This is a genomic window from Flavobacterium sp. 102, from assembly GCF_003634615.1.
Taxonomy (GTDB): Bacteria; Bacteroidota; Bacteroidia; order Flavobacteriales; family Flavobacteriaceae; genus Flavobacterium.
In genome coordinates this window covers 2075964-2133634 of the sequence record NZ_RBKX01000001.1, presented here as the reverse complement: position 1 = coordinate 2133634, position 57671 = coordinate 2075964, and the positions used below count along the sequence as shown (strand labels likewise).

The 57671-nt window shown below is 37.1% G+C and carries 45 protein-coding genes, 1 tRNA gene and 1 riboswitch (2 of these 47 cut by a window edge); of the genes, 36 read left to right on the top strand and 10 right to left on the bottom strand.

Annotated elements, in window-relative coordinates:
- Positions 1-462: the 5' portion of an RNA polymerase sigma factor gene (locus tag C8C84_RS09265; RefSeq protein WP_121313311.1), read on the bottom strand. It extends 48 nt beyond the left edge of the window; 462 of the gene's 510 nt are visible here — the first part of the coding sequence; the start codon lies at positions 460-462; the stop codon falls past the left edge of the window.
- 121 nt (positions 463-583) lie between these two features.
- Between C8C84_RS09265 and C8C84_RS09260 the strand changes: the two genes are divergently transcribed.
- Positions 584-2002 carry a S41 family peptidase gene (locus tag C8C84_RS09260; protein WP_121313309.1) on the top strand — a complete coding sequence of 473 codons (1419 nt, stop codon included), beginning with the start codon at positions 584-586 and terminating at the stop codon, positions 2000-2002.
- A gap of 123 nt (positions 2003-2125) precedes the next feature.
- Positions 2126-4360, top strand: a complete 2235-nt coding sequence (locus tag C8C84_RS09255; protein ID WP_158592562.1) for a T9SS type A sorting domain-containing protein — start codon at positions 2126-2128, stop codon at positions 4358-4360.
- 104 nt (positions 4361-4464) lie between these two features.
- Here the strand turns inward: C8C84_RS09255 and C8C84_RS09250 are convergent, their stop codons facing one another.
- Positions 4465-6417, bottom strand: coding sequence for a TonB-dependent siderophore receptor (locus C8C84_RS09250; RefSeq protein ID WP_121313305.1), 1953 nt, complete (start codon positions 6415-6417; stop codon positions 4465-4467).
- A gap of 80 nt (positions 6418-6497) precedes the next feature.
- Positions 6498-6766: riboswitch (cobalamin riboswitch) on the bottom strand.
- Between the two features lie 263 nt (positions 6767-7029).
- Here C8C84_RS09250 and C8C84_RS09245 point away from each other — a divergent pair.
- From C8C84_RS09245 to C8C84_RS09235, 3 genes are read left to right on the top strand one after another with little or no spacing between them, the layout of a single operon-like run.
- Positions 7030-8166 carry an ABC transporter substrate-binding protein gene (locus C8C84_RS09245; protein ID WP_121313303.1) on the top strand — a complete coding sequence of 379 codons (1137 nt, stop codon included), beginning with the start codon at positions 7030-7032 and terminating at the stop codon, positions 8164-8166.
- A 27-nt stretch (positions 8167-8193) separates the two neighbouring features.
- Positions 8194-9222, top strand: coding sequence for an iron ABC transporter permease (locus C8C84_RS09240; RefSeq protein WP_121313301.1), 1029 nt, complete (start codon positions 8194-8196; stop codon positions 9220-9222).
- Positions 9223-10008, top strand: coding sequence for an ABC transporter ATP-binding protein (locus C8C84_RS09235; RefSeq protein ID WP_121313299.1), 786 nt, complete (start codon positions 9223-9225; stop codon positions 10006-10008).
- A 58-nt stretch (positions 10009-10066) separates the two neighbouring features.
- Here C8C84_RS09235 and C8C84_RS09230 read toward each other — a convergent pair whose 3' ends face one another.
- Positions 10067-10528: a tRNA (cytidine(34)-2'-O)-methyltransferase gene (locus C8C84_RS09230; RefSeq protein ID WP_121313297.1), complete on the bottom strand. Its 462-nt coding sequence runs from the start codon at positions 10526-10528 to the stop codon at positions 10067-10069.
- Positions 10529-10612: 84 nt separating this feature from the next.
- Positions 10613-11176 (bottom strand): pseudouridine synthase, encoded by a 564-nt coding sequence (locus tag C8C84_RS09225; RefSeq protein WP_121315020.1) that lies wholly within the window; start codon positions 11174-11176, stop codon positions 10613-10615.
- A gap of 85 nt (positions 11177-11261) precedes the next feature.
- Here C8C84_RS09225 and rmuC point away from each other — a divergent pair, with 85 nt between their 5' ends.
- From rmuC to C8C84_RS09205, 4 genes are all read left to right on the top strand, one after another.
- Entirely contained in the window at positions 11262-12584 is a 1323-nt protein-coding gene (rmuC, locus tag C8C84_RS09220; RefSeq protein WP_121313295.1) for a DNA recombination protein RmuC, read from the top strand.
- Positions 12577-13125: an acyl-CoA thioesterase gene (locus C8C84_RS09215; protein ID WP_121313293.1), complete on the top strand. Its 549-nt coding sequence runs from the start codon at positions 12577-12579 to the stop codon at positions 13123-13125. Before rmuC ends, C8C84_RS09215 begins: the two co-directional genes overlap by 8 nt.
- 111 nt (positions 13126-13236) lie before the next feature.
- A complete protein-coding gene (locus C8C84_RS09210) occupies positions 13237-14361 on the top strand; it encodes a hypothetical protein (RefSeq protein ID WP_121313291.1) in 1125 nt (374 codons plus the stop codon).
- A gap of 36 nt (positions 14362-14397) precedes the next feature.
- On the top strand, positions 14398-16851 hold the full coding sequence (locus tag C8C84_RS09205) for an FG-GAP-like repeat-containing protein (protein ID WP_121313289.1): 2454 nt from the start codon (positions 14398-14400) through the stop codon (positions 16849-16851).
- Between the two features lie 78 nt (positions 16852-16929).
- Here the strand turns inward: C8C84_RS09205 and C8C84_RS09200 are convergent, their stop codons facing one another.
- Both C8C84_RS09200 and C8C84_RS09195 read right to left on the bottom strand, forming a co-directional pair.
- Positions 16930-17769 (bottom strand): DUF5777 family beta-barrel protein, encoded by an 840-nt coding sequence (locus C8C84_RS09200; RefSeq protein ID WP_121313287.1) that lies wholly within the window; start codon positions 17767-17769, stop codon positions 16930-16932.
- A gap of 54 nt (positions 17770-17823) precedes the next feature.
- Positions 17824-18213: a hypothetical protein gene (locus C8C84_RS09195; protein ID WP_121313285.1), complete on the bottom strand. Its 390-nt coding sequence runs from the start codon at positions 18211-18213 to the stop codon at positions 17824-17826.
- Between the two features lie 78 nt (positions 18214-18291).
- Here C8C84_RS09195 and C8C84_RS09190 point away from each other — a divergent pair, with 78 nt between their 5' ends.
- Both C8C84_RS09190 and C8C84_RS09185 read left to right on the top strand, forming a co-directional pair.
- Entirely contained in the window at positions 18292-18660 is a 369-nt protein-coding gene (locus C8C84_RS09190) for a hypothetical protein (protein ID WP_121313283.1), read from the top strand.
- 9 nt (positions 18661-18669) lie between these two features.
- The gene (locus C8C84_RS09185; RefSeq protein ID WP_121313281.1) at positions 18670-19209 is read left to right on the top strand and encodes a YceI family protein; all 540 of its coding nucleotides are present in this window, start codon (positions 18670-18672) and stop codon (positions 19207-19209) included.
- Between the two features lie 33 nt (positions 19210-19242).
- Here C8C84_RS09185 and C8C84_RS09180 read toward each other — a convergent pair whose 3' ends face one another.
- Entirely contained in the window at positions 19243-19740 is a 498-nt protein-coding gene (locus C8C84_RS09180) for a GNAT family N-acetyltransferase (protein WP_121313279.1), read from the bottom strand.
- Positions 19741-19743: 3 nt separating this feature from the next.
- Positions 19744-20199: a DUF1801 domain-containing protein gene (locus tag C8C84_RS09175; RefSeq protein ID WP_121313277.1), complete on the bottom strand. Its 456-nt coding sequence runs from the start codon at positions 20197-20199 to the stop codon at positions 19744-19746.
- A 71-nt stretch (positions 20200-20270) separates the two neighbouring features.
- Here C8C84_RS09175 and C8C84_RS09170 point away from each other — a divergent pair, with 71 nt between their 5' ends.
- Together C8C84_RS09170 and C8C84_RS09165 are read left to right on the top strand one after the other, a co-directional pair.
- Positions 20271-21371, top strand: coding sequence for a DUF3667 domain-containing protein (locus C8C84_RS09170; protein WP_121315019.1), 1101 nt, complete (start codon positions 20271-20273; stop codon positions 21369-21371).
- Positions 21372-21373: 2 nt separating this feature from the next.
- Positions 21374-22417, top strand: coding sequence for a M28 family peptidase (locus tag C8C84_RS09165; protein WP_233549765.1), 1044 nt, complete (start codon positions 21374-21376; stop codon positions 22415-22417).
- 34 nt (positions 22418-22451) lie between these two features.
- On the opposite strand, the gene trxB is transcribed toward C8C84_RS09165, so the two are convergent.
- Positions 22452-23399, bottom strand: coding sequence for a thioredoxin-disulfide reductase (gene trxB / locus C8C84_RS09160; protein WP_121313275.1), 948 nt, complete (start codon positions 23397-23399; stop codon positions 22452-22454).
- Positions 23400-23539: 140 nt separating this feature from the next.
- Here trxB and C8C84_RS09155 point away from each other — a divergent pair.
- The 9 genes from C8C84_RS09155 to C8C84_RS09105 all read left to right on the top strand — a co-directional run bounded on the left by C8C84_RS09155 (position 23540) and on the right by C8C84_RS09105 (position 36443).
- Positions 23540-23617: transfer RNA gene (locus tag C8C84_RS09155), tRNA-Pro, on the top strand.
- 406 nt (positions 23618-24023) lie between these two features.
- On the top strand, positions 24024-24632 hold the full coding sequence (gene udk, locus C8C84_RS09145) for a uridine kinase (protein ID WP_121313271.1): 609 nt from the start codon (positions 24024-24026) through the stop codon (positions 24630-24632).
- An 11-nt stretch (positions 24633-24643) separates the two neighbouring features.
- The gene (locus C8C84_RS09140) at positions 24644-24997 is read left to right on the top strand and encodes a septum formation initiator family protein (protein ID WP_121313269.1); all 354 of its coding nucleotides are present in this window, start codon (positions 24644-24646) and stop codon (positions 24995-24997) included.
- Between the two features lie 9 nt (positions 24998-25006).
- Positions 25007-26368, top strand: coding sequence for a methylmalonyl-CoA mutase subunit beta (locus C8C84_RS09135; RefSeq protein ID WP_121313267.1), 1362 nt, complete (start codon positions 25007-25009; stop codon positions 26366-26368).
- A 2-nt stretch (positions 26369-26370) separates the two neighbouring features.
- Positions 26371-28533 carry a methylmalonyl-CoA mutase gene (gene scpA / locus C8C84_RS09130; RefSeq protein WP_121313265.1) on the top strand — a complete coding sequence of 721 codons (2163 nt, stop codon included), beginning with the start codon at positions 26371-26373 and terminating at the stop codon, positions 28531-28533.
- A gap of 2 nt (positions 28534-28535) precedes the next feature.
- On the top strand, positions 28536-29987 hold the full coding sequence (locus C8C84_RS09125; RefSeq protein WP_121313263.1) for an FAD-dependent monooxygenase: 1452 nt from the start codon (positions 28536-28538) through the stop codon (positions 29985-29987).
- 958 nt (positions 29988-30945) lie between these two features.
- Positions 30946-31560: a hypothetical protein gene (locus C8C84_RS09115; RefSeq protein WP_121313259.1), complete on the top strand. Its 615-nt coding sequence runs from the start codon at positions 30946-30948 to the stop codon at positions 31558-31560.
- 177 nt (positions 31561-31737) lie between these two features.
- Positions 31738-32937, top strand: coding sequence for a hypothetical protein (locus C8C84_RS09110; RefSeq protein WP_121313257.1), 1200 nt, complete (start codon positions 31738-31740; stop codon positions 32935-32937).
- A 191-nt stretch (positions 32938-33128) separates the two neighbouring features.
- Positions 33129-36443 (top strand): T9SS type B sorting domain-containing protein, encoded by a 3315-nt coding sequence (locus C8C84_RS09105; protein WP_121313255.1) that lies wholly within the window; start codon positions 33129-33131, stop codon positions 36441-36443.
- Between the two features lie 121 nt (positions 36444-36564).
- On the opposite strand, the gene C8C84_RS17045 is transcribed toward C8C84_RS09105, so the two are convergent.
- Positions 36565-39750, bottom strand: coding sequence for a VIT domain-containing protein (locus C8C84_RS17045; protein ID WP_158592561.1), 3186 nt, complete (start codon positions 39748-39750; stop codon positions 36565-36567).
- 218 nt (positions 39751-39968) lie between these two features.
- Between C8C84_RS17045 and C8C84_RS09085 the strand changes: the two genes are divergently transcribed.
- The 14 genes from C8C84_RS09085 to lepB all read left to right on the top strand — a co-directional run.
- A complete protein-coding gene (locus C8C84_RS09085) occupies positions 39969-40469 on the top strand; it encodes a DUF4440 domain-containing protein (RefSeq protein WP_121313253.1) in 501 nt (166 codons plus the stop codon).
- Positions 40470-40636: 167 nt separating this feature from the next.
- The gene (locus tag C8C84_RS09080; protein WP_147406833.1) at positions 40637-41023 is read left to right on the top strand and encodes a hypothetical protein; all 387 of its coding nucleotides are present in this window, start codon (positions 40637-40639) and stop codon (positions 41021-41023) included.
- Between the two features lie 67 nt (positions 41024-41090).
- On the top strand, positions 41091-45440 hold the full coding sequence (locus C8C84_RS09075) for a CusA/CzcA family heavy metal efflux RND transporter (protein ID WP_121313249.1): 4350 nt from the start codon (positions 41091-41093) through the stop codon (positions 45438-45440).
- A 2-nt stretch (positions 45441-45442) separates the two neighbouring features.
- Complete coding sequence (locus tag C8C84_RS09070; protein ID WP_121313247.1) at positions 45443-46576, top strand: efflux RND transporter periplasmic adaptor subunit; 1134 nt, start codon at positions 45443-45445, stop codon at positions 46574-46576.
- 72 nt (positions 46577-46648) lie between these two features.
- A complete protein-coding gene (locus C8C84_RS09065) occupies positions 46649-47776 on the top strand; it encodes a methionine aminotransferase (RefSeq protein ID WP_121313245.1) in 1128 nt (375 codons plus the stop codon).
- A gap of 62 nt (positions 47777-47838) precedes the next feature.
- Entirely contained in the window at positions 47839-49449 is a 1611-nt protein-coding gene (locus C8C84_RS09060) for a hypothetical protein (protein WP_121313243.1), read from the top strand.
- 110 nt (positions 49450-49559) lie between these two features.
- Positions 49560-51356 carry a T9SS type A sorting domain-containing protein gene (locus C8C84_RS09055; protein ID WP_121313241.1) on the top strand — a complete coding sequence of 599 codons (1797 nt, stop codon included), beginning with the start codon at positions 49560-49562 and terminating at the stop codon, positions 51354-51356.
- A gap of 143 nt (positions 51357-51499) precedes the next feature.
- Entirely contained in the window at positions 51500-52432 is a 933-nt protein-coding gene (locus tag C8C84_RS09050) for a T9SS type A sorting domain-containing protein (protein WP_121313239.1), read from the top strand.
- 145 nt (positions 52433-52577) lie between these two features.
- Positions 52578-53459 (top strand): SDR family oxidoreductase, encoded by an 882-nt coding sequence (locus C8C84_RS09045; protein ID WP_199717124.1) that lies wholly within the window; start codon positions 52578-52580, stop codon positions 53457-53459.
- Positions 53460-53664: 205 nt separating this feature from the next.
- The gene (locus C8C84_RS09040) at positions 53665-54432 is read left to right on the top strand and encodes a ParA family protein (RefSeq protein WP_121313235.1); all 768 of its coding nucleotides are present in this window, start codon (positions 53665-53667) and stop codon (positions 54430-54432) included.
- 3 nt (positions 54433-54435) lie between these two features.
- Positions 54436-55335: a ParB/RepB/Spo0J family partition protein gene (locus C8C84_RS09035; protein ID WP_121313233.1), complete on the top strand. Its 900-nt coding sequence runs from the start codon at positions 54436-54438 to the stop codon at positions 55333-55335.
- Positions 55335-55892, top strand: coding sequence for a DUF5683 domain-containing protein (locus tag C8C84_RS09030; RefSeq protein WP_121313231.1), 558 nt, complete (start codon positions 55335-55337; stop codon positions 55890-55892). Before C8C84_RS09035 ends, C8C84_RS09030 begins: the two co-directional genes overlap by 1 nt.
- Positions 55892-56596: a 4-hydroxy-tetrahydrodipicolinate reductase gene (dapB, locus tag C8C84_RS09025; RefSeq protein WP_121313229.1), complete on the top strand. Its 705-nt coding sequence runs from the start codon at positions 55892-55894 to the stop codon at positions 56594-56596. The genes C8C84_RS09030 and dapB overlap by 1 nt, the downstream gene beginning before the upstream one ends.
- A gap of 63 nt (positions 56597-56659) precedes the next feature.
- Positions 56660-57671: the 5' portion of a signal peptidase I gene (gene lepB, locus C8C84_RS09020; protein WP_121313227.1), read on the top strand. The gene runs 542 nt beyond the window's last position; only the first 1012 of its 1554 coding nucleotides appear in the window; its start codon is at positions 56660-56662; its stop codon lies beyond the right edge, outside the window.

The following is a 57671-nucleotide window of genomic DNA, read 5'->3' as shown; positions in this document are numbered from 1 at the left end:
TTTTCTTGCTCTTGACAAAGCCGTGCGAATAGCCGACTCATTCATTTCTAATATCTTGCCAATTTCTTCAAACTCCATTTCTTCAATGTCACGCATTTGAACAATCAATTTTTGTTGTTCTGGCAAGTTATTCATTATTTTTTCTACCCAATTCCAAGTGTCACGATCTTCTACTTTTTGTTGTAAACCGGCTTCTCTGTCGGTGAAATTGTTGTGCACAATCTTCATATTGCTGGCGCGTTTCGACTTTAATTGATCCAAACAATAGTTTTTGGTCATTGTCATTGCGACAGCTTCAACACTTTTGTATTCATCCAGACTTTCATTTTTGTTCCATAATTTCACCAAAACTTCCTGAGTGGCATCTTCTGCTTCTTCCGTACTAACGAGCAATCGCTTCGCCATTCGAAAGACTTTATCCTTAAACGGATTCACGAGTAGCATAAACTCATTTTGGTTCATTGGAACTATCCTTGGTTAATGGTTATAGGGTCAAGACGACTCATAATTTTATTTGTTACAAACAAATTACAATTATTAATCTAAACTTAGTAAATTTACGTTTATTAAATAAAAAGCTGCTATGAAAAACTTATTGAAAACCATTTTTTTGTTATTCCTTTTTGTGCTTCCCTCGGGATGTGAAGATATGGATGACAATGCTGTTCCTAGTGAACTTGCTGTAAAAGACTTTGTTTGGAAAGGCATGAACTTATACTATCTGTGGCAAGAAGACGTCCCTGATTTAGCGGATGACCGATTTGCCAATCAAACTGATTTAAATGATTTTTTAGCAGATTTTGAAACTCCGGAAGGCTTATTTAGTGCTTTACGTGTTAACAATTCCATTGATAGATTTAGTGTAATTTACAGTGATTACGATGTTTTAGAAGGTGTTCTTTCAGGAAACACTTTGAACAATGGAATGGATTATGGTTTAAAGCACATCAATGGCACTACTAATGTATTTGGTTGGGTTAGATATATTATTCCGAATTCTGATGCTGCTACTAAAGACATTCAGCGTGGTGATGTTTTTTATGCAGTTAATGGAATTCCATTGACCGATGATAATTATCGAACACTCTTATTTAGTAGTAATGAAACCTACACGATTAACTTGGCCAGTTATAGTATAGACAGTAATGATTTTGTTACTATTACGCCTAATGGCCAATCCGTTACTTTGACCAAAACGCCATTGGCTGAGAATCCTATTTTATTAAGTACCGTAATCAATCAAGGCGCACACAACGTCGGATATTTGATGTACAACGGTTTTTATTCCAGTTATGAAAACCAATTGAATGCGGCGTTTGGCAATTTTCAAGCACAAAATGTAACTGATTTGGTATTAGATTTGCGCTACAATTCAGGCGGTTCTGTAAGTACAGCTACCAAATTGGCGAGTATGATTACAGGACAATTTACCGGACAACCATTTGCCAAACAACAATGGAATGCCAAAGCACAAGCCTATTTTGAAAGCAACAATCCGGGAAGTTTGACTAACAAATTCGTAGGTGGATTGAATAGCTTAAATCTGAATAAAGTTTACATTTTAACCTCTAATTCTTCGGCCTCGGCAAGTGAATTGGTAATTAATTGTTTGAAACCTTACATTAATGTGGTACAAATTGGTGACACTACTACCGGAAAAAATGTAGGTTCAGTGACTTTATATGATTCACCTACTTTTGCCAAACAAGATGTAAACCCAAGACATAAATATGCCATGCAGCCTATAGTATTGAAAATCGTGGATAAAAATGGTTTTGGCGATTATACTGCCGGAATTATCCCAACGACTTTACTACCGGAAAACTTAGGAAACTTAGGGATTTTAGGCAACGTTGACGAGCCATTATTAAATGCAGCTATCAATCAAATCATTGCTAGTGGCAAACGTTTACCGGAAGTACCAAACTTCATAGAACGCGACTTTACTGATGCCAAAGCAATTAATCCTTTGAGAAGCGAAATGTATGTGGAAAGGAAATAATAAACCCGCGTAGAAAATCAAAAACCTAACCACATGAAATTAAAAATACTCCTTATTTTACTCTTAATTAGCCTCTTAAGTAATGCACAAATAGTGTCGATACCTAATGCAAATTTTAAAGCTATGCTCATATCTGCTAATTATAACAATCAAATAGCTAAAAATTTATTGGGGAATTATTTCAAAATTGATTCAAATAATGATGGTGAAATTCAAGTGAGCGAAGCTTTACAAGTAAGCTATATTTATTTAGAACCTTATAATATTGCTTCAATAGAAGGCATCAATAGCTTTACTAACTTAGTCACTTTTAATTGTACTTCAAACGGCATCGGTTTTTTAACCTTAAATGGTTTGGTAAATCTAGAATCGTTGACGGCAAACTATTGTAACCTTACCGGTTTTTCTATAACAAATTGTCCCAACCTTGAAGCGATTAACTTTAATTATAACTTTCTAACCAATGCCGATTTTAGTTCGTTCACACAATTGCAAAGTATTGGGTGCAACAACAATAATTTAACTTCTATAAATGTATCCGGATTAACCAATATGACTTCTCTGGCCTGTACATATAATCAATTAACGGCCATCGATGTTCAGGGATTAACAAATTTGAATGCTTTGCACTGTAACAACAATCAAATAACCAGTTTAAATTTAGATGGATTGCAAAATTTGCAAAGTGTACAATGTAGCTATAATGCCTTGACATCAATTTCATTAACAGGCTGCAGTTACTTACAATATATTTATGCCAGTTACAATCAATTAACTTTTGTAGATGCGAATCAGTGTACTGCATTGCTAAACCTAAGTTTAATCAATAACACTCCATTAGAAGCCATACTTATAAAAAATGGAAGAACAGAAAATGTAGGTTTAAATGGCAACACCAACATCCGATATGTTTGCTGCGATGATTTTGAAATAAATAGCGTAACCTCTAACGTTAGTCTGTATTCTCCCAATTTTGAAATTAATACGTATTGTACTTTTGTTCCAGGAGGTACTTATTATACGATACAAGGAAATAATCGATTTGATGTCAACAATAATGGCTGTACTGTTTCAGATTCGGTGTACCCAAATTTTAAGATTAACTTCTCACTTGGAAGCATAACCAGTACATTAATACCCAACAGCACCGGAAATTATTCTATTCCGGTCGGCACAGGCACCTTTACGCTAACTCCGATTGGATATAACCCAAACTATTTTAATGTAAGTCCAACAACTGCTACGGTTACATTTCCAACTCAAGCATCGCCTGCTATAAGAAACTTTTGTATTACACCCAATGGAATCCATAAAGATGTAGAGGTTATTTTAATCCCTTTAAATTTTGCCGTTCCTGGTTTTATTGGAAATTACAAATTGGTTTACAAAAACAATGGAAATGTAACTGTCGATGGAACTATAAAATTTAATTACAATACCAATGGAATAGTTCAGAATTTAGTCTCTTCTAATCCAACGGTTTTTAGCTCAAATGCTACTGAAATCATTTGGAATTACAGCAATTTACAACCGTTTGAAACCAGAGAAATACTTTTTTCAATGCAATTGAATTCTCCTTTTCAAATACCACCCGTAAATGCCGACGATCAATTAAATTTAAATGCCGAAATTACTCCTTTGAGTGATGATGAGTTTACCCCAGATAATTATTTCTATCTCAAACAACTGGTCCGTAATTCTTTTGACCCGAATGACAAGACGTGTTTAGAAGGCTCAACAATACCGCCCGATATGGTAGGGAAATATGTTCATTATCTTATTCGTTTTGAAAATACCGGAACAGCAGAAGCTCAAAATATAGTGGTAAAAGATATTATAGACACCAACAGATTTGATGTCAATTCACTGACTCCAATAAGTGGAAGCCATTCATTTGAGACCAGAATATCAAACACCAATAGAGTAGAATTTATCTTTGAAAACATCAATCTGCCTTTTGATGATGCTACTAACGATGGCTATGTGGCTTTTAAAATTAAAACAAAACCAAATTTAGTTGTTGGAAATTCTTTTAGCAATTCAGTCAATATTTATTTTGATTATAATTTTCCCATAGTAACCAACAATTATACAACTACAATTCAAAACCCATTAGAAATTAATCAAAACGAACTTCCAAGTATAAGGTTTTATCCCAACCCGGTTAAAGATATATTACATTTCAATACAACAGAAAATGTAATGAAAATTACAGTATATGATGTTGCCGGAAGAATAGTAAGTTCTAATGCCGTTATTGAAAACAAAATAGATTTAAGTGGCTTGAAAAACGGTAATTACATACTAAAAATAGATACCGAAACCGGAACAATGCATACTAAATTGATTAAAGAATAACTTTTTCACCTCAAAAAATCTTTACACTTCAAAGCAATAAAAACAAAAAAGGCTAACCTCAAAGTTAGCCTTTTCACCACAATTATATAAAGTGTATAACACTACTACAAAACAATGTTCAACCCCAACTTGAAATTTCTTCCTCGAGTGGAGTAACCGATATTTTCCACGAATTCTTCGTTTAAAATATTAGTAACCGAACCAAAAACAGTCAATCGGCTCTTGATTAATTCATATTTTGCTAAAGCATTTACCAATTGGTATGAATCCAATTTCACAATGGTAGTACCAAAAGTATTGCCATCAAAAAACGCGTCGTTTCTAGCATCAAAATATTGGTAATTTACATTGAATAAAGTTCTTGGCGTTGGTTGAAAATCAAGACCTGCATTGACTTTGTGTTTTGGAATCAATCGATCTAATGCTTTGTCCACTTGCGTAAAAGTATAATTGGCATTAACCCTTAATTTAGAAGTCAAATCAAAAGTTACTTCGGTTTCAACTCCTTTGGCTTTGTTTTTCCCATCAATGTTCACATAATAAGCTTCGAACGTATTGTTGTCAAAAAAGAAATCAAACGAATTGGTTTGATCACGATAAAAAGCCACCGCATCCAATTTCACTTTTTTATCAAACAATTGCGTTTCAAAACCTGCTTCAAGTGTTGCATTTTTTTCCGGCGTTAACTCGGCATTGCCATATTCTGAATACAATTGGTACAAACTTGGCGTAATATAAGCCGTGCTATATGAAGCCACTAATTTCAAAGGAAAGCTTGTTTTGAAATTATAAGACGGATTAAAATTGTACACAAAATTATTACCATACGCACTGTGATTGTTCAATCTCGCTCCGGCATTTATGTTCAAACCAAAATCAAAACCATACACCAAAGTCGTGTAACCGTCAAGAATGTTGAACTTTGTCGCTTTCTCATCAATAGTTGAAAACGGAGTTTGCCCCAACATATCATTAAATTGATAATTCACACCCAGAATTACGGTTAAATCTTTGCTGATATTGTATTTGTTAAAACCATCAACAACCACACTTCTCGACTCGTACAAAGAATAATCAGTTGTGCCTGAAAAAGTATTCAATTCACTATAATCACGAGCAATTCTGGTAAAACCAGAGTTGAGCACAAACTCACCTTTGTTGTATTTGAATTTCGGAGAAAAACCAAAACGAACTTGCTCTGAAGTAGTGGTATTCACATTAGTATCATTAAAACCGGTATTGTCAAAAGTTAAGTCAAAGCCATTTTTTAACTTGTCATAGTTTCCAAAGAAATCTAAAGTCAATTTATCAGTCGCTTTATAACCAAACTTAGCAATCACATTTTGTCTTGAAAATCGGTCATCTTCATATTCCACCGATTCGCTTGGCGAAGCAATTTGAGACATATTTCCGGTTTCGGTACTGTTGAATCCGGCAAAGTAATTGACTCTTTTGTAGTTTCCGTTTACCGAAATCCCTTGGTTGAAATCTTGTCCGTTATACTTTTCATTATCAGAAGTATTATTGGAACCAATATTAAGGTAAGCATTGCCTTCAATCACTTTTTTAGTCGATTTTTTTAAAGTGATATTAATCACTCCGGTTGCGGCACCGGTTCCATAAAGTGTACTCGCCGCACCTTTCATGACCTCAATTCTTTCTATTTGTTCTACCGGAAGCAAACGCAAATCATACTCCAAACTAATACCCGAAGCATCTGTCACCGGAATTCCGTCTATCAAGATTAAAACTTGTCTGTTTTTACCACCGCGAATGTAGTACCCTAAGTTTTTCCCATTTGCCGATTGGTTTCCGTTGATTTCAACGCCGGTTACTTGGGATAAAACCGTGGCCAAACTTTGCCCAGACTTTTTCTCTAAATCCTTAGCCGAAATCACTTCTATAATTTTTCCTGATTTTTCTTGGCGCTGCGCAAATTTGGTGTCAGAAATGACCACTTCTTTCAATCGATTCACATTGGTAGAATCCTGTTCTTGCGCATAAGCACAAGTGTTTAGCAAAGCCAAAATAGCTACTGCTCTAACTGTTTTTTTCATTTTTTAATTCAACAATAATTTGATAATCTTGGGAGAAAAGCATAGAATTTACCCATACCCAAACCTTTTGTCCCGAAAGTTTGTTACTCGATGAAATAGGCAGGTCTCCTGGCTTGCGTCTTGTTGTTGACCTTCTCATCCCTATATCGGAACAATGGTGTTGTAGATAACAACAAGCTTGATAGCTTACAGTTGCGGGAACAGCTTTAGATTTAGAATGTTAGATTTTTAGATAATTAGATTTAGATTAATTCCTAATTCGTAATTATCAATTCGTAATTCTTCACTAAATTCCCTTTTAATGCGATTTTGAAAAACAGAAATCGCAACCTTAATTCGGGTGCAAAGGTATAAGAATAAAAGAAACTTGAACAAGAAGTTGTAAAAATTATTTCTCTTTTTTCTTAGAAAACTTGACAATCAACCAAATAAATCCGACCAAAAAGTGAAGTAGAATAATACCGCCAACGAGGTACATAAAAGAATTAGAATTGTCTCTCATGACTTAATTTTTGAGATAAAAATACAATATATCATTATTTGGTTTTGTATCAAATGTTACATGAGATGTAATTGTAAGCAACAATCTTATACTTTTGCAAAAACAATTTGATGAAAACCTTTTATAAAGCCATACTGCTCATATTTATTTCTGTTTTATTTCTGCAATGCAAAAACGATTCGAAATCAGTATCGACTATTTCTCCTGAAAATACCGTCCAATATGCCAAAGGTTTTTCCATTCAAACTTATGATGGCTATTCCGTAGTAACGGTTCAAAACCCTTGGCCAAAAGCTACTAAAACCTATAAATACATTCTTAAAGAAAAAAACGGAATTGTTCCGGACAGTTTGCAACAAAACATTACCATTTCGGTTCCGATTAAAAACATCGTAGTGACTTCCACCACGCATATTCCATCATTGGAAATGTTGAATGAAGAAAATAGCTTAATTGGTTTTCCGCATTTAGATTATATCTCTTCCGAAAAAGTGAGAGCGCGAATTGATGCCGGAAAGGTCAAAGAACTCGGTAATAACCACGATTTAAATACCGAAGTCATTCTCAATTTACAACCCGATGTGATTATCGGTTACGGTATTGACAACAAAAATCCGACTTTAGATAACTTACAAAAAAGTGGTTTGAAAGTCATGCTCAATGGCGATTGGAATGAAGAAACACCCTTAGGCAAAGCCGAATGGATTAAATTTTTCGGAGCGTTATACGGTAAACAAAAAGAAGCCAATAAACTCTTTACCATAATTGAAGAAGATTATCTAAAGACTATCGAGATGGCAAAAATGGCTACCACTACTCCAACTATTTTAGCCGGTGACATGTTTGAAGACCGTTGGTATTTACCCAAAGGTACGAGCTGGGGAAGTTTGTTACTCAAAGAAGCCAAAGGCCATTATTTATGGCAAGAAACCAGCGGAACCGGAAGTTTGTCTTTATCCTTTGAAACCGTTTTTGAAAAAGCTCAAAACGCTGATATTTGGATTACTTCTGGACAATTTGCTACTTTAAAAGAAATGACGGATGTTAATCCACACTACGCGCAGTTTGCCGCATTCAAAAATAAAAATGTATATTCGTTCAGTGGCAAAAAAGGAAAAACAGGCGGGATTTTGTATTATGAATTGGCACCCAACCGACCCGATATTGTGTTGAAAGACATTGTCAAAATTTTACATCCTGACTTGTTGCCAAGTTACCAACCTTTCTTTTTTGAAAAGTTAAAATAGAACCCGGATATACAGATTAAAACCAATTTGAAAACGAATAAAAAAAATAGCCTTCTCTTCACCTTTTTATCCTTGACATTGTTATTGACATTGTTATTGAACATTTCTTTTGGTCAAGTGGCAATTCCGGTGAAAGAAGTTTTCAGAAGCTTGTTTGGTGGTCAAGCCGAAAAGGAAACTTGGGAATACATCATTATGAATTTTAGATTGCCCAAAGCAATTACGGCAACATTAGTTGGTATCGGACTTTCGATTAGTGGTTTGTTAATGCAAACATTATTCAGAAATCCATTGGCCGGACCTTATGTATTGGGTTTAAGTTCGGGTTCCAGTTTGGGCGTTGCTTTTGTAATTCTCGGTGCGGGACTTTTGCCTGCCGTTTTTTCACAATTCTTATTATCGTCATACGGCATCATTTTGGCTTCCTGTTTGGGTAGTTTATTGGTTTTACTAATGATTTTAATCGTTTCCCAACGCTTGCGCGATACGATGTCGATATTGATTGTCGGACTCATGTTCAGCAGTTTTACCGGTGCGATTGTGAGTGTATTTAGTTATTTCAGCACGGCTGAACAATTGCAGAAATACACTTTTTGGTCGATGGGAAGTATAGGCAATTTGTCTTGGCAGAATATTACCGTATTAGGCCTATCGGTATTCATGGGTTTACTATTGAGTTTACTGACTTTAAAAGCTTTAGACGCTTTATTGCTTGGAGAAAATTACGCCAAAAGCATGGGTTTAAACCTAAAAAAATCCAGATACACCATCATTTTTGCCACCAGTATTTTAGCCGGAAGTATTACCGCTTTTGCCGGTCCAATTGCTTTTGTTGGCTTGGCCGTTCCCCATTTAGCTAAACTAATCTTTCAAACCAGTAATCACAAAACCTTATTTTGGAGCACAATATTAATTGGTGCTATTATTATGTTATTTTGTGATATGATTTCTCAAATGCCGGGCTTTGATTTTACTTTACCTATCAATGCCATTACTTCAATTATTGGTGCGCCGGTGGTTATTTGGTTAATCGTCAGAAAAAAAAGCATGACCTAAATGAGTTCCTATAAAACCATATTATCAACGACCAGTTTAAGCATTGGATATCCTGCCAAAAGAGAAAATCATGTCATTGCCGAAAATTTAAATTTGAATTTGGTTGAAGGACAATTGATTTCACTTGTTGGAGCTAATGGCATTGGAAAATCTACTTTATTGCGAACGTTAACCGGCATTCAAAAGCCTTTAAAAGGTGCTGTGCTCTTGCGCGAAAAAAACATTACTGATTTTCAGGCTTTGGAATTGGCGCAAAATTTAAGTTTGGTACTGACCGAGAAATTACCGCCAAACAACCTGACTGTTTTCGAATTAATCGCTTTGGGAAGACAACCTTATACCAATTGGTTAGGAAATCTTTCAGCTGAAGATCATGAAAAAATCAACCAAGCTATTGAATTGACACACATCAAACATTTGGTAACCAAAAAACACCATGAAATCAGTGACGGTCAATTGCAAATTGTGCTCATTGCACGAGCATTGGCACAAGATACACCGCTGATTATTTTGGATGAACCAACGACACATTTGGATTTATTGCACAAAGTTTCGGTTTTTAAACTGTTGAAAAAATTGTCTCAGGAAACCGGAAAATGCATTTTGTTTTCAACACATGACATCGACTTAGCGATTCAATTAAGTGATGAAATGATTGTTATGACGGAAGAAAACGTTGTGCAAGACCAGCCTTGTAACTTAATTACAAAAGGCGTTTTCAATACCCTTTTTAAAGACGACTCCATCACTTTTGACGGTGAAAAAGGAAAGTTTGTGATTAACTAACCGCAGAGTTTACAAAGTTATACGCAAAGTTTGCAGAGTTTCAAAAACTGAATACTAATTACTGACCACTGTGCACTAATAATTGCCTCTTCGCTTCGCCAACCACAAAAGCCACCGAATTGGCAATGTTATAACTGCGGATTAAATTCGACATCGGAATGGTCAAATGATTTTCGAATTGCGCTAAAACTTCTTGACTCAAACCAACACTTTCTTTCCCAAAAACCAACCAATCTTCCTCCTGAAATTCGGCTTCGTAGATCGATTTTGTAGCATGAGAACTCATCAAAAAAACTCTTGATTTATCGGGAATTTGTGCTATCCATTCGTTTACATTTGGATATTCTTTGACTTCTAAATGTACCCAATAATCCAAACCGGAACGCTTTAAGTTTTTATCGGTAATCTCAAAACCATAAGGCTTAATTAAATGCAAGCGGTTTTCAGTTCCAACACATAAACGACCAATATTTCCGGTATTGTTTGGGATTTCGGGTTCGACTAAAACGATGTTTAACATACTTTATTTTTTTGTCATTTCGACGAAAGGAGAAATCTCATCAAATGATTATGAGATTCCTCGTGCCTCGGAATGACAAGGTTACTAAAAAAAACTTTTAACTTCTAAAACTTCACCGGCTTTTAAGTTTTGCAAATGTAGGTTTCCCACGCGAATTCTCACCAATCTTAAAGTCGGAAATCCAACAGCTGCAGTCATTTTTCGCACTTGACGGAATTTGCCCTCGGTTAGCGTTATCGAAACCCAACTGGTTGGTCCATGACGTTCCTCTCGAATTCTCCTGCCTTCGCCTATGGAATCAGGTAACTTGTTTAGGAGTTTGGCTTCGCAATTTTTGGTCGTATAACGAATGCCTTTAAAACCGATTTCTACTCCATTTTTTAATTGTTCAACCGCTTCTTGCGTAATGATGCCGTCAACTTGGGCATAATATTCTTTTTCGATGGTTTGGCTTCTTACGATTTCACTCATCATTCCATCTGTAGTCAATAAAAGTAACCCTTCCGAATCTTCATCCAAACGCCCGATTGCCATGGTGCCTTCGGGGAAATTATAGAGTTCGCCGAGCAGTTTTTTGTGTCGCTTTTTGGCATAAATGAATTGGCTCAAATAACCGTGTGGCTTGTGAATTAGGAAGTGTTGGTGCATGGGTTTTATTTGGAACAAAAATACATTTTTCAATTCCACCATTTCGATTTTATCCTTATTTTTACCAAAAAACATATTCTTTATAATGTCAGAATCTCTATTTATCATCCTTGCTTTTATCATCGCCTTAGCCATTGGAATTTTCTTGGGCAAAACACTTTTCGCCGCCAAATCACAATCGGATAAAGCTTCGTTGGAAGAAAAAATCAATGGTTTATTTCAACAAATTGAGCAACTGAAAAATCAAGTCAACCAAACGGTTCAGGAGCGCGAAAACATTCGCACCGAAAAAGAGGCGTTGGCGATTCAATTGTCCAAAAAAGAAACCGATTTTGAGAATCTTTGGGAACGCAACAAAGAGCAAAAAGACGAGGTTGAAAAACTACAGGAAAAATTTACCAAAGAATTTGAAAATTTGGCCAACAAAATTTTAGAGGAAAAAACCACGAAATTTACCGAGCAAAACAAAGAAAACCTTAAAAATATTTTAACGCCTTTACAAGATAAAATCCAGCTTTTTGAAAAGAAAGTGGAAGACACGCACAAAGAAAGTATCGACTATCATGCTGCGTTACGCCAACAAATATTAGGCTTGCGCGAAATGAACGAGCAGATGAGCAAAGAAACTTTGAACCTAACCAAAGCCTTGAAAGGCGACAGTAAAATGCAAGGCAATTGGGGCGAATTGATTTTAGAAAGAGTACTAGAAAAATCGGGCTTGGAAAAAGGTCGCGAATATGAAGTACAGCAAAGTTTTACTACCGAAGAAGGCAATCGCGTTTTCCCTGACGTCGTGATTAATTTGCCTGATGGCAAGAAAATGGTCGTCGATTCAAAAGTAACTTTGACCGCTTATGAACGTTATATCAATGAAGAAGATGATACTGTAAAAGCTCAATATTTAAAAGAACATGTTATGGCATTGAAACGCCATGTCGACCAATTGAGTGAGAAGAATTATCAGGATTTGTACCAAATGGAAAGTCCGGACTTTGTATTGCTTTTTATTCCGATTGAATCTGCGTTTGCCTTGGCATTGAATGAAGATACTTCACTGTACAACAAAGCTTTTGAGAAGAATATTGTGATTGTTACGCCTTCTACGCTATTGGCAACCTTACGCACAATTGACAGCATGTGGACCAACCAAAAGCAACAAGAAAATGCTTTGGAAATTGCAAGACAAGCCGGAGCTTTGTATGACAAGTTTGAAGGTTTTGTGGGCGATTTGGTGAAAATCGGGAAGAAAATGGACGAAGCCAAAGTCGAGTATCAAGGTGCGATGAATAAGCTAGTTGACGGAAAAGGAAACTTAGTGACCAGCGTTGAAAAATTGAAAAAAATGGGTGCCAAAGCCAAGAAAGCTTTACCCGAAAATATCCTAACCAGAGCTGAAAAAGATGAATGAGAATTATAAAAGTGTAGACACTTCCAAGATTACGATAGCTGAATTGATGTTGCCTTCACACACCAATTTTAGTGGTAAAATTCACGGTGGTTATATCTTGTCTTTGCTAGATCAAATTGCTTTTGCCTGTGCTTCTAAATTCTCCGGTCATTATTGCGTGACGGCTTCGGTCGACACGGTTGATTTTTTGAATCCGATTGAAGTTGGTGAACTCGTAACCATGAAAGCCAGTGTGAATTATGTGGGTAAAAGCTCAATGATTGTTGGTATCCGAGTTGAAGCAGAAAACATCCAATCAGGTGCAATAAAACACTGTAATTCGAGTTACTTTACCATGGTCGCCAAAGATGAAAATGGCAATAATACACCTGTTCCGGGATTGATTTTATCCAACGATGAAGAAATCAGAAGGTTTTGTAATTGCATTAAACATATTGCCCTAAAAAAAGATAAAAATTTACATGAAGAAGTTTTCGATTATAAGTCGGATGCTGCTATAGAAAAACTAAAGAATTATCATGTAAAATTAGCAGGGTTTTAGCGCAAAACTTAAGGTATTCTTATAAAATTTTAAAAAAACCTAATACTAATTATGTAATTGATAGGATATTATATTTTTTTTATTATTTTTGGGTTGCATTTTAAAAAACTTATGAAAAAATATTACCTACTAGCTTCCGTTTTACTAATAGCCGTTACGATTTTTTATTCTTGTTCAGACAACGATGATGAATATACTCCGGTATCTCCTGTTGTGGTTGATTTGACTCAAGTTCCTTATCCTAAGCTATCAGATTACCATTTTTTTGAAGGCGACTTGAAAGACCAAATCCCTTCATTAAATGTTATTCCTTATGAGCCTGCAAGCGTTCTTTTTAGCGATTATGCTCATAAAAAGCGATTTGTATGGATGCCGCCTGGTGCCAAAGCCACTTTTGAAGGTGATGGCAAAATTCTAAACATGCCTGTAGGCTCTGTTTTGATCAAAACTTTTTATTACGACAAAGTACAACCCGGAAATACAGAAATGATCATTGAAACCCGAATCATGATTCGAAAAGATACCGGATGGATTTTTGCTGATTATGTTTGGAATGACGAACAAACTGAAGCCACTTTAGATTTGGCAGGAAGTTACAAACAAATTACTTTCAAGGACGACAATAACATCACTAAAGATGTTAATTACAGAATTCCATCAGAAGTACAATGTATCGTATGTCATAAATTCAAAGAAGAAGTTAACGGTAGCGAAGTAACCCGATACATTCCTATTGGAATTAAACCCCAGAATTTAAATTTCAACTTTAATTACGGAGGTACTTCACAAAATCAATTGACCAAATGGATTGAGCAAGGTTATTTAGAAAACAATTTTACTTTACCAACACCAGAAAATACAACGATTAATTATAACGATACGTCAAAACCTTTGGCATCAAGAGTTCGTTCTTATTTTGATATCAATTGTGCTCATTGTCACAAAGAGCAAGGGCATTGTGATTACAGACCTTTACGCTTAGCGTTTGGAGAAACCGGTGGCACTAACGGACTAACCAATATGGGTGTTTGTGTTCCTACAGAAGATATGCAGGATTTCAATCCGGATCTTAGCAATTTAGTTACACCAGGGAAAATAGATCAATCAATGTTATTTCACCGGGTGAATACTACCAATGAAGCATTCAGAATGCCACTTCACGGACGAACTTTAATTCATGATGAAGGTATTTTACTAATAGAAGAATGGATAAACTCTTTACAAAGTTGTCCGTAAAAATAAACAACAAACAATTTAAACCAACCTTTAATAATGAAAAAAATTACCCTATTTTTTATTTTGCTTTTTGTCGGTAATTTGTCTTTCGCACAAGACAATTGTGCCACGGCACTGCCAATTACTGCCGGAACACATATTATCAGTACAATAAACGGAACACAGTTACCAACTGTAGCATGTTCGTTTTCAAATGCTAATACAACAGCAGCTGAATGGTATTCTTATACACCGACACAGAACTACACCGTAACCGTAACATCAGATTTGATCGAAAACATCTGTAAAGATACCAGATTAAGAATCTACAGCGGAAACTGTACAGTTATGACTTGTGTAGACGCTGACGACGACGACGGTGTAATCACCTGTAATTCGGGAAACAACAATTCTTATCTCTCGAAAATAACATTCAATGCTATCGCAGGAACTACCTACTATATTGTATGGGATAACCGATATGCTTCAACGGGATTTAACTTTCAAGTATCTGAAATCCCTGCCGGATACAACCCTTGTAATTCGGCTGTAGCAGTTAGTGCTGGTACAACGACGGTTAGTGCAATTGACCAAATCAACATCAACACATCATGTTCTTCTGCGGCTTTATCTAAGTGGTATTCTTACACACCAACCGTGAATGCAAGTGTTACTGTTTCTTCTGATTTAGCTGAAAATATCTGTAAAGATACCTTCTTTAGTGTTTATACAGGAAATTGCACCTCAGGATTAACTTGTCTGACTAGTGATGATAATTCAGGTGTTATTACTTGTAATTTTGGCAATACTAATTCTAACTTATCCACTAAAACATTTGATGTAGCAGCAGGTTCAACATACTATATAGTATGGGATAACCGTTGGAGTAACAATGGTTTTAACTTTACAATCACTGAGGTGCCAATCATAGTTCCGGTAAATTATACTACTCAAAATCTTGCGTCATTGAACAGCGGTTTCAATAATTGTATTGTTGACATGAATGGTGATTACAAAGATGATCTTGTAGGAGTTAGTGACAATAACATGAGAGTACATTTTCAAGGGAATGGAGGCACTTTTACTACCACTGACTTTCCAATAACAGGAACAAGTGATATGCCTTATTGGAGTATGGCTGCCGGCGATTATAACAAAGACGGATACAATGATTTACTTCTTGGAAGTGGCGGTGGATTGACTTTTTGGAGATCTAACAATACCGGAACTGCTTACACTAACATCAATCCATCTGATTATATTTTCTGTCAAAGAACCAACTTTGTTGACATCAATAATGACGGAAATTTAGATGCTTTTTCTTGTCACGATGTGGCGCCAAACGTTTACTATATTAACGACGGTAGTGCTAACATGCAATATTACCAATCAGGCACAAGTGGTGCATATATGTTAGGAATTACGCCTAGCGGTGGAAATTATGCTTCTTTATGGACTGATTTTGATAATGATGGTGATTCTGATATGTTCATTTCAAAATGTTCTGGGCCTCCATGTGAAATGCACAGAAATGATGGCAATGGTGTTTTCACTGATGTTTCAGCTTTGGCACAAATTAATGTTACCCCAATCCAAACGTGGTCCTCTGCAATAGCTGATTTTGACAATGATGGTGATATGGATGTAATTATTACTGCAAGTGCAGGAACACACAGATTTTTCAGAAATAACCTTGAATCAAACGGTGGCGTTATAGGAGCTTTTACCAATATCACTGCTGGTTCAGGATGGGATACAAATACCTCAACCAACATAGATAACATCGCTTATGATTTTGACAATGATGGTCGTGTGGATGTTCTTGGTGGTGGTGGTAAAATCATGTTCAACCAAGGAAATAATGTGTTTACTCCGGTCAACTATAGCGGAATCAGTGTTGGAGCTGTAGGAGATTTAAATAACGATGGTTTCATTGATTTCCAAAACGGAACTACTATTCGTTACGCAGTGCCAAACGGTAATAATTGGTTAAAAGTAAACTTCCAAGGAATACAAAGTAACCGCAACGGAATTGGTGCTCGTGTTGAAATTTATGGTCCATGGGGAAAACAAATCAGAGATGTTCGCAGTGGAGAAGGATTCAGATACATGAGTACTTTAAACGCTCATTTCGGTTTAGGTACTGCTAGTACAATCAACCAAGTAATCGTAAGATGGCCATCAGGTATTGTAGATACTTTCAACAATGTCGCTCCAAACCAAGCATTATTAGTGGTAGAAGGTGCAACTCTTGCAACCAATGCTTTTGAAACTTCTGTATTTACCGTTTATCCAAACCCGGTTAAAAGCATCATTAATATTTCAATTAACACTGCTAACCCTGTAGAGTTTAAATTGGCACAGATTTATGATTTAAATGGAAGAATGGTACAAGAAAGTGCTGTTCAAAATCAAAGCATTGTTGTTGACCATTTAGCTACCGGAACTTACATCTTAATGTTAAGAGACACACAAGGAAAAGATTATTCTCAAAAATTCGTTAAAGAATAAACACGCTTTCTTTAATCCATAAAAAAAGTCCTCTTGTTCAAAAACAAGAGGACTTTTTATTTATACTTTTTTTGACGTTTAAAACACTCTTAACAAATTGAATCCGAAGAACACATCGCCTTTGCCCCAATCTCCAGTTGAATTTCCTAAGAAACCTGATTCATGCATACCTTGTGAACTGCTGAAATGCATTTGAAAAACATGCCCACCGGTTTCTAAATCAACACCGATAGAAAGCGGGTCACGAAACTGCGAAGTACTCGAACGGTTTAAATGCGCTGCATAATCAACATTAACAGACCAACGCTTCGCAAATTTATACCTTCCACCCATTCCGATAGCATACTGACTGTTATCTTGGTTGTCATCAATCACAAAATTTTCATGAAAATAAGTTGGAGATAATTGTAAAGACAAACTATTACTAAACTTTCTGGATACCAAAAGCTGGGTCACATAAACCAATCGATTGTCAAATTTCATTTCCGGATAAAGACTTTCTTTTAAAGTGTTGTTAATCGCCAAACTGGTAAAACCGGCAATAGCCACAGGGAAGCCATTCGTCTCTTGGGATTTGAGTAAGAACTTCCCTGAAAAATCATACGCAATTTCACTTCTGGCACCACTAATCGTTAACCAATCATTTAGGCCGTAAACAAATTTCAATTGGGTTACCGCTTGATCTAATCCGTAGAAACCTTCAAAACCGTCTTTGACAGAACCGAATCGGTGCGCCACTATAAAATACAAATCGCCTTTAGCAGCCAATTTAGTAGATTCTAAATTGACAATTTTCAATGCTTTGAAAGCTGATTCTACTTTGCTTTTTCCGGCAGCTGCGGTGTCTATTTCACTCAACAAATCATCTTGGGCAAACATTCCCAAAGGAAGCAATAACAATAACAGTACTTTTTTCATAACTAAATTTCTATTTTATTAAATACAACAATTTTTTTTAAACTTTGGCGAACCCTATTCTACTATGGTACATTGGTCCATTTGAATTTCTTCCAGTAAATCATCAAAACCTACTAATCTTCCTTTTAAATTGATTGAATCCTCAGCTTTAATATTTTCAGGAAGTGCTGTGGTAAATCTGGCTGATAACTTTTCATCAACCGTAATAATTTTATTGACAAAATCAATGTTAGATATCTTTCCCCTTAAAGCTAAAGTTTTGTCTAAATATTTGGCATTAGCCAAACTATCATTGGCGGTAAAGGCATTAAAAATTTCTTTTACTGTAGCCGAATAATTGGCTTCTTCTGTTGCAATATCTCTATGGTCTTGATAAATGTATTTATAAACCCCAAATCCAACCACAATTAAAATAAGTCCTAAAATAAAAACCTTTTTCTTCATAATAACGTTAATTTATAGTATCAATAGGTAAACTTAAGTCATTTTATTTATTAAATTTATTCAAAAAAAATTAAAATCATGAAAAAGAACACCATCTTAATTTCCTTTTTATTCCTCGGCACAGTTCTTGTCAGCAGTTGTAGCAATGATTCATCGGCTGATTTATCAGGCATAGACGAACTTGATGAAGTGACTTACACTAATACCGTAAAAAGTATAATTGACAACAACTGTATCATGTGTCATGCCGCAACGCCGGTAAACGGAGCGCCTATGTCTTTAACAACATACGAGAATGTTAAACAAGCGGTTCTTAACCGAGGATTATTAAACCGAATATCAAGAGAACAAGGTTCGCCGGGAATGATGCCTAATGGTGGAACACGTTTGCCACAAGTTGTAATCGATCAAGTTTCCACATGGGCCAATCAAGGTTTAATCGAATAAATTATGGTTATGAAAAAAATATTGTTTTATGGATTGTTGTTAGTTACGGCACAAAATTTTGCCCAAACTAAACTGGTAACCAAAACCGGAAAAATTACTTTTGAAGCTTCAGTACCTGCATTTGAAGAAGTAAAAGCTAAAAACGAGGCCGTTACTTGTATTTTAAATACGGAAACGGGAGAAATTGCCAGCTTGGCTTTGATGAAAGGATTTCGCTTTAAAGTAGCTTTGATGGAAGAACATTTCAACGAAAACTATGTGGAAAGCGATAAATTCCCAAAATCAACTTTTAAAGGAAAAATAGATAACTTTGATTTGAGCAAACTTACCGCAACCGCCAAAGAATATACCATCAAAGGAAAACTCGAACTGCACGGTAAATCAAAAGACATTGTTGTCACCGCCAAAATTAAAAAAACCGATGCCGGTGTAGAAATAGATTCTAATTTCTCTGTAAACACTGATGATTACGGTATTGAAATTCCGAGTGTTGTCAGTAAAAAACTCACCAAGAAAGTAGCCGTAACTTTAGATGTTACTCTTAAATAAAAAAAATCTCCTGAATCATCAGGAGATTTTTTTTTATATTTCTTTTTCCATCACAAAATCATCCATTACATAACCGCTACCAATATCGATTACTTCTTCTTCAATAATGTCAAAGCCCAACTTCATATAAAAATGTTGCGCCGAATTGTATTTGTTAACATTTAAAAAAATGGCTGTGTTATGTTGTCTTTTGGCTTCATCAGCAATAAAATCCAATAAAATCTTACCGGTGCCTTTCCCTTGTTGGGTTGACAAAACATAAATTTTGTGAATCTTAGTCTTTTTTGTTCTATTACAATCGAACTCATAAGAAGCAAATCCAACTGAAATATCATTCTCTTTGGCTACAATAAACTGATGTTGTTTTTCATTCGCCTGCCTTTGCAAAGCTTCAATACTGTACATCATGTCCATCATATAATCGAGTTGGGCTTGGCTCAAAATTGAACCATACGTTTTAGGCCAAACTTCTTGGGCAATGGCTCTAACATCCGTAAAACTATAATCCGAATTGTTTTGAATAACTATCATTGATTATTTTTTAAACGCAGATTCGTAGGTTTTAATCCAATCCTCGACAGAAATTTTCTGGGTTAATTCGGCTATTAAATCATACGGAATGTCATCAAACTTTTTGAAACGCACACAACTTTTTCCCATATCGAGTTTGTATTTACAACGCTGAGTGTATTCCGCCACAAACCAATCGTACAAATTTTTATCCGCATAAATACCCATATGGTAAAAAGCCACAAAGTTTTTTTGCGAAGCCATACCCATAAATGGCAACGGATCTTTTGGATTACAATGATAGCCATTCGGGTAAATAGAATGTGGAACTGAGTAACCCATCATCCCATAACCCATCATTTCTTCAAAGCCTTTGGGAAGATTTTCTATAATTGTTTTTCGGAGTTTTTGAATCACTTCTTTTCGGTCTGAAGGCAACTCATTAATGTATTCCTCCACGGTTAGCGCTTTTGATTGCATGGTTACATATTTTGTTTCTCAAAAATAGAAATAATTTTATAGATTTACGTATTGATTTTTATTACAAAGCGATGTCCAAAAGCGAACTCAGAAAAGACAAAACGTGCTTGAATTGCCGTTACGTTGTTGAAAATAAATTTTGTCCCAATTGTGGTCAGGAAAACACCGATACCCGTAAAACTTTTGTACAACTGTTTGTGCATTTTTTTGAAGACCTAACCCATTACGAAAACTCCTTTTGGAAAACCATCAGGAACCTAATGTTTAAGCCTTCGTCGTTAACCAAAGAATACCTTTCAGGTAAGCGAATGTCATATCTTGCGCCTATTCGGCTGTACATTTTTATCAGTTTTGTGACTTTCTTTCTTTTTTCTGTTATTCCCGATAGTCCGAGCGATGAAACTGTTAAGGTCAATGAGAATCAAGCCAAGCCGATGGAGCAAATAATCGTTACTGAAGCAGATTCGATTAACAAAGCGAAAGACAACCTTGAAAAAAAGAAATGGATAGCCGATATGGAAAAAAATGGCTATATCGATAAAAAAGTTGCCGATACACTCCAAAAAACTATTGATGACAAAAAAGCGCCAACTGACGGTAGTGATTATATGAATTTCGGTTACCGATCTGTGGAGCATTTAGATTCCATTCAAAAATTTGGCAAAGCCGACGAAAAACTGAATGGTTTTGAATATTGGGTGAATAAAAAAATCCTGATGGTCAAAAAAGGGAGAACACAAAAAGAAGTTTATGACAAAGTAACCGAATCATTTATCCACAATATTCCGAAAGCATTATTCATTTATATGCCTTTATTTGCCTTCGTACTTTGGCTATTTCAAGATAAAAAAAGATGGTATTATTTTGACCATGGTATTTTCACTTTACATTATTTTTCCTTTTTGTTATTGGCTTCCTTAATTCTCGAATTATTTAATTTCTTTGTTGGATTGATGGGAAATAATTCGATTACTAACGGTATCATTTATATGATTGACACGATCATTATTGTATATATGCTTTATTATTTTTTTCCGGCGCACCATCGTTTTTACGAGCAAAGTAGGATAAAAACAATTATCAAAGGTATCTTGATGTTCTTTATCAATATGATTATCCTAACCTTTATATTAGTTGGGCTTTTTTTCTATTCGTTTATTAACATTCATTAATTATGACAAAAAAAATAATGCTCTCATCACTATTGATTGTTGCCTTCTTTATAGGTTGCAACGTTCAAAAAGAAGCGGTAAAAAAAACTTCGGAACCTAAAATTAATTTGGGTCTCGGAACATATATTAATACTATTTCAACCGAAAGTTTACGCACTAATTTAACCTATATCGCTTCCGACGAAACCGAAGGCCGTGAAACCGGTAGTGCCGGACAAAAAAAGGCCGGAAAATTCATGATTGATTTCTATAAAAAGAACGGCGTGTCTTTTCCGAAAGGCGCTAAAGATTATTACCAAACCGTTCCCGCAGTTTTTTTAAATGCAAAACGAAATGAAAACTTACCCGATTCGGAGAATATTTGGGCTTTCATAGAAGGTTCCGAAAAACCAGAGGAGATTGTGGTGATCTCAGCCCATTACGACCACGTAGGTGTTAAAAATGGAGAAGTTTACAACGGTGCCGATGATGACGGTTCGGGAACTGTTGCTTTAATGGAAATGGCGGTGGCTTTTCAAAAAGCCAAAAACGAAGGTCATGGTCCAAAGCGTTCTATCCTAATCTTGCATGTAACCGGTGAAGAACATGGTTTACACGGTTCGCGCTATTATGCCGAGAATCCTTTATTTCCTTTGATCAATACGGTTGCCGATGTTAATATTGATATGATAGGTCGCCGCGATGATTTGCACAAAGACAGTAACAATTATATTTATGTAATTGGTTCCGATTATTTATCGACTGACCTGTACAACATTTGCGAAAGCGTGAATAAAGAATATACCAAACTTGACTTAGACTATAAATACAACGATAAAAAAGACCCCAACCGTTTTTATTATCGTTCTGATCATTACAATTTTGCCAAAAACGGAATTCCATCAGTATTCCTTTTTAACGGTACACATGCCGATTACCACAAAGCCTCAGATGAAGTCAGTAAAATAGAGTTTGATGCACTAACCAAACGCACCCAATATGCTTTTGCTATTGCTTGGGAAATTGCCAATAGAAAAGACCGACTAATTGTAGACAAAAAAGAGTAACAATTAGTCGGTCTTAAAAGACTTTTTTGAAAATTTAGTCTAAAGCTGCCAAATATCTTTCAGCATCTAAAGCTGCCATACAACCTGTTCCAGCTGCAGTAATCGCTTGACGATACACATGATCGGCAGCATCACCGGCTACAAAAACACCGGCAACATTGGTTTTAGAAGTTCCCGGAACATTGATAATGTAACCGGTTTCGTCCAACGTAATGTATTCGGCAAAAATGTCTGTATTGGGTTTGTGACCAATCGCTACGAAGAAACCGGTTGCCGGAATCGTAATTTCTTCACCTGTTGTTTTATTCAACGCTTTTACTTCATTTACCACTTGGCCGTCACCAATCACCTCAACGGTATCGTGGTTCATTAATATCGTAATATTTTCTGTTTTGCGTACTCTTTCTTCCATGATTTTTGAAGCTCTGAATTTCTCACTTCTAACCAACATGGTTACTTTTTTACAAAGTTTTGATAAATAATGCGCTTCCTCACAAGCCGAATCTCCGGCTCCAACAATCACTACCTCTTGGTTTCTGTAAAAGAACCCGTCACAAACCGCACAAGCAGAAACACCGCCACCGGTTTGTAAATAATGTTGTTCAGAAGGCAATCCTAAATATTTAGCCGAAGCTCCGGTAGAAATAATTACCGTTTCAGCGTGTAGTTCAATGGTATCGTTAATCCACACTTTGTGAATTGGTCCCGAAAAATCAACTTTGGTGGCCCAACCGTCACGAACGTCAGTTCCGAAACGTTTGGCTTGTTCTTGCAATTGTACCATCATTTCCGGACCGGTTACCCCATCAGGATAACCCGGAAAATTTTCTACTTCATTGGTGGTGGTTAATTGTCCACCAGGTTGTGTTCCTTGGTAAAGCACCGGATTCATATTAGCTCTGGCGGCATAAATAGCGGCGGTATAGCCCGCAGGACCTGAACCAATTATAAGGCATTTAATTTTTTCTATAGTATCTGACATGATTTATGTTTTATTTCGTTTGCAAAGGTAACTCAATAAAATGAAAAATTAAATCTCCTCAAATCATAAAAAGCTATCAAAAAATAATTTTATATTATGCTTTGAAAAATAAATAATAGCATTATATTTGCACTCGCTTTCGGGGTGTAGCGTAGCCCGGTTATCGCGCCTGCTTTGGGAGCAGGAGGCCGCAGGTTCGAATCCTGCCACCCCGACCAGTAAATCCTTTCTGTTGCAAAACAGAAGGGATTTTTTATTTCAAATGAATTCAGGTTTACCTGAAAATTCATTTAAAATAAAAAAGACCAGCAGTTTGTCAAAACTGCTTAAGGATTTACTTGTAATAGAGTCCTATCTCAGGATATCCAATCCTGCACAGAGAATACCTCAACTCGTTGAAGGTATTATTAAAATGAAAAATAATTTGAATGGAACATTCAAAAGGATTTACTTGTAATAGAGCTCTATCTCAGAATAGGTAATCCTGCTAAAACTACTCAATTTCTTAAAGTCTCCTACTCCTTTTTCCCTTTCTCTATTTTCTTTTCTCTTTTCTCTAAAAAATCAAATTCTCTTCCGATATAATTTCTATTTTTGTTCTCAGTAAAAATAACACAACAACATATGCTGATTATCGGAATTGCCGGAGGAACAGGAAGTGGAAAAACAACCGTAGTTCACCAAATCATGAATGAATTACCCGAAACGGAAGTCGGGGTCATTTCTCAAGACTCTTATTACAAGGTAAACAATAACCTAAGTTTTGAAGAAAGAGCCTTAATCAATTTTGATCATCCTCGCGCCATCGATTTTGACCTTTTGGTACAACACTTAAAAGATCTAAAAGCAGGCAAAACCATTGAGCAACCGGTGTATTCCTTCATCACGCACAACAGAACCGATGACAGTATTGTTACACATCCTAGAAAAGTAATGATTGTTGAAGGAATTTTAATCTTAACCAATCCTGAACTTCGTGATTTATTTGACGTCAAAGTATTTGTGCACGCCGATTCTGATGAACGTTTAATCCGAAGACTAAAAAGAGACATCGCCGAACGCGGACGTGATATGGAAGAAGTATTAAATCGTTACCAAACGACTTTAAAACCAATGCACCAACAGTTTATTGAACCAACCAAAGTGTTTGCCGATATCATCATTCCAAACGATAAATACAATACGGTTGCCATTGATGTGGTTCGTGCCGTAATCAACCAAAGAATTACCTAAAAAAACCATACATGAGCTTCTTTAAAAACCTAACCGATAACTATCCTATCCTGAAAATTTTGGGAAACCGATATGTTATAGTGTTGTGTTTTTTTATCGTGTGGATGCTTTTTATAGACAATACTTCCTATATGGAACAACGAGTGTTGAACAAACAACTCGACGAATTAGAAGACAACAAAAAATACTATCAGGACGAAATCAGAAAAGACCAAGAGAACATCAAACTCCTCAAAAATCCTGACCAGATTGAAAAATACGCCCGCGAAAAATACTATATGAAACGCGACAGCGAAGACGTTTACATCATCGAATTTGAGGAAGATTCTCTGAAAGAAGAACAATCCAAGTCAAAATCTTTATAACTGCTAACCATGGCTGACAATTTATTCAATGGATTCGAAACGGTGTCTTCCAAACAATGGAAACAACAAATTCAATACGAACTCAAAGGTGCCGATTATAACGAAACTTTAGTTTGGGAAAGTCCCGAAGGAATCAAAGTGAAACCTTTCTATCATAACGATGAATCGGAAACCAAATTTGAAATTACTGCAAACGAAAATGCCTTTTCGATTCTTCAAAATATTTTCGTTCACGATGTCAAAAAGTCAAACGAACGCGCTTTAGACACTTTAAATCGCGGTGCCGAAAGTATTCGTTTTACGATTGAGAACGATTCGATTGCAGTGGAAGAATTAATGGAGAATCTTCCTTTGGGCAAAACCCAATATTTTTTTTATTTGCCTTTCCTTTCAATCGATTTCGTAAATAAAGTCGATGATTTCAAAACAAAAAACAACGCCAGTATATTCCTCCAAATAGATCCTATCGGGCAATTGGTTAGAGACGGCAATTGGTTCGAAAACTTAGACAAAGATTTTGATAAATTGAATACCATTGCTTCTAAAGCAACTACTCCTTTCTTAAATATCAGTAGCGGAATTTACCAAAATGCCGGTGCTAATATGGTACAACAATTGGCGTACACTTTAGCACACGTTAATGAATATTTTAATAGAATTCAAAATCTGAATCAGCCTATAACTATTGAAGTAGCCGTTGGCACCAATTACTTTTTTGAAATCGCCAAATTGCGTGCGCTGCGATTATTATTCAATACGTTAGCAAAGGAATACAATCACAATTTCGATTGCCATATCCTTGCTACCCCAACCAAACGCAACAAAACGTTATACGATTACAATGTGAATATGCTTCGCACTACTACCGAAGGCATGTCGGCGATTTTAGGCGGCGCCAATAGCATTGCCAATTTGCCTTACGATGCATTGTACCATAAAGACAATGAATTTGGGGACAGAATTGCGCGCAACCAACTATTAGTCTTAAAACACGAAAGTTACTTCGACAAAGTGAACAACCCTGCCGATGGCGCATATTATATAGAATCCTTAACCGAACAATTAGCCGAAAAAGCCTTGTTGTTATTCAAGGACATCGAAGCCAATGGCGGTTTGATCACCCAATTAATCGAAGGGAATATCCAAAAGAAAATCAGCGAAAGCGCTGCCAAAGAACAGGAATTGTTTGACAGTGGCAAAGAAGTTTTATTGGGCACCAACAAATACCCTAACAAAAACGACAAAATGAAACACGACTTGGAATTGTACCCATTCGTAAAACAAAATCCGCGCAAAACTTTAATCACCCCGATTATTGAAAAACGTTTGGCGGAGAAATTAGAACAGGAACGTTTATCCCAAGAAGCATAATCATGAGAAAGGATATTCAACATATACAAATAGGCAAAAGCCAAAAGGCAGAAGGCATAAGTTCTGAAACTGCAAATTTCAAAACTGCTGAAGACATAGATTTAAAACCAACCTATACTAAAGAAGACATCGCCGATTTAGAGCACCTGGGTTTCGGAGCAGGCTTTGCACCCAATCTTCGCGGTCCGTATGCTACGATGTACGTTCGTCGCCCGTGGACGATTCGCCAATACGCCGGATTTTCTACTGCCGAAGAAAGTAATGCTTTCTACAGAAGAAACTTAGCGGCCGGACAAAAAGGACTATCCGTCGCTTTTGATTTGGCGACTCACCGAGGTTATGATTCCGACCACGAACGTGTGGTTGGTGATGTTGGAAAAGCCGGAGTGGCGATTGATTCGGTTGAAGATATGAAAGTGTTGTTTGACCAAATTCCGCTCAACGAAATGTCGGTTTCGATGACCATGAACGGAGCGGTTTTGCCCATCATGGCTTTCTATATCGTCGCTGCCGAAGAACAAGGCGTGGCACCGGAATTGCTTTCTGGAACGATACAAAACGATATTTTGAAGGAGTTTATGGTGCGCAATACTTATATCTATCCGCCAACGCCTTCGATGAAAATTATTGCCGATATTTTTGAATACACCAGCAAAAAAATGCCCAAATTCAACTCGATTTCCATTTCGGGTTACCACATGCAAGAAGCCGGAGCTACTGCCGATATTGAGTTGGCGTACACTTTAGCCGATGGCCTAGAATACATCCGCACCGGTTTGGCTACCGGAATGAAAATCGATGAGTTCGCTCCTCGCCTATCTTTCTTTTGGGCGATTGGGATGAATCACTTTATGGAAATTGCCAAAATGCGCGCGGGCCGAATGTTATGGGCAAAACTCCTAAAACAATTCAATCCGCAAGACGAAAAATCATTGGCACTCAGAACGCATTGCCAAACTTCGGGTTGGAGTTTAACCGAACAAGATCCGTTTAACAATGTCGCACGAACTGCCATTGAAGCGGCCGCAGCTGCTTTTGGCGGAACACAATCTTTGCATACGAATGCTTTAGATGAAGCTATTGCTTTACCAACAGACTTTTCGGCACGAATTGCCAGAAACACGCAGATATTTTTACAGGAAGAAACCAAAATCTGTAAAACCGTTGACCCTTGGGCCGGCAGTTATTACGTTGAAAGTTTAACCGCTGAAATTGCCGAAAAGGCTTGGGCATTAATCGAAGAAGTGGAAGAACTTGGCGGAATGACCAAAGCCATAGAAGCCGGAATTCCGAAGTTGCGTATCGAAGAAGCTGCCGCTCGTAAACAAGCGCGTATCGATAGCTCTCAAGATATTATTGTGGGTGTCAACAAATACCGTTTGGACAAAGAAGATCCATTACACATTTTGGATGTCGATAACCAAATGGTGCGCAAACAACAAATCGAGCAATTACAACACATCAAAGCCACACGCGACAATGATAAAGTCAAAGTATGTTTGGCTAAATTAACCGACTGTGCTAAAACCTGGCAGAACAATTCAACAGGTTCCCATGTACATGGGAATGACAATAATTTGTTATCTTTAGCCGTAGAAGCAGCCCGAAACCGAGCCACACTAGGAGAAATCAGTGATGCCTTGGAAGCAATTTTCGGACGCTATAAAGCACAAATCAGAAGTTTTAGCGGCGTGTACAGTAAAGAAATTAAAAATGACGAGAGCTTTGAAAAAGCCAAACAATTAGCCGACGCTTTCGCGAAGAAAGAAGGTCGTCGTCCGCGTATTATGATTGCCAAAATGGGACAAGACGGTCACGACCGTGGAGCCAAAGTTGTAGCCACCGGTTATGCCGATGTAGGTTTTGACGTAGACATTGGTCCCTTATTCCAAACCCCGGAAGAGGCAGCGAAACAAGCGGTAGAAAACGACGTGCACATCTTAGGTGTTTCGTCTTTGGCAGCCGGACATAAAACCCTCGTTCCACAAGTAATCGAAGAACTCAAAAAATACGGTCGCGAAGACATTATGGTCATTGTTGGCGGTGTCATACCGGCGCAAGATTATCAATTCTTGTTTGATGCCGGAGCCGTGGCGGTTTTTGGACCGGGAACTAAGATTAGTGAGGCTGCGATAAATATTCTTGAGGTACTGTTAGAAGAGTAACAGTGAAAAAGGAAGAAAATCAAAAAACCAGCTGGACCATCTGCGAGGAATGTCAGGGACTTGGTAAAAAAAGTCGTAGGCTTCGAAAGAAAGTGCGGCTCGAATTTCAGGCAGCATTAGATCAGTTCGAAAAAACAGGCGAAGGAACAGCTCCTGCGCTCCCTAAACCCCATCTCGACACCTGCTCTAATTGTTCCGGCTCCGGACTGATAGCGTCTGACTTCCCTCCTATTCCCGATACCGAAAACTACCCACACGTGGCCATTATTGGCGGTGGTATAGGTGGCGTTGCGCTTGCCGTGGCCTGTTTGCACCGCAGTATCCCTTTTACCCTATATGAACGCGATAACAGTTTCGATGCCCGAGCCCAGGGCTATGGTCTCACTTTGCAACAAGCCAGTAAAGCCATTGCCGGATTGGGTATTTCTTCATTGGAAGAAGGCGTGGTTTCGACAAGACATTTGGTTCACACCACCGAAGGAAAAGTAATTGGGGAATGGGGCATGAGGAAATGGTTGGGCTCCGATTCCCAAAAACCTCTAAAACGCAGAAATATACATATCGCAAGGCAATCGTTGCGTGCTGCGCTGCTGAAACAACTCAACGGACATGAGACAATACAATGGGGCCATCAGCTAACCGGTTTTAAGGAAGTTGACGGCGAAGGTGTTCACCTGAGCTTTCAAGTGAACGGCCAAATAAAAACGACCAAGGCAGACCTCGTGGTGGGTGCCGATGGCATTCGCAGTACGGTGCACAGTTTGTTAATTGGTGAGGACGTTACCCCTTTGCGCTATCTTGGCTGTATTGTGATATTAGGGATTTGTCCTTTAGCGGCACTTGAAGGTCATGACACTTCTTTGCTCGATTCGGCTACAGTATTCCAAACGGCCAATGGCCATGAGCGTATATATATGATGCCTTATGCGTCAGATTCCGTAATGTGGCAGTTGAGCTACCCAATGCCTGAAAATGAAGCGAAAGCGCTTTGTGCTCAAGGCATTCCCGCACTCAAGCAGGAAGCCTGCCGTAGGACCCAATGGCACAATCCTATTCCTCAAATTATGGCTAGCACCCCGGAAACGCACCTATCCGCCTATCCGGTGTATGACCGGGAATTACTCGATTCCGCATTGTTGGATGAAAGTGGCCCATTCACCCTAATTGGAGATGCCGCACACCCTATGAGCCCGTTCAAAGGACAAGGGGCAAACCAGGCACTACTGGATGCACTCGCGCTGGCCCGGGCAATAGCAAAAGCATGCAGACCTTTATCTCAATGGAAAAAAGCCGGTGTGCGAAAAAGTATCTTGACCGGATTTGAATCAGAAATGTTAGCGCGTAGTGCTATCAAAGTGGCTGCATCTGAAGCCGCTGCACAGTTCTTACATTCTGAAATGGTGCTCCATGAAGGTGATGAACCGAGAGGACGTTGTTTGCGTGATAGTATTTAATCCTATTGACATCTTTGCAAACTGTTGCGTTTTTTGGCCTAGGAACGAAAATTAGTGAGGTTGCGATTAGTATTTTGGAAGTTTTGTTGGAAGACTAGACTAGACAGGTTTAAAAAAACCTGTCAAGCAATAATCCCGCTAGGGATTAAATATCGGTAGAAAAAAAATCAATCAGAGATAAAAATCCCGTTAGGGATTAAATAAATGATGAAAGGTATTTTTTTTAAAAAACCATGTAAAATATATCATCCCTAAAGGGATTTATTCTAAATATAAAATTCTTTTCTACCGCTATTTAATCCCTAGCGGGATTTTTTTCATACAAAACCCTTCCGCCCCAACTAAAAACAGCACAATCCTAAACAAAATCACCACAATCCTAACTAAAAACAGTACAATCCCAACCAAAAACAGTGCAATCCTAAACAAAAACACCACAATCCTTACTCAAAACACCACATTCCTAAACAAAAACAACACAATCCTTACCAAAAACAGTACAATCCTTACCAAAATCAGTGCAATCCCAACCAAAAACACCACAATCCTAAACAAAATCACCACAATCCCAACTAAAAACACAACATTCCCAACCAAAAACAGTACAATCCTTACCAAAATCAGTACAATCCTAAACAAAAACAGCACAATCCTAACTAAAAACAGTGCAATCCTGACTAAAAAAACCATTGCTCCGGAAAAAATCAGCACAAATTTTTCCACCGGAAGGCTTATTTTATAAGGAATGGCTTATTTTTTTAATAGGCGCGCATACTATTTATGCTTTTTTTGCGTTATCTGTATATCAAACAGTGCGTTATAAAAGTTTAACCCTAAAGGAATTACATGAAACACTAGTACTTGACACGCAATCTTGAGGACGAAAAAACCCTTACCTGTAAGAAGGAGTTGGTGTCAGTGAGTAATAAATGTAATTACTAATTAAACTTTTAAAAACATGAAAAATCCATTTTTCCCGAGATCCGAATCTGTATTAGCGATTTGGGCCACGAATTACCAAGAAAAAATTGCTATCCATGCAACTGCCTTAGGGCTTACCCCTGCTGAAGTAACTGCCGAGATTGCCCTTTGTCAATCGATTATTGATGCCATCAATGCGGCAAACACTCAGAAAAATTTGTACAAAGCTGCCTTGGAAACCCGAGACACGACCATCAACACTCAAGGAGGCGAACTGCGCTTTGAAATTGCCCGCCACAAAATGGCTTCCGGTTATAACACCACTATCGGACAAGATTTAGGAATCATAGGAGCCGATTCAGTATTTGACCCTACCACTTTTAAACCGGTAATTAGAGGCGAATTGTCGGGAGGTAAAGTACTCATCAGGTTTAAGAAAACCAATACTGACGGTATCAATATTTATAGGCGTCAAAAAGGCACCTCTACCTTCACCTTTTTGTCCCGAGCCACTAAAAGTCCTTTTGAATACCAACCGGTTTTAAGCGAACCCAATAAACCTGAGCATTGGGAATACCGAGCCTTCGGGGTTATTGATGATGTCGAAATCGGTTTGGCTAGTGATATCATTGAAATTGTTTACGGAGAATAAGCCATCAGTATTACATTGATGCATTTACCGAAAGGCTGTCGTTACTGACAGCTTTTCTTTTTTATTTTGTTCAACATTGTGCTATAAAATCTTAAATTGGCGGGAAATTAATGTTGCCCCAAATCAAATACCCTAAAAAGTGGTTTGACAAAATGGTTTTCCCTTCGATAAAAACACATGAAAAGAATACTACTAACAACAAGTTTATTATTCGCCTTTACCCTATCGGCGCAAAACACCAACAGATACTATCCATCCTTAAAAAATCTTTTTTCGGAACCTTTTGATAAGCAAATGCCGAGTCATTTTAATTACTATGACATTTGGATAAAAAGCCTAACCCAAGCCGTATTTTATAAAGATTTACAACATTCTGCCAATCCAAGAGGTGATGCTTCTTTTCAAAGCATGGGTTTAATTTTTAAAAAACAAAACAGCTTTAAGCTCGGCAATTCCGGTTTTGAACTTATAGTCAATAAAGACAAACCCGATTTTTCTGTGCCGGTCAATATTCAAATGGAACAGAAATTCAGAATATTGGCGTATTTCAGAAGTTTTGACCCCAATGCATATGACCCGAAAAACTTCAAACAAAAATATGAACTGGGCTTGATGATTTTTAATCTTTCGGAAGAACAGGTTTTGGCAGAATTCATCAACCGTTACATCTCAGATTGGAACGACAAGAAAAAAACCGCTATCCAAAGGTTGACCGATGATTTAAAAAAAGAGGCTAAAGTTAAAATAGTAGTCGATGAAAAAAACGATAAATCACTTCTGAAAAGTATTGTGACTCAGGTTTACCAACAAACCAACAAATACTGCTCGAGTGTTTTATATGACATTTATATCAAAACCAAAGACCAAAAAAAAGAAATGCAAAATTTCTTAGGCTTCTTCAGGAAATATGCCAGTGAAAATGCTTCAGATTATATCGACGAAGTAGTCAGTTATGAAACTACTATTGCCATCCCTAAAGGCGCACTCAGTGTGATGATTCCTAAGGAAATCTTGGAAGTATACAATGTTGATGAAAAAACCAAAGCCATGACACGAACCGATAGCCTCATTGAAGTAAATCCTATTCGGATAGAGATGAAAACCATCAATACTATCCGTAAAAAATGCGTGGAGTTTACCCTTACTTTGGCCAAAAATAACAATCCCAATGCGTTCAAAGCGTTACAGGAAATAGAGCTCAACAAGCATCCATTCCTCAATCAGAACCAAAGAACATTGTCAAATTACAAAGTAGCGAACATTCAGAAATTGATTTTTTCTATTTATGAAAAAGAGATTCAGGTAGAAATGCTGATCAAAGAGGAAAATGGCGAGTGGAATGTTGTGATTATAAAGCAACAATGTAATTTAAACTAAATAACATACAACTTAGAAAACCTTTCAATTACAAAAAAAGCATGGAATTTTGTTCTTAAAAACCAAAACCCATGTCAACTAAGAGGTTAAAATACGATTTAACTTTCTCATATTCATCTAAATTTCATACTTTTAAATCTTAATTTGTCAGGAAATAAATATTATCCTAGATTAATTACGCTAACGATGCTATGAAAAAATGGTTTTACAGACTAACCCTTGTACTGCTTTTGCTTTGCCCCATAACCGGCTTTAGCTTTACCTTTTCTGTGGCCTCCACCAATGAAACTTGTGCCGGAAACGGAACCCTAACCTTTACTGTTTCCAATCCTGACCCAACCGGCTCCATCGTATATGTCGTTTATAAATTACCCAATCTTACGACACCTTATGCCTCGGTAACCACTAATGTCGTTAGTGGTCTCACCGCCGGTACTTACCGCATCATTGCAAGAGAAACTGTAGGCGGCACGACCACCACTCAGGAAATCGATGTAACCATCAACAGTACGGTTACGCCTTTGAACTATTCGGTTCAGGTACTCAATCAGGCGTGTTCTAACAATAGTAATGTTACGGTTACTGTCAGCTCCGGTACAGCCGCCACCTATGAAATCTTTTTTGGTCCGGTTACTTTTCCGGTTCAAACATCCAATACATTTTCGGGAGTTCCGCCCGGCACTTACAGAATAAGAGTAATTGACAATTGTGGGAATGCCTTGGTTCAAACCTTTATTGTTACGGTCAGCCCCAATAATCTCAGCGTTGGTGGTCCGGTTTATTCAGATACTGTACCTCCTTCCTGTACTTCAGTCATTGTTTCCAATACCTTAACGCCCGCCGGAGGTAATGTTATTGCTTACCCACTTAATATAACGTATATAATCTACCTACCGGGAGGCACTACAACCCATACAGAGGTGCTAAACTCCGGCAACCCAACATCCGCGGTGCTTTCGCATACCTTTCCCACCTTCATCAATGATGACTATACGTATGAAATGATTATTACCGATGCCTGCGGCATAACCTACAGTAACAATTTTGAGATAAGTAATATCATTACGATGGATGCGACCGTCGAGGATTTGGAATGCAAGTATTTCTTTGTATTGAATGTTGCCAATTTTAGTGGTTCCTATACGCTTAATTTTGATGCTTTCCCTCCGGGGTTTATTCCTACTGATTTCAACAGTGCCTATCCCGGACCCTATAACCTGCCGAGCGTCACCTTTGGGAGCGACACTCAATCGGTGCCGTTTGGCAATTATACTGTCACCGTTACCGATGCTTGCGGCAAAACTGAAACCATAGAATTTGAAGTTACCAACGACCCTCCATTGGCTAATATAGTTGGGAACAACAATGGTTGTCAATCGACCAATGGACAAATCATAGCATTTGTTACGGGTCGGAAAATTGTCGACGCTGTCATTACGGTTGCGCCAACAACTTATTCTTCTCCGCTACCGCATAATGTAAGTGCTTTTATAAATGCCGGAGGTGTTTTAGTGGTTAGTCCGGTGCCGGTTGGAGATTATACTGTAGTAGTCACAGACGAATGCGGCTATGTTCATGATCCGCTTTTAGTCACGGTTCCGGTCTATATTAATCGGGGAATATCGACTAATATATTACATGGTTGTGGCCGTGGCAGTAGTTCTATTGAACTTAGTAGTGGAAACGGCAATTTGACTTCAGCAATAATTACCAATGCGCCTATTAACTTTCCGTTTCCTTTGCCTTATGATGTGACCAATAATATAGTAGCTTCAGGGAAACTTTATTTAAACAATCTGCCTGCCGGAAATTATACCTTCAGAACATTAGACGATTGCGGTTTTACCAACAACACTCCTATATCCATTGATGGTTATACGGTAACCGTTAGCAACTTTTCGATAATTGTAGGTTGTGGAGCTTTTGACGTTCCTCTTGACTTTATGAGCAATTTAACTGTTGATGAAACCTTTTGGCTGCAAAAATTACTTGACCCCGTAACCGGAACCTGGGGACATCCCGAAACCGAAGTGCCCTATAGCCCTGGCGCTATCCCTGATTCCACTACAGGAATTGAGTTGGAAAACAATTCTACCAATCTAAACTTGGTTTTTAATGGTAGGTTCAGAATAGTTCACCATTTTACTTCCTTTAATAATGGTAGCGACATAAATAACAATTTGGTCCCTAATTCAATCAAAGATTGCGTAGAAATCTTATCTCCTGAATTGACTTTTGATAGGGTTCTGGCTATTAATGATGTGTATCGGGTACCCTGCTCTACCAATGGAAACCTTGATGTAATTCTTTTTACAAGCGGCGAACCTCCATTGCATTTCACTATTGTAGAAAAAGATGGTTTTCCATTTTTTCTTGATAATGGATCGTCAAACGTTTTTTTAAATTTAGACCCTGCCATTTATAAATTTCAAATCGAAGACAATTGTGGTAACACCATTATACGAACCTTTGATGTTTCAGATTTGGAATCCCTCGTTGTTGTGTATCCTACTTGTAATTTGGTTGGCTGTTCTACTGTAATCACAGGCAATGAAACTTTTAATTTGTCATCGCAAGCCGCTACAATTTTGGGCATCCAATCTCCAGCCAATTATACAATTACGTATTTTACAAGCCAAACCAATGCCAATAACAATACCAGCCCTATTACCAATATCACGGCTTTCAACCCTACGACCAATCCTCAAACCATTTATGTGAGATTGATTTTTAATCAGTTTCCCAATTGTTATCAAACAGGCTCTTTTGACCTAATTAGTGGTCAAAACCCTGCTATTCCTTTAAGCTCAGCATATTCTCTCTGTGACGGTCAACCTGTAGTTCTGAATGCCGGTGTGGGTAATCTTCCCACCACCACTTATTCTTGGTCTAACGGGTTTAACACTGATTCTATTACCATCAATCAGTTGGGCACTACCAATGTCACTGTTACAGCAACGAACACTTATGGTTCCTGTAACAATGTGCCGCAAAACTGTGTTATTTCAAAGGACATTACGGTAACGATAGTGAACGTTCCTGAGATTGACCGCATTGAGTTGCATGACTGGACCGCTAATGAAAATACTATTACTGTGATTACAACCCTATCGGGTGACTTTGAATATTCTATAGATGGTATTAATTACCAAATTGATAATAGTTTTACGCAATTGATTCCCGGACTTTATACCGTATATGTGCGTGACACCAATGGTTGTAGAGTGGTAACTCAGGAAGTCTGGTTGCTTAATTATCCTCATTATTTCACGCCCAATGGCGATGGGATTCACGAAACATGGTATATTAAACATTCGGAAAATGAACCCCATTTTCAGGTCTATATTTATGACCGCTACGGAAAACTTATCACCGGATTTCCATCGGGAAGTGTCGGTTGGGACGGAACCCTCAATGGGAAACAATTATTTTCAGACGACTATTGGTTTGTGGTGCATCGGGAAGATGGACGAGTATTGAAAGGACATTTTACACTGCAACGATAAAATAATTTAAAGCACTTTGACTATCTTCAATAAAATTAAAAACATCAATTGTTTAAAAAACAAAAACAGCCCCGAAAAACCTCGAGACTGCTTCCATCAATTAACCACAATTACTTAACTATTATTGTATATTCAGCTCTGCTAAATTTTCATTTTGCTTTACTTTACCAAGCTGAATGGTTTGTAACGTTCTTTCGGTAGTACCATTCTTAGTTACATATATTTCCACCATTACTGTTGCCGGACCGTTTTCGGTTAAAGCGGTTTCACCAAAATAATTGGTCTTAATAGTGTATTTACCTTTAACGGTATTTCTCAATAAATATTGTTCCGGACCATAACCTTGTGTAAAATCTTTAGAAAATCTTGCTCCGGCTTGTGTATCGCGATGACCGTAAAAACATTCCTCACCGGTTGGTTCAATTACATGCAAATCGATGTCAGTGTCCATTTGGTTCCAATTCAAAATGATTCTGATGCCTACCGGCATTTTGGTCACATATTTTTTATCCAATTTACCAATATCAATTCCTTTGTGCTCCGAAACCATTCGGTTGATATCCATTAGAATTATATCTTCAACTCCTTCATATTGGCCACGCATTTCTCCGTAATAGCTCACTTCCAACCCTTTGATTAATTCATCAAAAGCGGCTTGATACTGTTTGTTATCTTCTAAAGTCAACGCCAAATCACGATGGGCTTGTGGTTCATGTATTCTCCATTTGGCTACTTGATTGGCCGTATATAAGGCATCTTCATAAGCTTCCCATTGGCGTAAAATATAGGTTAACGATTTATACAACTGGTGGTTTTCCAAACCCAAATCAGCAATATTACTCAATACTAATAAGGCCATCGGTTTGTTTCCGTTGTCATAAAAATAATTGGCCACATCAAAATAAAAACTCGGATTGGTTTCCTGACCTTCGCGTAAATCCAGATACAAACCATACTTCTTGTCAGCTGGTGCGACTGCTAAAGCTTTCAAATAGATTCTGTCCGGACTCCATTGTGTCACTTTGATCTTTTTATCATTTAAAAAACCTTGGTTATTAGTATCAGGAGAATGGTTGCCGGTGGTAATATTCAAACCAGGAACTTGCCCTTGTAAAGATTGAATAACATTTGCATTAGGCCTGTTCTCAATAGATTTAGAGGTAACAACTGTAGTCGAAGAAGTTACAACACTTCGTTTTTCCTTAACCATGTCTTCTGCTTCTTCGTCTTTATCTGCTCTACTCTCTGAATTGCGATAACCTTCCACAACTACTTCTTCTAATCTTACATTATCTCTCATCCTTACATTATAAGTTGCACTATTACCAATTCTAACTTCTGAATTTTCATAGCCAACAAACGAAACCACCAGAGTTTCACCTCGATTGGCATTGATACTGAACTTTCCGTCAAAATCGGTTTGGGCATTTCTATTGGTACCTTTTACGATAATAGTCGCACCCGGCAATGGACCACTCGAATCTGATATGACACCGCTGACATTTCCGTTTTGGGACACCGTGTTTTTGGTTGTTGAAATGGGCTTTGGCGGACTGAATTTTATATCCTTATTCCACCAAGCTAAAAGCATTTCGTAATAGTTAGCCACATTTTCCCAATTGCTGTATTTTTTGGCCTGAGCATTGGCAATTTGTTGTTTTAACAGTCGGTCAAACTCGGGACGCAACTCTGCCGGTGGCACGATATCATACTGAATATAATCGTGTAAATTTTCCAAAACTATCAGTGAAGTGTTCTCGGTTATAATGCCGTATTTTTTACCTAAAATTTCTATCTCTTCTGCATTTTGCTTGTATTGCAAACCCAAATTGGCTATCTTTTTTTGTGCCCAAAGCTTTTCAATACTTACCTCATTTGGAGCTTGCTTTTCGGAATCAATTAATATTGCTTTTTCTAAAGTCGGTGTATCACCATAGCCAAAAAGTAAGGTCACTTCCTGCTTGTCTTTTAAAGATATTCCGGCCACACTAAAACTTCCCGAAACCGGAGTTCCTATCATCGGATACATTTCAATCACCATATAATTGTCTTTTACCCCCAAGAATTTCATGTTTTGAAAAACCAATTTATTCAATGCCTCTTCTATTTTCAATTCGTTTAAATTGACAAAAGCACCACCGGTTTTTACAGCATTATAATTTAAAAAAGCATAATCTGAAGAAGCCAAAGAGGTTATGGTGTAGATTGGTTTTGAAGTCACCGCCAAAGTATTGGCACTCAAAGAAGACAGGCCATCTGTGAAAAACAAATACTCATCATGTGTAGGTAGTTTGATCTTAGAATAACGGGTACCGCCATCGTATTTGGTGGCTTTTAAAACGGTTTTCAAGGTTTCCCATTCTCCGTTTTTTATATCAAAAACTGCTTTCTTTTCAAAATTATAACCCGAAAAATAAAGGGTAATTTCGACATTATTCAATCCTCTGATGTAGGCATCTAACAAGTCTAATTCTTTGTTTAAATCTCGTTTGCGGCAACTTAACGAATTGTCCCAAACCAGACCGATATTGCTTGGATTCTTCTTATGTCTTTTAGCCCCATCAATAATAGTATTGGCGAAGAAATAATGCTGATTATTGTCCGATTGCACTACCACGCCCGGAATGTCGGAACGAACCGGAATAGAGATTAAAAGTTTGTCTTTGGGTATGTATTGGTTTCTTTTAATCGATGCTTGATAGTTCTGATTCAGCTGTTCCAAAGCTATTACACCTTCCTGAATGGAAACCTCAGGTGCAGCAGTAGCGCCAAGAATAGTAATATTGAGTTCAAAAGTATCCAATGCACGAGGATAACTGCTGACCATCTGGTAACCCAAATGTGTAGCATCCAAACTACTTAATTCTTGTTCGTAACCAATAATTACAATCCTCGATTTTCCGGGCATTAAAGGATAAATCCGTGTTCTGAAGTTATTGCCTTCCACTTTTTCCAACAATCCGGGATCGACTCTTCTATGCTCAATGGCTTCAAAAACCTGTTTGCCTTTGTTTTTATTTATCGGAACTGCCTCACGCATTCTTCCGTTGATGTCAATAGCATAGCGAGAAACCGAAACGCCTTCCGGCAACGGAAATAGTAACTCGGCTTCCATCTGACGATTGGTTCCGTTGAAAAAATGCATTTCAGAAGTAGTATAGGCAATATTACCCACCACTTTTACGGAGACTTTCATCTGACTCATTCTTACTAAAGAAGAGTCTTTGCCTTTTACAGTTAACTGCGGATTTTGAGCTTGCATTAAAGAGGTAATACAAACCAACAGGATTAGGATTAGGTTTTTCATAAGATTTCAATTTAGTTTCCTTGCAGAAAGGTTTATAATGATAAAGAGTCTGATTGTTGTAAAAAGGTTGGAATAGCTATTCATTATTTTTTCAGGTATAAAATTGATATTTTCACAAAAAAAACCAATCGCTTCTGATTTTCAACAAATTATTCATTACTTTTATAATTCCCCAACCTTGTTCTTTAATTTAAATTAATAACCAAAACCACCCATTTATGAAAAACAAGATGTTAAAAGGTATCTTTCTCAGTATGGTATCTATCCTTTTTTTTGCCTGTCAACCCAAAAAAGAAGAAGCCGTAGCTCTAGATAAAGAACAAATTAAAAATGAGATTCAGGCCATTGAAAACAAAATGGCAGAAATGTTCAACGATAGAACAGTCAAAGCCGAAGAATATTATGCAGAAGACGCTACTAGTTTTTCTCAAAACAAACCACCTTTAGTTGGTAAAAATGCTATTGAAAAATCAATTAAAGATGACCTTGAGAATTTCCCAAAAGGATATCAAATTGCCTTTGTAGTAAATGAAATTTTCCCTTCTTCTGACGGAATTCAAGTGGTAGAAGTAGGCCATTATAGAGTCTCTGATTCAACAAGCACAGCGCTTTACACCGGAAATTATTTAGCTGTTTTTGAGAAAAGAGATGGTAAATATGTTTGTATCCGAGACATGTCTGCTTCTGATAAAAATAAAAATGAAGAAGCCGAAAAATAACAACAATAGTCACATAAGTTATAAAGCACTTCAATCGAAGTGCTTTATTTTTTTAAACCTTAATTAAGAATAAATATAAAATACAGATTAGCAACATTTAAACTTTCCTGTATTATTAAAACTTTAGTACATTTGTTTCATAACTGCAAAAAAAAGTAGTTCTCCGGATGCGTAAGTTATTTGCTATTGCTTTCTTATCTCTTTATATGTTTTCTTCGACTGAATGTTTTGAGTTGTTGAAACTACCGGCTTTGGTTGGGCACTTTTACCAACATCAAGAGGAAAATAAATCTATCACACTATGGTCGTTCCTATGCATGCATTATGCGCATGGCGATGTTAATGATACCGATCGAGATCAAGATATGAAGTTACCTTATAAAAGTGCTGATTGTAATAATGGTTTGGCATTTGTAATTATTATACCGGACAACAACTACGAATTTAACAGAATCAAATCTCCAAGAAAAAATAAAGCCGATAATAATTTTTATTTGAGTCGCTTTTATTCTTCTAATTACGGTTCCATATGGCAACCACCCAAAATAGCTTAATATTTTTTATACTCCTTTCGAGGATTACAAAGTATTGTATAAATATTAATTAAGTTATTTAAAAATCATGTTAAATAAAATCATTGCTTTTTCCGTGAGGAATAAGCTCGTCATTGGTTTATTTACCATAGCATTATTGCTATATGGTATTTATGAAACCACTAAATTACCAATAGATGCTGTTCCTGATATTACCAATAATCAAGTACAAGTCATCACCATTGCGCCTTCTTTTGGCGCTACCGATATCGAACGCTTAGTAACATTTCCAGTAGAACAAGCCAACAGTAATATTTCCGGTTTAAAAGAAATTCGGAGTTTTTCACGTTTCGGATTGTCATTAGTAACCATCGTTTTTGATGATGAAACCGATATTTATTGGGCACGCCAACAAGTTGCCGAACGATTGCAACAAGTGCAAACACAAATTCCCGCAGGTATAGGAACTCCGGAATTAGGGCCTGTTTCAACGGGTCTAGGAGAAATTTATCAGTACATGGTTCGCCCTGAAAAAGGATATGAAGAGCAATACGATGAAACCGAACTAAGAACCATACAAGATTGGATTGTTCGCAGACAACTATTAGGCGTAAAAGGTGTCGCTGAAGTAAGCAGTTTTGGTGGAAAATTGAAACAGTTCGAAGTTGCCATTGAGTCCAATAAACTTCATGCTTATGGATTGACGGTTGACGATATCTTCGCCGCTTTAGAAAAAAACAACCAAAACACCGGTGGTGCTTATATTGAAAAAGGTGCTACTACTCTATTCATTCGAAGTGAAGGTTTGATAGGAAATGTTGAAGACATCGAAAATATAGCTGTAAAAGCAACACCTAGTGGAATACCTTTGTTTCTGAGAGATATTGCCAAAATCAACATCGGATATGCCACTAGATATGGTGCCATGTGTTACAACGATGAAGGCGAAGTTGCCGGTGCTATTGTTATGATGCTCAAAGGCGCTAACAGTAGTGAGGTTATTAAAAATGTAAAAGAACGCATTGAGCAAATCAAGAAAACACTACCCGAAGGCGTAACCATTGAACCTTTTCTTGACAGAACCAAAATGGTCAATAACGCCATTGGAACTGTAGAAAAAAACCTAATGGAAGGCGCACTTATTGTCATTTTTGTCTTGGTGCTTTTCCTAGGAAATTTGAGAGCCGGCTTAATAGTAGCTTCCGTCATTCCTTTAGCCATGTTATTTGCTATAATACTAATGAATACTTTCGGGGTAAGTGGTAATCTAATGAGTTTAGGTGCTCTCGATTTCGGACTGATCGTAGACGGCGCAGTCATCATCGTTGAAGCTGTAATGCACCAACTCTCTCACAGTAAAAAGTTTAGTAACGTTGCCCGTTTGACACAAAACAAAATGGACAAAGAGGTTGAAAACTCTGCTGGAAAGATGATGAACAGTGCTGTTTTTGGCCAAATTATCATTCTAATTGTCTACTTACCTATTTTCACTTTGGAAGGCATCGAAGGAAAAATGTTTAAACCAATGGCACAAACCGTTGCCTTTGCTTTGTTGGGTGCTTTTTTACTTTCTTTGACTTACATTCCAATGATGAGTGCTTTGTTTTTGAGCAAAAAAATCAATCACCAACCCAATTTTTCTGACCGTATGATGTTTAAATTGGAACGCAAATACCAACATTGGTTACAAGTTGCTTTAAATTTCCAAAAAGTAATTATTGGAACTGTAATCGCCTTATTTGTTATTGCGTTGTTTTTATTAAGTTCTTTAGGAGGTGAATTTATACCGGCTTTAGAAGAAGGTGATTTTGCAGTTGACACCAGGGTTTTGACCGGAAGCAACTTAAATACCACTATCGAAAGTACCCAAAAAGCCGCTCATATACTAAAAACACGATTTCCCGAAGTCGAAAAAGTAGTAACTAAAATCGGAAGCGGTGAAGTGCCAACCGATCCCATGCCGATGGAAGCCAGTGATATGATGGTTATTCTGAAAGACAAATCGGAATGGACTTCTGCCGAAACTTTTGATGAATTAGCAGAAAAAATGGGCAAAGCACTAGAAGATGTTCCCGGTATTACTGCAGGATTTCAGTATCCGGTACAAATGCGTTTCAATGAATTAATGACCGGAGCAAGACAAGATGTTGTTTGTAAAATTTTTGGTGAAAATTTAGATACCTTAGCCCTTTATGCCGAAAAATTAGGTAAGATTGTAAATACGGTAGATGGTGCCGAAGACCTTTTTGTTGAACCCGTAACCGGTATGCCTCAAGTGATTATCGACTACAATCGTACCGTAATTGCACAATACCATCTTAACATCGCAGACATCAATCGCATTGTAAATACTGCTTTTGCAGGACAAAGTACCGGATTGGTTTTTGAAGGCGAAAAGCGATTTGAATTGGTAGTGCGCTTGGATAGTGAGAAACGTAAAAACTTAGAAGACGTCAGAAATCTTTTAATTCCAACACCTCAAGGAACTCAAATTCCACTTTCGCAATTGGCAAATGTTTCTATTAAAAACGGACCTAACCAAATACAACGCGAAGATGCGAAAAGACGCATTGTTGTTGGTTTTAATGTCAACGGTCGAGATGTAGAAAGTATTGTCAACGAATTAAAAGGCAAAGTGGAAAATGAAATCCAACTTCCTGCGGGATATTACACAACCTATGGTGGCGCATTTGAAAATTTAAATCAGGCTAAAGACCGATTAATGATTGCGGTACCTATTTCATTGCTGTTGATATTTATCTTATTATTTTTTGCTTTTAAATCTGTAAAACACGGTTTATTAATTTATTCTGCTATTCCGCTTTCTGCTATTGGAGGCATTTTCTTTTTGGCCCTGAGAGGTATGCCTTTTAGCATTAGTGCCGGAATAGGATTTATTGCACTCTTTGGCGTGGCCGTTTTGAATGGTATCGTACTTATATCAGAGTTCAATCGCCTCAAATCAGAAGGTATGGATGACTTAAATCGTATTGTATTAATGGGAACCAAAGTGCGTTTGCGTCCTGTACTAATGACTGCTTTTGTCGCTTCTTTGGGATTTCTCCCTATGGCTATCAGCAGTGGTTCAGGAGCTGAAGTACAAAGACCATTAGCTACTGTAGTGATTGGTGGATTGATGATTGCCACTTTACTGACCTTATTTGTATTACCAATACTTTATGTAACTTTTGAAAAAGGATTTAAAATGAAAATATTTAATAAAACAACGCTTTTACTGCTACTTTTGTCTTTCTGTATTCTGCCTGCAAAAGCCCAAACCAAAATAACGCTCGAAGAAGCTCTCAAAACAGCTTTAGAAAACAATCAATCAGTAAAAATTGAACGTTTAAAATCAGATTACCAACAGAAATTAATCCGTTCAGCGACTAATTTACCCACAACCAATGTCAATTCAGAGTTTGGTCAAATTAACAGCAGTTATAATGATACCCGGTTTGGTATTTCACAATCATTTGATTTTCCGATGGTCTACAACAGACAGAAAAAGGTTTTGACTTCCGAATGGAAAACGGCTTCCGCCTTGGTTTTGCTTAAAGAAGCAGCCTTAAAAAAAGAAATAACCCAAACCTTTTATGCTATTTTATCTTTGACAGAAAAAGAAAAACTGCTACAAAAAAGTGATACTTTACTAACGGAATTTCTCAGAAAATCGGCTTTACGTTTACAAAAAGGGGAAAGCAATATCTTGGAAAAAACTACAGCCGAAACTCAATTAGGTCAATTAAAAATGCAATTACTTCAATTGCAACAAGACAAAGAATTACTGCAAAGTATATTCCAATTGCTGTTAAACTCCGAAAACAAGGTAACCCCGAAGGCTAGTTCGTTTAAAATAGAGCGCCTCAACGGTTTGTCGGAATCTACAATAGACCAACATCCTATGTTGCAAACTTTGGAACAACAAAAAGAAACAGCAGTTGCTCAAACACAATTAGAAAAAGCACGAAAGTTTCCGATACTTACTTTGGGTTACAACAATATGTCGATAACCGGTAACGGTGCAGATAATGTTTTGTATGATAATTCCACCCGATTCCATTCGGCACAAATCGGCCTAGGCATTCCGCTTTTAGGCGGTTCACAAAATGCCAAAGTCAGAGCAGCCAAAGTTCAGGAACAAATAGTGGAAGAAGAATACCTAAGAGAGAAAAACTCCTTAAAACTGCAACTACAAAACACCCTATTACAGCTCGAAAAGAATATTGAAAAATTAGACTATTTCGAGAAAATAGGGTTGCCAAATGCTTTATTAATTACCGAAACCGCAAACCGACAATTTCTTGGTGGCGATATTAATTATCTGGATTGGGTTTTATTGGTCAATCAAGCGCTGATGGTCAACAACAGTTACATTGAGTCAGTCAACGCGTATAATGAAAGTATTATTGAATTGAATTATCTTACTTCAAAAAATTAAACATGAAAACAAAAATCATTATAGTAGTTTTAGCCATACTGGGTATGAGTTGCAACTCCAAAAAAGATGAAAGCGAAACCACTGGTAAAGAGGTTTCCGAAAAAATAGTTACGCTAACAGATTCACAACTTAAAAATGCGGGGATAGTTAGCGAACCTATGCAAAAAAGAACCATTTCGGCCACAATTAATGTGAATGGTGTCATTGATGTGCCACCACAGAATCTGGTTTCTGTGAGCATGCCTTTGGGAGGTTATTTGAAAAACACCAAATTACTTCCGGGTATGTACGTCAAAAAAAATGAAGTTATTGCCGTGATGGAAGATCAGCAATACATTCAGTTGCAACAAGAATATTTAACGGCACAATCTAAACTATTTTTTGCCGAAAAAGAATACGAACGCCAAAGAGATTTAAACCGAGATAAAGCCAGTAGTGATAAAGTGTTTCAAATGGCTGATGCAGAATACAAAAACCTCAGAATCACAGTCAACGCCTTAGCCGAGAAACTAAAATTAATTCACATTAACCCTAAATCGCTTTCTGAAAAAACTATTTCTAAAAGTGTCAATATCTATTCTCCCATAAATGGATTTGTCTCAAAAGTCAATGTAAATATTGGTAAGTATGTTAATGCTTCTGATATACTATTCGAACTCATTAATCCTGATGACATTCATTTAAACTTAAAAGTATTTGAAAAAGACATTAACGGACTTTATATTGGACAAAAATTGGTCGCTTATTCTAACAGTCAGCCTGATAAAAAATACAATTGCGAAATTATTTTAATCAGTAAAGACATTTCATCTATTGAACATAGTGCAGAAGTTCATTGTCATTTTCAGCAATACGACAAAACCCTTTTGCCGGGAATGTATATGAATGCTGTAATTGAACTAAAACGAGAAGCTGTGCTTACTTTACCCGAAAAAGCCATCGTGACTTTTGAAGGAAAAGAGTATGTTTTTGTTCAATTGGATAATCATAAATTTGAAATGATAGCTGTAAAAGTGGGAAACAGTGAAAATAGTTTCACCGAAATTCTCAACAGTGAAGTCTTAAATACCAAAAACATTGCTGTCAAAGGCGCATACACCTTGTTGATGCAATTAAAAAACAAATCGGAAGAATAAACATTTAGGTTTGAAATAACAAAAAAGCACTTCAATCGGAGTGCTTTTTTTATCTTTACCAAAAACAAATTCATGTCCAAACTTCCTCATATCGGCACGAGTATTTTCACTGTAATGTCACAGATGGCAACAGAACACCAAGCTATTAATCTGTCTCAAGGCTTTCCGAATTTTCCCATTGATGAACGACTAATCGCTATTCTTTCTAAACTTGCCAAAGAAAATATTCATCAGTATACGCCCATGAGTGGTTTGCCTTCGCTTTTGGATAAAATAGCAGTGCTCACCCAACAATCTTATGGTAGAACGGTTTCTGCCAAAGAAGAAATACTAATCACAGCCGGCGCAACAGAAGGCATTTTTGCAACAATTCAAGCATTAGTCAGAGCCAATGAAGAAGTGATTATTCTCGACCCGAGTTATGACTGCTACGAAGCGCCGATTTTATTAAGCAATGCCAAACCAATAAGGGTTTCGCTCAACATTGACTTTACTCCTAATTGGGAAGTGATTTCGGCTGCAGCTAATGAAAAAACCAAACTCATCATCATCAACAATCCGCACAATCCAACGGGAAAAATGTGGACAGAAAATGATTTTGTTCAATTGGAAAAATTAGTTGAAGCTTACCCTAATCTCTTAGTGCTTTCAGACGAAGTTTATGAATACATCACTTTTGAGGAACCCCATATTTCGGTACACCATCGACCAAAATTGTGGCATCGGAGTATTTCTGTTTCGTCATTCGGGAAGTCATTTCACATCACCGGTTGGAAAATCGGGTACGTCATTGCACCGGAAAACATTATGAAAGAGATTAAAAAAGTGCATCAGTTTTTGGTTTTCAGTGTGAGCAGCATTGCCCAACATGTACTAAACGACTATATCGATTTGGTTGACGTGAAAGCTCTGGGACAGTTTTACCAACAGAAGAGAGATTTATTCAGAAACTTGATTAAAGAAACCAAACTCGAATTGTTGCCTTGCGAAGGGACTTACTTTCAAGTGGCTTCCTATGCCAATATTTCAGATGAAAATGATTTAAATTTCACTAAAAGATTGGTCACCGAATTTGGCGTGGCCACAATTCCTATCTCTACTTTTTATGCTAATGGCAATGACCATCAATGCATACGATTTTGCTTTGCCAAAGATGATGAAACCCTTGAAAAAGCAGCTGAACGTTTGATAAAATTATAGTTGTTTACTATATGTCAACCTCATTTTAAATAAGTAAACTCAAAAAAATCTATTTTTGGGATATGAATTTATGGAAATCTTTTTTGTTTTTGCTCACAATTGGCTTCGTTAGTGTTGGTTATACCCAAACGGCTCCCAACAAGTTGCTGCAAAAAGGTTGGGCCGAACTCGTCAAAGACAACGAAACCGAAGCCTTCAAACATTTTTGGGAAGCCAATGAAAAAGCCACAAAAGAAAAAAACACCAAAGACAAAGCCGATGCACTATTCTATTTGGGCATTTGCTCCTATGGTTCGAGTTTGGAAAAAGGACTTCAATTTGCCACACAATCCTTAGACCAATACAAAAAATTAGAGAAGACCAATGGCGAAGACGCCAAAATAGGTCGTTACAAATGCCTGCAACTCATCAGCACAATTTATAGTCGCCAAAAAAAGTATGAAGATGCCAAGCTACTGAGTATAGAAGTCGTTGCCGAACTCCAAGATAAAAAAGACAGCACCGGAACTTTAGGCTTAGCGTATAACAGTTTGGGCGGTTTGTTTGAATTAGAAAACGATGCTGAAACTTCCGAGAAATATTTCAAATTGGCTTTAGCCGAATTCGAAAAATTGAATAATGTCGCCTATTTACCGACGACTTATTTGAAATTCGGAGAATTGGCGAAGCAAAAAAATCAAAAGGAAAGCAGTTTAAATTACTTCAAAAAAGCACTCGAATTAGCGGAGAAGACTGAGAACAAACAAGCTCAAGTTTACGCACTGATTGCGCTTGGGAAATGGCATTTGAACTTTGAAAACAACTTTATCGTAGCCGAAAATTATTTTGGAAAAGCTAGAATCATCGCCATTCCGTTGACAGACAAACTATTCGAAATCAAAACCATAGAAGGTTTAATTGAATTAAAAAAGAAGCAAAACGATTTTCAAAAAGTGAGTCAATTGCAAGAAGAAGTGATTCAAATTAAAGACAGCTTTTATTCTTTCGAAAGAGAACAAATTGTAAAAAGTCTCGAAGTACAGTTTGAAGTTTCTGAAAAAAACAGAAAGTTCGAATTGATTTCCAAAGAGCAAGAAGTTTCAAAATTGACCAACTATCTTTTGATTACTTTATTGGTATTGCTAATTTTAATTTTTACTATTTTGTATTTCTTCCTCAAAAGAATCAACAAACGTGACAAACAATTACTCAAAACCAAAGAAGAATTGGTTTCCTTGATGGAAGAGCAAAAAAGCTTAAAAGAGCAACAATTCCAAAACGACATCGAACACAAAGAAAGTCAGCTAAGCGCCGTAACTATCCAAATGATTGAGAAGAATGAGATTTTGGATGAAATCAAAAACATCATCAACAAAAAAACACCGAATTCGGAAAATGAACTCAAGAAACTAGTTAGTAAATACACTATTCAAGACAACAACTGGCGCGACTTTGACAACTATTTTGAAAGTGTGAATAAAAACTTCTACACACGTTTAAAACAAAAATATCCGGATATCAGTTCGAATGATTTAAAAATTTGTGCGCTAATCAAACTGAATCTTTCCATCAAAGAAATGGCTTCTATTCTCAATATTTCTCCCGACAGCGTAAAAACAGCGCGTCACCGTTTGAGAAAAAAACTCCAATTAACGACTGAGGAAAACCTAACCGATTTCATTCTCAGCGTATAAAACCATTTAAATTCAACAATTTACACTACTGTTTACCTTTTGTAAACCCGAAAAATTAAACAGAGAAAAACAAGCTTTATAATTTTGACTAAATCAAAAATTAAAAAGCTATGAAACATTTTTTTACTACAAGTATCACCTTATTGTCACTGCTGACAGCCTTAATTAATCCCGAGAAAAGTTTGGGACAATCACCAATATTGCAGTTTGCCAAATCAATGGAAACCCAACACGAGCATGGTGTTTGGTCGCGTTCTACGGTTACCGACAGCAACGGAAACATTTACATTACCGGTTTGTACCACGGAACTGTGGATTTTGATACCAGTACAACCGGTAGTTTCCCGTTGGTTTACCAAGGCGGAACGGTCAACGTTACCGATGGCGAAGCCGATGTTTATGTGGCCAAATACAATTCGGCCGGAGAATTTCTTTGGGCCAAAAACCTCATTGAACCCACTTTTGCTAATATGAACGAAGAACGCGGTTCGGCAATGATTGTTGACGAAAACAACAATCTTTACATAACCGGTTTTACCAGTACAAGAGGTTTTTTTGTCTCGAAATGGAACAGCGATGGGATTGAAATTTGGACGAAATATTTCGATGATGTGGAAGAAAATTTTGTTTCCACCTTTGCTTTGAAAAAATTAAATAATTCCATTATTGTTTCCGGACTTTTTGCCGGCACAATGGATTTTAATCCTTCAGTGTCACAAACACAAGAATTGACCGCCTTTAATAATGATGGTTTTCTTTTATCACTTTCTGATACAGGTAATTTTGAATGGGTAAAGCAATTCAGATGCAATGGTGTTGTATTGCTTAGCGGATTGGAAGTTGATGACGCTAATAATATCTTTCTTAGCGGCATTTTTTTAGGAACCGTCGATTTGAATCCGAGCCCAACGTCCAGTACTTTTATCACCTCACAATCCGTTTCATTTGGTGCTATTAGTTCAGGTTTTCTGGCAAAATTTAACAGCAGTGGAGAACTTATTTGGAACAGACATATCAGCGGTACAAATACCACCGACGCTTTTATGACTTTTATCAAAAAAGACAGCAATAACAACATTATTATGACTGGTTCTTACAAAGGAAATGCAACGTTTTTACCCACTGCAACTTCATTGGACACGAACGGGTTTTACAGTTCTTATTTGGCCAAATACAATACTAACGGCGATTTACTTTGGACCAAACAATTCGGGACACCAACGACAACGCAAACTACATTCTTTCCGTCTTCATTTTCTGCCAATGTCATTGTAGACCATTGCGACAATATTTATGTCTCGGGTGAATTTCAAGGCAATTGTGATTTCAATCCTGCTGCTGAAGAAAAAGTATTGAGCACTTTAAACAATACCATCGATGCTTTTGTTGCTTCTTATTCTTCTTCAGGCGAACATTTATGGTCAATGGATATTGGCAAATTCGGCAATGTGGTTTTTGTGGATTTTAATGGCTATTTGCCTATTGCATTAGACCAAAATAATGATTTGGTCATTACCGGAAGTTTCAGAGGTCAGCTCGATTTTGATCCTTCAACTTCCAGTGAATTTCTTTTGAATTCTAACAACAACGGAATACCCAATAACGCCGGTTTGTTTATCGCCAAATATGAAAATCCACTGACTTGTCAATTGAACAATGAAGCGTTTGAAGAGTTCAATTTTGAAGTTTACCCGAATCCGTCGAATGGTTTAGTTACAATTTCAACAAAAGAGTTTGATCAAAATACCCATTTAACTGTATTTGATATCAGCGGCAAAAAAGTATTTTCAGGTAGTATAGAGAATGAAGTTACCACTTTAAATCTTGGGAATCTTGGAAGCGGTATTTATATTCTCAAACTAACTTCAGACAATAAATCATCCAATAAAAAATTGATTATAAAATAATTAACACCTTCAAAACCATGAAAATGTTTTAATGATGTTTACCTATTGTCTACCTAAATTTTGAGCGAATTTGAAATCTTATCTGTACTTTTGATTTTAAGAAATTGCTATGAAAAAATTTCTGTGAATTAAAAGCATATCACATGAAACAGAATTGTCTCTTTTTAAGTTTCGTTTTATTACTCACATCTGCTATGAATGCTCAAGTGGTCAATGGGAATTTTGAAAACGTAAAGCCAAATCTTTTACCCAGCAATTGGGGAATGAATTTTACGCAACCGGTTACGATTAACATCCCAAATGGGGAATCAACTTCTCATCAAATTCTATTCAACACAAACGTTCCTTCAATGGTTTATGCTTCAACGGATGCGCTTAACGGACAATATTCAATGGAAATATCGAATGCTTATAACGCAACGCAAAACGAAGTAATTCCCGGAAGCGCAACTATTTTCAGCGATGCAACTCAGGATTTTCCGGGTTGGAATGCCGGTGTTCCGATTGATCAAGGTGCTCAAGTTTACATGATTGGCTTCTATTACAAATTTTTACCTAAAGGCGATGATGTGGCTGAAGCCAAAATAGAAGTTTTTGATGTTGATGGAGAATTAATTGGTCAAGCTGAAGTAGATATTATGGGAACCAATAGCCAATTTGCCTATATCTACATGCCGATTAATTTTACTTCAAATGCTGTAAAAAGTTCAATGAATATCACATTTTCAATGGCAAAATCAGGTTCTACGCCAACATTCGGCAGTCGATTATTAGTAGACAATGTGGTAACTAATTTTGCAGCTTTAGGGTTGGATGACAATCCGATTACAAATGAATTTACCTTGTATCCGACTTTGGCAGACAATGAATTAAACATCATTCCGGGTCATTTGCAAAGTGATTTAATTGACTATAAAATTGTAAATATACAAGGCAAAGTGGTTAAGCAAAACACCACTACAGAAAACTCCGGCTATGTCTATACAATGGATGTAAGCCAATTAAGTTCGGGGATGTACTTTTTACAAGTCAATTCAAAAACAGGCAGTATCACCAAAAAATTCATCAAAAAATAAAACGTTTAAGTTAACAAGCAAATTGTGTAAACCGGATTGGAATTAATCACTTCAATCCGGTTTATTTTGTTTCTGAAGTCTAAGTTTATATATTTACACTCGAGCCCGTAGGGCGAAATGAATGTAGTTAAAAAAATAAAACTTTATGGATTTTTCAGCAAAAATGCTTCGCGATAATGCCTTGGCAGACAAAGTAATTGTAGTAACCGGTGGCGGAAGTGGCTTAGGTAAAGCCATGACCAAATACTTTTTGGAATTAGGTGCCAAAGTCGCCATTACTTCCAGAGATATCGAAAAACTAAAAACCACGGCAACAGAATTAGAAACCGAAACGGGCGGAAAATGCTTGTCATTACAATGCGATGTGCGTCACTACGACCAAGTCGAAGCGATGTTAGCTGAAGTTTTAAAAACCTTCGGTAAAGTTGATATTTTATTGAACAATGCAGCCGGAAACTTTATCTCGCCTACAGAAAGATTATCGGCCAATGCTTTTGATACCATTATTGATATCGTTTTAAAAGGTTCCAAAAACTGTACGCTGGCATTCGGGAAACATTGGATAAATACCAAACAAACCAATTGTAATGTCTTAAATATTGTAACTACTTATGCATGGACAGGTTCGGGTTATGTAGTGCCAAGTGCAACTGCCAAAGCCGGCGTTTTAGCCATGACACGCAGTTTGGCAGTAGAATGGGCTAAATACGGAATCCGAATGAACGCCATTGCTCCCGGACCATTTCCAACCAAAGGCGCTTGGGACCGACTGTTACCGGGCGATTTAGCCGAAAAGTTTGATATGGCCAAAAAAGTGCCGTTAAAAAGAGTTGGTGACCATCAAGAACTAGCCAATCTCGCGGCTTACCTGGTTTCCGATTTCTCCGCTTACATCAATGGAGAAGTAGTGACTATCGATGGTGGCGAATGGCTGCAAGGCGCAGGACAATTCAATATCTTAGAAAAAATCCCTCAGGAAATGTGGGATTTGTTGGAAGCTATGATTAAAAATAAGGGAAGTAAATAAAAGTGTTCAGTGTTCAGTTATTAGTGTTCAGTAAAATAAGTATCAAAAAGCTTATAAATCAGTAAAACTCGTTTAATCAGACAACTGAATACTAATTACTGAATACTGAACACTAGTCTCAAAACTTTACCGAAATGTTAACAAATAAGCCTTGACAAACCCATAATTAATCGTATTTTTACGGCTCAAAATCTATCATATATAAATGGGTAAAATCATTGCAATTGCCAACCAAAAAGGTGGTGTCGGGAAAACAACAACTTCTGTTAATCTTGCTGCATCATTGGGCGTATTAGAAAAAAAAGTGTTATTAATTGATGCTGATCCTCAAGCGAATGCGAGTTCAGGTTTGGGTATTGATGTTGAAAGTATTGAAATTGGTACTTACCAAATTTTAGAACACAGTAACACTCCGGCAGAAGCAACAATTTCTTGCTCAGCACCTAACGTTTGGGTTATTCCGGCGCACATTGACTTGGTGGCCATCGAAATCGAATTGGTTGACAAAGAAAACCGTGAATATATGCTGAAACAAGCTTTGGAAAGCATAAAAGACCAATACGATTACATCTTGATTGATTGCGCGCCATCATTAGGATTATTGACTTTAAATGCCTTAACCGCGGCCGATAGTGTCGTAATTCCGATTCAGTGTGAATACTTTGCTTTGGAAGGCTTAGGAAAATTGCTGAATACTATCAAAAGCGTACAAAAAATACACAATCCTAATTTAGATATTGAAGGCCTTTTACTGACTATGTATGATTCGCGTTTGCGTTTGTCAAACCAAGTCGTGGAAGAAGTTCAAAAACATTTCAACGATATGGTATTCAAAACCATTATTCAACGCAATGTAAAATTGAGTGAAGCGCCAAGTTTTGGAGAAAGCATCATTAACTTTGATGCCACGAGCAGAGGTGCGACAAACTACTTAAGTTTGGCACAAGAAATTATCAAGAAAAACAGCAATTAAGCCATGGCAAAAGCGATAAAGAAACAAGCCTTGGGAAGAGGATTATCTGCCCTATTAAAAGATCCTGAAAATGATATCAAATCGGTAAATGATAAAAATGCTGATAAAGTGGTTGGAAACATTATCGAATTGGATATTGAATCGATTGAGATTAATCCGTTTCAGCCGAGAACTAATTTCAACGAGGAATCTTTACAGGAATTAGCGTCTTCTATTAAGGAATTAGGGCTTATCCAACCGATAACCGTTCGTAAATTAGACTTCAATAAATACCAATTGATTTCAGGAGAACGCCGTTTGCGCGCTTCTAAATTGGTCGGATTAACCACTGTTCCTGCTTACATCCGAATCGCCAATGACAATGAGTCGTTGATTATGGCTTTGGTGGAAAATATCCAGCGTCATGATTTAGACCCAATTGAAATTGCCCTTTCGTACCAAAGATTAATTGATGAAATCCAATTGACACAAGAACAAATGAGCGAGCGCGTTGGTAAAAAACGTTCAACTATCGCTAACTACCTAAGATTATTAAAGTTAGACCCGATTATCCAAACAGGAATTCGAGATGGCTTTATCAGCATGGGACATGGACGTGCGATTATCAATATCGAAAACCAAGACATACAATCCGATATTTACCAAAAAATTGTCAGCCAAAATCTATCGGTTCGTGAAACGGAAGCTTTGGTAAAAAACTACCAAGACAGTTTAAAACCAACTTCGGCTAAAGCCAAAAAAGGAGAAAGTTTTGCCATCGCAGAAGACCAAAAAAAGGCTTTCACCAATTTCTTTGGCACCAAAATCGACGTAAAAATAGCCGGAAACGGTAAAGGAAAAATCACTATTCCTTTTCACTCTGAAGAAGATTTTAACCGCATTATCAAATTAATCAAAGATTAGTGAATAAGCTACAGTACATAATTGTTCTTTTCTTTCTGTTTGGAAATCAAAGTCTTTTTTCACAAGAAGTGATCAATGGTTTAGTAGTAACCGATACTACTAAAATGAAAGAAATTGATCCGCTTACTCCTGCTAAAGCTGCTTTTTATTCTGCTATTTTACCGGGCTTAGGTCAAGCTTACAATAAAAAATACTGGAAAATACCCATCGTTTACGGTGCTATCGGAACGAGTATGTATTTCTACCTTGACAACAACAAAAAATACCACAGTTATCGTGACGCTTATAAAAGAAGATTAGCCGGATTTACCGGTGACCAATATTCTTATTTAGACGATTCGCGTTTGGTACAAGCGCAACGCTTTTACCAACGAAACAGAGACTTGTCGCTTATGGTAACCATTGGATTTTATATTTTAAATATTGTTGATGCCAATGTTGATGCGCACTTAATCCAATTTAATGTCAACGACAAACTTTCGGTCGCTCCTGATGTTTACCAAAATGATTTTACGGCTAAACCCAATGTTGGTCTAACATTAAATTATAAATTCTAATGAAAATTGCACTTCTGGGATACGGAAAAATGGGTAAAGTGATTGAAAGAATCGCTTTAGAAAGAGGACACGAAATTGTTCTGAAAAAGGACGAATCCAATACGTATGAAGGCATTGAAAAAGCCGATGTTGCTATCGATTTCAGTGTACCGATGGTAGCTGTTGAAAATATTTCTACCGCTATCAATCAAGGAATTCCGGTGGTTTGCGGCACAACGGGTTGGTTAGAACAATATGACGAAGTAGTGGAATTATGCCAAGAAAAAAATGGTGCATTTTTATATGGTTCTAATTTTAGCTTAGGTGTCAATTTATTCTTTGAACTGAATGATTATTTGGCCAAAATGATGGCAAGATTTTCTTCGGTTTACAAAGTGTCGATGGAAGAAATTCACCACACTCAAAAACTGGATTCTCCAAGCGGAACAGCTATTTCCTTAGCCAAAGGCGTAATCGAAAATTCAAACTACACTTCTTGGACCGAAGAAAAAGCAACCGAAAATCAGATTCATATCGATGCTAAAAGAATTGAAAATGTACCAGGAACACACAGTGTTTACTACAGTTCTGACGTTGACTTTATCGAAATCAAACACGTAGCGCATAATCGCGAAGGCTTTGCATTAGGTGCTGTTTTGGCAGCCGAATGGATTGTTGGAAAAAACGGCGTGTTTTCTATGAAAGACGTACTCGATTTAAAATAGTAAAATTGTAACAAAAGCTCAGTTTGATAAACTTATAGCGAATAAACTTTTAAACCCAACATTATGTCAACATATCAATGGTTAGTGTTTTTCTTGATTGTTCAAGTGATCCATGGTTTAGGTACTTGGAAATTATACGAAAAAGCAGGAAGAAAAAAATGGGAAGCTTTTGTGCCGGTTTACAATGCGATTGTTTTGATGAAAATCATTGGTCGCCCAACTTTATGGACACTACTCCTATTCGTTCCAATCATCAATTTGATTATGTTTCCGGTGGTTTGGGTAGAAACTTTAAGAAGCTTTGGCCGAAAATCAACCGCTGACACTTGGTTAGGAATTTTCACTTTTGGTCTTTATATTTATTATATCAATTACACACAAGACGTTACCTATATCTCCGACAGAAGTTTAGTCGCTTCAACCAAAACCGGAGACACGATTAGCTCTATTCTTTTTGCGATTGTAGTAGCGACTTTAGTGCATACTTATGTAATGCAACCATTTACGATTCCAACCTCTTCCTTGGAAAAATCATTGTTAATTGGAGATTTTCTATTTGTAAGCAAGTTTCATTACGGCGCCAGAACACCAATGACGACTATAGGCGCGCCAATGGTTCACGATACATTGCCCATCATCAAAACAAAATCTTATTTGAGTTGGCCACAATTGCCTTACTTCAGATTTCCCGGTTTTGAAAAAATCGAGAAAAATGACATTGTTGTTTTCAACTGGCCGGCAGATACCGTTTACAAATTTTTTGACACTTCAGGAAGAAGTATCATAAAGCCGATTGACAAAAAATCAAATTATGTAAAACGTTGTCAAGGAACTCCTGGTGACAATCTTGAAATTAAAAATGGTGTGGTACATATCAACGGAAAAGAATTGATTTTACCGGAAAGAGCGAAGCCGCAACATGCCTATTACATGACTTTTGATGCCAATGTGCCTATCGATTTTGATTATGTTTTAAAGCAAGTTGGTGCAACTGATGGCGCCGGATTTATAAACCAAACCACAAGAGATACTATTTTCATCAAAGCATTAACGAATGAAGGAGCTGCTGCTTTGA

Coding starts and splice junctions, on each gene's coding strand:
- C8C84_RS09225 (WP_121315020.1), bottom strand. CDS start 11,176: ATGCACCAACACTTCCTAATTCACAAGCCACACGGTTATTTGAGCCAA.
- C8C84_RS09190 (WP_121313283.1), top strand. CDS start 18,292: ATGAAAAAGAACACCATCTTAATTTCCTTTTTATTCCTCGGCACAGTT.
- C8C84_RS09165 (WP_233549765.1), top strand. CDS start 21,374: ATGACAAAAAAAATAATGCTCTCATCACTATTGATTGTTGCCTTCTTT.
- C8C84_RS09105 (WP_121313255.1), top strand. CDS start 33,129: ATGAAAAAATGGTTTTACAGACTAACCCTTGTACTGCTTTTGCTTTGC.
- C8C84_RS09070 (WP_121313247.1), top strand. CDS start 45,443: ATGAAAACAAAAATCATTATAGTAGTTTTAGCCATACTGGGTATGAGT.
- C8C84_RS09065 (WP_121313245.1), top strand. CDS start 46,649: ATGTCCAAACTTCCTCATATCGGCACGAGTATTTTCACTGTAATGTCA.
- udk (WP_121313271.1), top strand. CDS start 24,024: ATGCTGATTATCGGAATTGCCGGAGGAACAGGAAGTGGAAAAACAACC.
- C8C84_RS09115 (WP_121313259.1), top strand. CDS start 30,946: ATGAAAAATCCATTTTTCCCGAGATCCGAATCTGTATTAGCGATTTGG.
- dapB (WP_121313229.1), top strand. CDS start 55,892: ATGAAAATTGCACTTCTGGGATACGGAAAAATGGGTAAAGTGATTGAA.
- C8C84_RS09075 (WP_121313249.1), top strand. CDS start 41,091: ATGTTAAATAAAATCATTGCTTTTTCCGTGAGGAATAAGCTCGTCATT.
- C8C84_RS09260 (WP_121313309.1), top strand. CDS start 584: ATGAAAAACTTATTGAAAACCATTTTTTTGTTATTCCTTTTTGTGCTT.
- trxB (WP_121313275.1), bottom strand. CDS start 23,399: ATGTCAGATACTATAGAAAAAATTAAATGCCTTATAATTGGTTCAGGT.
- C8C84_RS09175 (WP_121313277.1), bottom strand. CDS start 20,199: ATGCAATCAAAAGCGCTAACCGTGGAGGAATACATTAATGAGTTGCCT.
- C8C84_RS09035 (WP_121313233.1), top strand. CDS start 54,436: ATGGCAAAAGCGATAAAGAAACAAGCCTTGGGAAGAGGATTATCTGCC.
- C8C84_RS09215 (WP_121313293.1), top strand. CDS start 12,577: ATGAATGAGAATTATAAAAGTGTAGACACTTCCAAGATTACGATAGCT.
- C8C84_RS09110 (WP_121313257.1), top strand. CDS start 31,738: ATGAAAAGAATACTACTAACAACAAGTTTATTATTCGCCTTTACCCTA.
- C8C84_RS09055 (WP_121313241.1), top strand. CDS start 49,560: ATGAAACATTTTTTTACTACAAGTATCACCTTATTGTCACTGCTGACA.
- C8C84_RS17045 (WP_158592561.1), bottom strand. CDS start 39,750: ATGAAAAACCTAATCCTAATCCTGTTGGTTTGTATTACCTCTTTAATG.
- C8C84_RS09045 (WP_199717124.1), top strand. CDS start 52,578: ATGGATTTTTCAGCAAAAATGCTTCGCGATAATGCCTTGGCAGACAAA.
- C8C84_RS09195 (WP_121313285.1), bottom strand. CDS start 18,213: ATGAAGAAAAAGGTTTTTATTTTAGGACTTATTTTAATTGTGGTTGGA.
- C8C84_RS09050 (WP_121313239.1), top strand. CDS start 51,500: ATGAAACAGAATTGTCTCTTTTTAAGTTTCGTTTTATTACTCACATCT.
- C8C84_RS09170 (WP_121315019.1), top strand. CDS start 20,271: ATGTCCAAAAGCGAACTCAGAAAAGACAAAACGTGCTTGAATTGCCGT.
- C8C84_RS09085 (WP_121313253.1), top strand. CDS start 39,969: ATGAAAAACAAGATGTTAAAAGGTATCTTTCTCAGTATGGTATCTATC.
- C8C84_RS09185 (WP_121313281.1), top strand. CDS start 18,670: ATGAAAAAAATATTGTTTTATGGATTGTTGTTAGTTACGGCACAAAAT.
- C8C84_RS09080 (WP_147406833.1), top strand. CDS start 40,637: ATGCGTAAGTTATTTGCTATTGCTTTCTTATCTCTTTATATGTTTTCT.
- C8C84_RS09245 (WP_121313303.1), top strand. CDS start 7,030: ATGAAAACCTTTTATAAAGCCATACTGCTCATATTTATTTCTGTTTTA.
- C8C84_RS09205 (WP_121313289.1), top strand. CDS start 14,398: ATGAAAAAAATTACCCTATTTTTTATTTTGCTTTTTGTCGGTAATTTG.
- C8C84_RS09200 (WP_121313287.1), bottom strand. CDS start 17,769: ATGAAAAAAGTACTGTTATTGTTATTGCTTCCTTTGGGAATGTTTGCC.
- rmuC (WP_121313295.1), top strand. CDS start 11,262: ATGTCAGAATCTCTATTTATCATCCTTGCTTTTATCATCGCCTTAGCC.
- scpA (WP_121313265.1), top strand. CDS start 26,371: ATGAGAAAGGATATTCAACATATACAAATAGGCAAAAGCCAAAAGGCA.
- C8C84_RS09040 (WP_121313235.1), top strand. CDS start 53,665: ATGGGTAAAATCATTGCAATTGCCAACCAAAAAGGTGGTGTCGGGAAA.
- C8C84_RS09060 (WP_121313243.1), top strand. CDS start 47,839: ATGAATTTATGGAAATCTTTTTTGTTTTTGCTCACAATTGGCTTCGTT.
- C8C84_RS09180 (WP_121313279.1), bottom strand. CDS start 19,740: ATGATAGTTATTCAAAACAATTCGGATTATAGTTTTACGGATGTTAGA.
- C8C84_RS09140 (WP_121313269.1), top strand. CDS start 24,644: ATGAGCTTCTTTAAAAACCTAACCGATAACTATCCTATCCTGAAAATT.
- C8C84_RS09210 (WP_121313291.1), top strand. CDS start 13,237: ATGAAAAAATATTACCTACTAGCTTCCGTTTTACTAATAGCCGTTACG.
- C8C84_RS09230 (WP_121313297.1), bottom strand. CDS start 10,528: ATGTTAAACATCGTTTTAGTCGAACCCGAAATCCCAAACAATACCGGA.
- C8C84_RS09250 (WP_121313305.1), bottom strand. CDS start 6,417: ATGAAAAAAACAGTTAGAGCAGTAGCTATTTTGGCTTTGCTAAACACT.
- C8C84_RS09255 (WP_158592562.1), top strand. CDS start 2,126: ATGCTCATATCTGCTAATTATAACAATCAAATAGCTAAAAATTTATTG.
- C8C84_RS09235 (WP_121313299.1), top strand. CDS start 9,223: ATGAGTTCCTATAAAACCATATTATCAACGACCAGTTTAAGCATTGGA.
- C8C84_RS09135 (WP_121313267.1), top strand. CDS start 25,007: ATGGCTGACAATTTATTCAATGGATTCGAAACGGTGTCTTCCAAACAA.